Genomic DNA, 57,671 nt, shown 5'->3' on the forward strand with positions numbered 1-57,671 from the left:
TAGGCGACGTCGGAATCGACAACGAAACCGAGATACCAATCGACCGAGGGCAGACCGGCGACGGGAATGAAGCTGGTGATCTTGCCCTTGCCGTCGATCTCGGTTTGCGAAATCGCGGAAGAAATTGCCGGTGTATCAACCTTGAAGAGATCGGTCAGCGGCTTGTCGACGAATTTCGCATAGGGATGCATGAGGATCTTGCCGTCCTTGCTGACGAGGAAGGCGTATCCATCCTTGCCGGCATCCACCGACTTGATCATCGTTACCAGCGAATCCAGCGAGAAGTCGCTACCCGTCACGCCGGCCAGCTTGCCGTCGATGGACACGGGAATGGCGGCAGTGATGATAAGGCCGCCGGTCGACGCATCGCTATAGGGCTCGGTCAGTACTGGCTTGCCGGCCTTGACGGCGTCCAGATACCAGGGGCGCTTGCGCGGGTCGTAGCCTTCCGGCAATGGCAATTTAGGGAAAGTCGTGAAACTGCCGCTTTCAGCATTGCCGAAATAGGTGGACATGAACTGAGCCGTCAGCACGTCGTTCTGGAGGAACTGCAGTTTGGCGTCGTCATCTGGGAGCTTGGCGAGCGTCTTCGCAACCGTTTCGGTCAGCATGATGCGGCCGTTCAGCCAGTTGGCGATGCTTTGCGCTGCCTGCTTGCCGGACGAATCGATATTTTCCGCCACGGCTTGCGTTGTCACCTGGTGTTGAAGACTGTCGATATAGAAGGAAAAGCCGGCAAAAGCGGCGACGACAAGCGATGACGCCGCAAACAGAATGCGCGTCATGAGATTGGTTTTTTTGGGCAAGCTACACGTCCTTGGAACCAGATGTGCCCATTCGGCTCATCTTGGAAAATAATGGGAAAGACATGCCTCAATGGCGGGAATATTCTGCGTCATGCAGCTTATGGTTTGAAAGAACTTCGCGATATTCTAATGCGTAAAGTGAAATGGTAAAATTCGGCTAAATTTGTTTTATGTCAGGCCGTTTCGGCCCAAGTGGACGTAAAATTGCCGTTCTGCGTAAATTTTGATCATTGATCCGCAAAGGTTGCGTGCAGGAAGGGAATATTTTATTCATCACCTGCTGCCATTGCGCAATTCGCGGGCAATGGCCAAAATTCAGGTGAATTACAATGTCTTCGTCGGTTGTTGCAGAAACCGTTCCCTCTGGATCGGGGTCGTGGCTTTCGCATTTCAAGGCTACGCTTGCGCTTGGAATTCCGCTTGTCGGTGCGCAGCTCGCGCAGCTTGGCATCCACACTACAGATATGGTCATCGTCGGTCAGCTCGGAGCTGAGAAGCTGGCGGCCATGGTGCTGGCCGGGCAGTTCTTCTTCGTTGTCTTCATTTTCGGCTCGGGATTTTCCGTGGCCGTGGTGCCAATGGTAGCGCAGGCTTACGGGCAGGGCGATGCGACGGCTGCCCGCCGCTCGCTGCGCATGGGCATGTGGGTGGCAATCGCCTACTGGATTCTGGCCTTGCCGATATTCTTCAACGCCGAGCGCATTCTGGTCTATCTCGGGCAAAACCCCGAAGTTGCGGCGTTGACCGGCCATTATCTCGCCATCGCCAAGTTCGGCCTTTTGCCGGCGCTGCTTTTTTACGTGCTGCGCGGGCTTGTCAGTGCCATCGGCCGTGCTGGTATCATTCTGTATGTCACCATCATCATGTTGGTGATGAACGGTTTGATGGCCTATGCGCTGGTCTTCGGCCATTTCGGATTGCCGGTGATGGGCATGAACGGCGCGGCTGTCGTTGCCGTCATCGTCAATGCCTTCAGCTTCATCTTCATCGTCGCTTATGTGCAGACGCGTGAGGAAACCAGGAAATACGAGCTGTTCGTGCGCTTCTGGCGGCCGGACTGGCATGCGCTGTTCGAAGTGCTGCGCCTTGGCCTGCCGATCAGCATCACCATCCTTGCCGAAGTGACGCTGTTTGCGGCGGCTTCGATCCTGATGGGACAGATTGGCACCGTGCAGCTTGCGGCGCATGGCATCGCTCTGCAGCTTGCCTCCATCGCTTTCATGATCCCGCTCGGCCTGTCGCAGGCGGCGACCGTGAGGGTCGGTGTCGCGTTTGGTCAGGGTGATTTCAGGAACCTGGTGCGCGCCGCCATCATGGTCTACGCGATTGCCTGCGGCATTGCCGTTTGCGGCGGCATCCTGTTTGCGGCTGTTCCGGAATTTCTGGCGAAGTGGTTTCTTGACGCGAAGTTGCCGGAAGCGGCGGAAGTGCTTGCCTACGCAAGCAGCCTCGTGGTGATCGCCGGCATCTTCCAGCTGGTCGATGGTATCCAGGCCGTGACAGCAGGTTTGCTGCGCGGATTGAAGGATGCGCGCATTCCGGCGATGCTGGCGCTGATTTCCTATTGGCCGATCGGGCTGGCGCTGGCCTGGACCATGGCCTTTCCGCTCGGCTTTGGCGGACGCGGCGTCTGGTTCGGTTTCGTGATCGGCCTTTCGACGGCGGCCGTTCTCCTGACTATACGTTTCGTCATTCTGGTGAAGCGTGAAATGAAAACGGCCCGCTGAAAGCGGGCCGTATATTTTTCCTGATTTTCCGAAGATGTCTCAGCGCTCGGCGAGCGCTGCCTCACCTTGTCTCTCGCGCAGCAGGTTGACGAAGCGGCGGAAGAGATAGTGGCTGTCCTGCGGGCCGGGCGATGCTTCCGGATGGTGCTGGACGGAGAAGACCGGCTTGCCGACGATGCGCAGGCCGCAATTGGTGCCGTCGAACAGCGACGTGTGGGTTTCTTCGACGCCATCAGGCAGCGACTTGGCGTCAACCGCAAAACCGTGGTTCATGGAAACGATTTCCACCTTGCCGGTGGTGAAATCCTTGACCGGATGGTTGGCGCCGTGGTGGCCCTGGTGCATCTTTTCAGTCTTGGCGCCGACGGCCAGGCCAAGCATCTGGTGGCCGAGGCAGATGCCGAAGATCGGCAGGTCGCTGTTGATGAGGTTCTGAATGACCGGTACGGCATATTCGCCTGTCGCGGCCGGGTCTCCCGGACCGTTGGAAAGGAAAACGCCATCCGGCTTCAATGCCAGAATGTCTTCGGCGGATGTCTGGGCCGGAACCACAGTGACCTTGCAATCGAGACCGGCGAAGAGGCGCAGGATGTTGCGCTTGACGCCGAAATCCACGCAGACGACATGGTACTTCGCATCGGCTTCATTCAGCGTGCCGTAACCCTCGTTCCAAACCCAAGGCGTTTCCGTCCAGGTGGAGGATTGGCCGGATGTGGCTTCGATGGCGAGGTCGAGGCCGACGAGACCGCTCCATGCCTTGGCTTCCGCCTTCAGCGCCTCGATGTCGAACACGCCGTTGGGATCATGGGCGATCACCGCGTTCGGTGCACCGTTTTCGCGTATCCATGCCGTCAGCGCGCGCGTGTCGATGCCGCAAAGGCCGATGACGCCGCGGGCTTTCAGCCAGGCATCCAGATGTTTGGCGGCGCGGAAGTTCGAAGGGTCGGTGATGTCGGCCTTGAAGATGACGCCGACTGCGCCGCGGCGGGCGGCTGGCGTCAGGTCTTCGATGTCTTCCTCATTGGTGCCGACATTGCCGATGTGCGGGAAGGTGAAGGTGACGATCTGGCCGAGATAGGACGGATCGGTCAGGATTTCTTCGTAACCGGTCAGTGCGGTGTTGAAGCAGACTTCCGCCTGTACCTTGCCGGTTGCGCCGATCCCCGTTCCCTCGATCACTGTGCCATCGGCAAGAACAAGCATTGCGGTCGGTTTGCGGGTAGTCCAGGGCGCTGTCTCGGTCATCTCGTTCCGTTTCTGCCGCTTCGCACCCCGCCTCTTGAAAGGCAGGGGGAGAGGGGCCATTTTTTGTCGCAGGCTTCGTGACATAAAGGGGCGCGCGAAAAACTCGCGTTTTGACCCTTCGTTAAAATCTCGTGCAGGTGCCGGAAAATAACGAAAGCTGCTTAAACGGTCAACCGCAGGCTCGAGATTTACGCGGAATTAAACCTTCGCACATTCAAAGGCTTATGCATTTGATTTGCTTGAGCGGGTTTGCTCGGTTATGTCGTTTCGAAAAATAAGGTGGAAAGTTTCCGTGTCGAGAAGCTGCGGAATGCACTTTCCCAAGGAGAAGAAGAAATGATGCGCGACACGTTCGCTAATACTCTGAAAGACGCGCTGAAGGCTCGTGACGCCCGGCGTACATCGACCGTGCGTCTCATCCAGGCGGCCATCAAGGATCGCGATATTGCCAATCGCGGCGTGGGCAAGGACCCCGTCACCGACGACGAGATCATGCAGATCCTGACCAAGATGGTGAAGCAGCGGGAAGAGTCCGCCAGCATCTATGATGGTGCCGGTCGCGCCGAGCTTGCCGCTCAGGAGCGCGAGGAAATCGTCATCATCAAGGAATTCATGCCGGAAGAAATTCCGGCCGAAAAGGTGCGCGAATTGTGCCAGGCCGTCATCAGCGAAACCGGCGCCTCCGGCCTGCGTGACATGGGCAAGTGCATGAATGCGCTCAAGGAGCGCTATCCCGGCCAGATCGACTTCGCGAAAGCCTCCGGCGTCGTCAAGGATTTGCTGAAGTAGGTTTCGCCCGTTCGGAAAAAGTAAAGGCAGGGCAGCCATGGCTGCCCTGCCTTTTTGCTGCCGACGAAGGCGCATTTCGGCGGATCAAAATGCGGTCACACGCAGGCGTTTTTCGGGGGACGTGCCTGCGGGCGTCAGCAGCTTTATGAGAATGTCCGGGCGCTGCCTTTGAATATGTTTTATACCTCGGCGACGGTTGGCTCAAATTACAAAAACATAATTTTTTGTGATGATGCGCTGCCATAAATTTGCCCGAAGCGGGCGACAGCGGCGATGCGGTTTTAGTACGATGGCCTGTGAATATCGGGTATTCCGGTTCTTTGGGTTTGGTACTGACCCCTTTCTGCGCTTATATGAAAGACTGGCCTCGAACAGGTAACCCATGCGATTTTCCAATTCTTTTCTCGATGAGATACGCGACCGCGTGAACATCTCCGATGTGATCGGCAGACGTGTGTCCTGGGATAAGAAGAAGACCAATACGCCGCGGGGCGATTATTGGGCCTGCTGCCCGTTCCATGGCGAAAAAAGCCCGAGTTTTCACTGCGAGGATCGCAAGGGGCGATACCATTGTTTCGGTTGCGGTGTTTCCGGCGATCATTTCCGGTTTCTCACCGATCTCGAGGGGTTGAGTTTCCCCGAAGCCGTTCAGCAGATCGCCGACATGGCCGGCATCTCCATGCCGCAACCCGATCCGCAGGCTGAGAAGCGCGAGCGCGAGCGCACCTCGTTGCAGGACGTCATGGAAATGGCGACGCTGTTCTTTCAGGATCAGTTGCAGACCGCGCATGGTGCGCGGGCGCGGGCTTACCTGCGCGATCGCGGGCTGACTGGGCGCACCATCGAGACATTCAGGCTCGGTTTTGCACCAGATAGCCGCAATGCGCTGAAGGAGCATCTGGCGAGCAAGGGTGTGGCGCGCGAACAGATGGAAGCCTGCGGGCTGGTGGTGCATGAAAACGTGCCGGTTTCCTATGACCGCTTCCGCGACCGCATCATGTTCCCGATCCTGTCGTCGCGCGAAAAGGTGATCGCTTTCGGCGGCCGCGCCATGGCGGCGGATGCAGTGGCCAAATATCTGAACTCCAACGAGACCGAGCTTTTTCACAAGGGCAATGTTCTCTACAATTTCGCCCGCGCGCGGCGCGCCTCGCAGGCTTCCGGCGGCACCGTCATTGCCGTCGAAGGTTATATGGACGTCATTGCGCTTTATCAGGCGGGTGTCGAAAATGCTGTCGCCCCGCTCGGCACGGCGCTGACGGAAAGCCAGCTTGATCTCCTGTGGAAAATGTCGCCGCAGCCGATCCTCTGCTTTGATGGCGACGGCGCCGGTATTCGTGCCGCCAACCGCGCAGCCGATCTCGCCTTGCCGCATATCAAGCCTGATCGTTCGGTGAGTTTTGCGCTTTTGCCCGACGGAAAAGACCCTGATGATCTCGTGCGGCTGGAGGGGCGTGCGCCTTTTGACCGTGTGCTTTCCGAGGCAAAACCGCTCGCGGCGATGATCTGGAGCCGCGAGACGTCTTCGGTGACTTTCGATACGCCTGAAAAGCGTGCCCAGCTTGAAAGCCGGCTGCGGCAGATCGTTGCCGTCATCGGCGACGAGGCGGTGCGGCGTTTTTACCAGCAGGATATGCGCGACAGGCTGAATGCCTTCTTCCAGCCGCGTTTTCAGCAGGGCGGTTCGCAGGGTGGAAATTTCCGCCGCGATGGCCAGCAGGGTAATGGGCGCGGGTTCCAGAGGAACGCTTCCGGACGGGGTGGAGCCATGGCTGCGCCGGCCAGCAACATTTCCGACCGGCTTACCCAGTCGGGTCTGGTCAGGGGGCACCAGACCAAGCCTTCACTTCGCGAAAGCGTTCTCGCCATCACCATCGTCAACCATCCCGAACTTCTGCTTGAGGAATATGACGAGATCGCCGCGATCGATTACGAGAACCGCGATCTGCAACGCCTGTGGTCGACTGTGCTGACCTTTGCAGCGGAAAGTGCGGCCGAGATTTCGCGGGCAGGGCTGATCGAGCGCCTGTCGCAGCAGGGTTTCGAGGTGCTTTTGAAAACCATGGACCAGCAGGTGCGCAATGCGCGCCTGTGGACGGCCACGGAACAGGCGGCGCTGGAAGATGCGCGTGAGGGATATGTGCAGGCGCTTTCCCTGCACAAGAGGACGAAATCCCTGCTCTGGCAGAAGCGTGAGCTGGAGCGGGAAATAGGCGAGGCGACGGACGACGAACGCGGCACGCTTCTGGTGCGGGCGCTGGCCGAAGTTCAGCTGGAAATCGGCCGAATGGAAAATCAGGAAGCGATCATCGATGGTTTCGGCGTCATGTCCGGCCGGGTAAAGGGTCCAGCTGTCGGCCATGGCTGAGGACTGCGGCCAAGAATAGAAAGACGTGTGGGGTTGCCTTTTGCTGCAAGCGCCCTAAATAGGGGGTAGTCTGGTGATAACTCGCAAAATGCGGCCCTTTTTATGAATTTCCGTGGCTGTCTCGCCCTCAAAGGCTTGACGGGGCGGGAAATAGCGGGAATCACCAATTCAGGAATAGTAAGGTGGAATGAGCCTTGGCGGATAGAAATTGCATGAGCAAGCATTTTCGGGTGCACTGTCTTTGCATTCTGCCTGAGGCTGCCGTGGTTAATCGGCAATTAAAGATCACTCCGTTAGGTGTCTGACAGTGATTCGCTGTTATCAGCCGGATGCTCTCAAGGCGAACGGCGATGCGGCGGAACAGGTGTTAGCGTCAGGGAAAGCGACGAGATAGATGGCAACCAAAGTCAAAGAAAACGAAGAAGCAGAAAACGAACGCGACGGTGCGACGGACGGTCCGCTTCTCGATCTTTCGGATGACGCGGTCAAAAAGATGATCAAGGCCGCCAAGAAGCGCGGCTATGTGACGATGGACGAGCTGAATTCCGTCCTGCCGTCCGAAGAAGTGACGTCCGAGCAGATCGAAGACACGATGGCGATGCTGTCCGATATGGGCATCAACGTTATCGAGGACGAGGATGCCGAGGAAGCACCGGGCGAAGCCGAAAGCGACGATTCCGATAACGAAGAGTCCGAAGGCGGCGAACTGGCACCTTCCGGCGGTACCGCGCTTGCGACCGCGAAGAAAAAAGAACCGACCGACCGTACAGACGATCCTGTGCGCATGTATCTGCGCGAAATGGGTTCCGTAGAGCTTCTGTCGCGCGAAGGCGAAATCGCCATCGCCAAGCGCATCGAGGCCGGCCGCGAAACGATGATCTCCGGTCTTTGCGAAAGCCCGTTGACGTTCCAGGCGCTGATCATCTGGCGCGACGAACTCAACGAAGGCACGACGCTGCTGCGCGAGATTATCGATCTCGAAACCACCTATTCCGGCCCGGAAGCCAAGGCTGCCCCGCAGTTCCAGAGCCCGGAAAAGATCGAGGCGGACCGCAAGGCCGCCGAAGAGAAGGAAAAGACCCGCAGACTGCGTGCGCCCTCCGGTGACGAGGATGTGACTGACGTGGGTGGCGATGGCCTTCCGCCGGAAGAGGAAGAAGAGGACGACGACGAGTCCAACCTTTCGCTTGCCGCGATGGAAGCCGAGCTGCGTCCGCAGGTCATGGAAACGCTCGACACCATTGCCGACACCTACAAGAAGCTGCGCAAGCTTCAGGACCAGCAGGTCGAGGCTCGCCTTGCCTGCACGGGAACCCTGTCCTCCGGTCAGGAGCGCCGCTACAAGGATCTCAAGGACCAGTTGATCACGGCTGTGAAGTCGCTGTCGCTGAACCAGAACCGTGTCGACAGCCTTGTCGAGCAGCTTTACGATATTTCCAAGCGTCTGATGCAGAACGAAGGCCGGCTGCTGCGCCTTGCCGAATCCTATGGCGTCAAGCGCGACAGCTTCCTCGAGCAGTATCACGGTGCGGAACTCGATCCGAACTGGATGAAGTCGATTGCCAATCTGGCCGCCCGCGGCTGGAAGGAATTCGCCCGCGAGGAAAGCAACACGATCCGCGAGATCCGTCAGGAAATCCAGAATCTGTCGACGGAAACCGGTATTTCCATCGCCGAATTCCGCCGTATCGTTTCCATGGTACAGAAGGGTGAGCGCGAAGCGCGTATCGCCAAGAAGGAGATGGTCGAGGCCAACCTGCGTCTCGTGATCTCCATCGCCAAGAAATACACCAACCGCGGCCTGCAGTTCCTCGATCTCATTCAGGAAGGCAATATTGGCCTGATGAAGGCGGTGGACAAGTTCGAATATCGCCGTGGTTACAAGTTCTCGACCTATGCGACATGGTGGATCAGACAGGCGATCACCCGTTCGATCGCCGACCAGGCGCGCACGATCCGTATTCCGGTTCACATGATCGAGACGATCAACAAGATCGTTCGCACCTCGCGCCAGATGCTGCACGAGATCGGCCGCGAGCCGACCCCGGAAGAGCTGGCGGAAAAGCTGGCCATGCCGCTTGAAAAGGTGCGTAAGGTTCTGAAAATCGCCAAGGAGCCGATTTCGCTCGAAACCCCTGTGGGTGACGAAGAGGATTCGCATCTCGGCGACTTCATCGAGGACAAGAACGCGCTGCTGCCTATCGACGCCGCCATTCAGGCCAACTTGCGCGAGACGACGACCCGCGTTCTCGCCTCGCTGACGCCGCGTGAAGAACGTGTTCTGCGCATGCGTTTCGGCATCGGCATGAACACCGACCATACGCTGGAAGAAGTCGGCCAGCAGTTCTCGGTCACGCGCGAACGTATTCGCCAGATCGAGGCGAAGGCACTTCGCAAGCTGAAGCATCCGAGCCGCTCCAGAAAGCTCAGAAGCTTCCTCGACAGCTAAGCCTTTGCCTGCTTTAAAATTGAACCCGGTCAGTCACCTCTGGCCGGGTTTTTTGTTTCCCGCACTGGCGATCTCTGCGACAAGCCTTATGTGTGAAAACAAAGCGTTCCGCGTTTTCGGAAATGCTCAGGTTCGATTTGGCTCGATAACATGCAACAGGTTTCGGCAAGCAGATGGCGAGGGAAGGGATGGGCGGTGCCCGTCTCCGTGTTGCTGCATTTGGCTGTGGTCGCAATCTTTCTTTTTGAACTGCCCGAACGCATAGCCGAACCGCAGGAGCCGGAAAGCATCAGCGTCGATCTGGTGCCGCCGCCTGAGGAAAAGAAGCCAGAAGAAGCCAAGCCTCCCGCCGCCGAGCAGGCAAAGCAAGAAAAGCCGCAGCCTCCACCGCCGCCGCCCGCTCCGCCGGCAGAGGAGCCGAAACCTTCGCCGCCCTTGCAGGCGACGCTACCGGCTATCGCCATGCGGCCGGAGGAGACGCAGGCGGACCCAGAGGACAAGCCAGGTAAGGCGGAGGAAGCGGACAAGACCGAGCCTTCCAAGGAGCCTGAAAGCCAGCCTGAAAAGACGGCTGAGGACAAGCCCGCGCCATCTGCCGCCAACGGCGATCTCAAGGCGTCCGCCGAACAGGGAGAAATTGCGGTTTCACCCGTCAAGCAAGAGGCTGAGCCGGAAAAAGCGCCTGTGCCGCAGGAGAAACCGGCTGACGAAAAACCTGCCGAGGTGGCAAAGGAGAAGCCCGCGAAACTTCCGGCCGCCAAACAATTATTGTCTTCGTCGCTGCTTTCTCCGGCCCAAAGACGCCAGATGTTTGGTGATCTGCCGCCCCGCCGACGTATTGTTAATCTTTGCAGCACGGAAGCTCTGGCCCAAATTCAAAATGCGGGTTTTCCTGCCCGTGGTATGATACCGACATCGGATACCGGCCGTAAGATTTCTGGAAGTTCGATCGACGCGACCGGCGGCGCATTCAACGTCGGTGGAACCTGGTATGATGTATCATTTCAATGTGATGTCGATTTAGACAACTACGCCGTCACGGAATTCCGGTTTAAAATCGGGAACGCCATAAGCCCGGAGGATGCGAAAAAGCGGGGTTTCACGCGTTTTCAATGAGGTTGGGTTTTCGGAAGCTTGGGGTCGCCGACGAAGGTTTCTAGCCTCTCCTCCGTCATCCTCGGGCTTGACCCGAGGATGACGTCGAGTTTGGAGCAGTCTCGCCATCCGGCCCAAGAATTCACACCCTCTCCGTATCACCGACCAACAGCCCGATACCCGCCATCAGCGCATCCTCGTCGTACGGCTTCCTGATAACAGGCACGTTGCCGAAGTCGTCAGGCACCATGCTGGCGTCGGCATAGCCGGTGGCGAACAGGAAGGGGATGCCGCGGCGGTGAAGCTCGCGTGCGACGGCGATGGAGGTGTCGGAACCGAGATTGATGTCGAGGATAGCCACATCCGGCACGTAGCTCTTCAGCTTCTCGATGGCCATTGCCGAGGAGGTCGCGGTTTCGATTGTCTTGATGCCGTTGTCTTCCAGCATGTTCTCCACATCCATGGCGATCAGCATCTGGTCTTCTACGAGCAATATTTTCAACGTTTCCTCCCGGTTGGACCGTCTGGGTTGTGGTACGGTGTCATCCTCCGTCTTCATCTCGGAAGCTGTCATGACTGCTGAGATATGGCGGGAGGGCAGGAGAATTTCCGCCTCCAGCCCATCAGGCAAATACCGAATGGTGCTGCGTCCGCCCAGATCGTAGGGGATGCTGCGGCTGATGAGCGCCGTGCCGAACCCGGAGCGTGATGGTGTGGGCAGCTTGGTAGGCAGAGTTTCGCGCCAATGTATCAGGCAATCGCGGTTTTCGTCGACTTCCCAGCGCAGATCCAGCTTTCCGCCTGTCTGCGCGAGCGCGCCGTATTTGGCAGCATTCGTCGCCAGTTCATGCAGTACGAGGGCCATGACGGAAAATGCGCGCGAATCGAGCGTGACCTGTGGTCCGGCGAGATCAACAATAGCCTCGGCTGAACGGTGCGGCGACAATTCGGCGTCCAGCAGGTCGCGCAACGACCCGCCGCCTTCACCGCGAATGATCTGGTCATGGGCAAAGGACAATGCCTGGATACGACCCTTCAGCGCACCGACATATTCCTGAAGGGTTTTACCCTCCTGCGAGGGATTGCCGACCAGCGATTTGATAATGGCGAGAACGTTCTTGACGCGGTGGTTGAGTTCCTCGTTCAGCATGCGCTGGCGCACTTCCGCGCGCTCCCTTTCGCCCGCCATCAGCTCGCTGTGATGGAATGCGACCTCGACCAACGCTATTCTTGCGGCTTCGGCAATTTCCCGGTCCGCATCTGACCATGGCTGCGCCTGCAGGCGCACGGTCTCCTTCCAGATCGCGAAGCTCTTGCGCGGCGTGAGACGATCGCCGAGCGGACCGGTCTCATAGGATTTTTCCGGGTTGCCGGCCCAGTTCAGGTTCTGCACGATCTCCCTGCGGAAAAACAGCAGATAGTCGTTTTTGACCTGCGACAGCGGAATGGCGAGCATTCCGGCTGCGATATCTGCATAAATCTCCGCTTCCGGTATGGCTTGCGAGATGGCATGGGTTGCCCAGACCCTTCCCTCACTGACAGAGGTTACGAAGCGCGCCAGCCTTGGAATGGCATCCGCGGGCGGCGTTGCGCCGTGGCCGTGCCAGTTGTTGTCCACCCAAAGACCGACGCCGTCGCATGGCATCAGATCGGCAAAATCCTGGAAACTGTCGATCAGCAGTTCCTCGATGTGTGCGTGATGGGCGGCGAGCCGGAGGAAGCGGTCGAGAGCGGCATGGGCGTGGTTGACGGTATCGAGTTTGCGCTTCTGCTTAAGGACCTGCAAATGCATGGAGAAAAACTCTCCAAACATTTCTGCGGCGATCCTGACTGACATCGTCAGAACGCGTGGCGAATAATGGTGGCAGGCGATAAGACCCCACAGGGCGCCATCGACGATCACCGAAATCGACATGGAGGCACCAACGCCCATATTGCGAAGATATTCGCAATGGATGGGAGAAACGCTGCGCAAATGCGCGAATGACAGATCAAGCGGTTCACCAGACACATCGATGGCGGGCAATACGGGAACTCGTATTCCGCTGGCGTCGGAGATGATGCGCAGTGTGTTTTTAAGATAGAGCGTGCGGGCCTGCTGCGGTATGTCGCTTGCCGGAAAATATTGTCCGAGAAAGCTTTCCAGTTCCGGCTGCTTTGCCTCCGACACGACCTTGCCTGCACCGTCATCCTCGAAACGGTAGATCATCACCCGGTCGTAACCCAAGGTCGCCTTTACCAGCCGGGTTGTTCTCGAAATCAGGCTTTCGACCGTGTCTGCCTCGCGAATGCGGTCCACCATCTTGCGTGCGGTGCCAAGCGGCTGGGTCTCGCTCCCCGACGGTTCGAATTCGATGATCGTCGTGGATTTATAGCGGTGGAGCGCAATATCGAAGCTGCGACCATCGCGCAGTTCCATATTGGGCAGCATGGCAGGGCGGGTGGTTCTGCCAGTTACCGTGAGTGCGTTGCGAAGGTCATGGACGAGATTTTTACCAAGCACTTCTTCGGCGGTTCTGCCGTTGATATCGCCATCGACGCGCAAAATCTCGCGACAGTTTTCCGAGTGTCGTAGGACCATGCGCATGGCGTTATCGCAAGCGATCAGGCAGCCGTGCGGTTGTATATAACCTGGAATGTGGATGGGTTCGCGGTCGCAATTTGTCAGGTCGACATTATAATCAGTGGATGCCATGAATCTATCTCTCGCACCCTCTGCCTGTCTTGCACTGAAAATAGTTTAGTCGTCCGCAGACGGGAAAGCCTGAATGGTTCATTCTGATAGTGCCAATCCTTCCCCGTTTTTTTGCAACCGTGACGCCGGTATTCCGTTCTATTAAAGGCAGCCGCCATGTCATGGAAGCACGCCTTTTCGCCATCAGTTACAATTCGACATGGTCCAACGTTTGCAGTGCCTAATTTGTTCCGAATTTTCTAAAGGAAATAACGTGCCGCAGAAGAAAATGACCATTACCACCACCCACGGGCAGGGGCTCTACGAATTTACGTCCGAAGCCGAGCGCTTTGTGAAGGAGGCAGGCGTGGACGAAGGCCTTTTGACCGTCTTCGTCAGGCACACATCCTGCTCCCTGCTTATCCAGGAAAATGCCGATCCGGATGTCCGACGCGATCTGGCGATATTTTTTTCCCGCCTCGTGCCACCTTCCGACGATGTCTCCATGCGCTGGGTCGTCCACACGCTCGAAGGCCCTGATGACATGCCTGCTCACATCAAATCGGCCCTGACCGCGGTTTCCATCGGAGTACCGATCAGCGATGGCAGGCTTACCCTTGGCACATGGCAGGGCCTTTATCTTTTCGAACATCGCGACCGGCCGCACCGCCGTGAAATCGTTCTGCATATCTCCCCATGATTCCCGTCAAAAGCCCTGCCTTTTCCTTTCGTTTTCCCGTTAATGTCTCTGAACGTCTGCTGAACATGCGGTTCTGTCGGCGTTCAGGCGGGCGGGTCTAGGGTCTCGTCAATCGCCGGGGGACGTCCCTGCCGGCGCAGAAACAAACGGAGTGAGTTCATGTTCAGCACCTTCGCAAAAGCCGGCCTGGCTGCCCTCATCGCCCTCGGCGGAATTTCCGTCACCGCCCCAGCTGCTTCGGCTGGCCCGGATGTTCAGCTCAGAGTTCAGGTTCAGGATGGATACGGTCATGACAGAGGCCGCGGCCCGGGCTGGGGTCGTCCCGATCGTCCTGGTCCGGGTTGGGGCCGTCCTGACCGCCCGCGTTACGGTTGCTCGCCACGGCTTGCGGAGGAAAAGGCTAGCCGCATGGGTCTTCGCCGCGCGCGCGTTGTCGATGTATCGCCGCGCCGTGTCGTGGTTGCAGGCTTCGACCGTCGCGGCCCTGACCGCATCTTCTTCGCCAATGAGCGTGGTTGCCCGGTGATCCGTCGCTAAACGGCTGATATTGATCCGCGGAAATCCCCCGCCCTTCGCGCGGATCGAAAAAATGCCCCTCGCTTGTTATGACAGGCGGGGGGCGTTTCTTTTTGTGGCCTCTCGGGTGGCGGTTACGCGCAGCCGTTCGGCAAATGCGGGCGGCGGGCAGTGCCGCCGCTCCGACTGTTTTATTCGCCCAGGGCGAAGGTGACGTTGACCACAACGCTGTAGTTGTTCTCACCCGAAGCGATCGGCACGTTGTCGGCCTCCTTCGCCATCGAAGCGCGCATCATGGTCTGCGGCACCGGCATGGGGCGCTGCATGTTCTCGCTGATTTGGATCACGCGTCCAAGCTTCACGCCCGCCGCTTCCGTCAGCGTTTTCGCTTTGGCCAGCGCATCGGCAACGGCTTGCTTGCGGGCCTCGGTCACGGTTGCTTCCGGCTTGTCATTGGTGAAGGTAATATCGCCGCCTTGGTTGATACCGAGCTTGACGGAGGTATCGAGTATCTCGCCCAGCTTCTTCAGGTCGCGTACGCGCACGGTCAGTCCGTTGGAAACTTGATAGCCGGTAATTTCCGGTGCGACGTAAACGCCGTCTTTCGGTTCATAATGCTTATAAAGCGGCTGCACGGAGAAATTGCTCGTCTGCAGGTCGCGGTCTTCGATGGCGGACGCCTTCAGCGATTTCAGAACCTCGGCGAGCGCCTTGGAATTCTCTGTCAGAGCCGCAGCCGCCGTTTCCGCCTGCTTTACGACACTGAATGACAGGATCGCCATATCGGGCGCGATTGCCGATTGACCTTCGCCGGAAACACTGATGGTTGCTTCGCGCGGGGTGGCATCCTGCGCAAGAGCATTACCGGCAAGCGGCATCATTGCTGCTGCGGTCAATGCACTAAGTGCGAAAAGGCGGGCCTTTGTCGTCGTCATGGTGTTTCCTCGTTGATTGTGTCCCTTTGCAGGGTATTGCCTTAGATTGTGAAGCTAATACGGCAACGGCAGCTTGCGATAGCATCAATGGCTTGTCGGGCCGTAAAAATTACGTTAGAGCGTGACCCACCGGATTCGAACCATTGCGAAGCCGGTGTTTCGGATAATTTTTCCGAAAGGGCCTGTAGCTCAATGGTTAGAGCCGGCGGCTCATAACCGCTTGGTTGGGAGTTCGAGTCTCTCCGGGCCCACCATTTTCCTTATATTTTGAACAAGTTGGTGCGATTCCGTATAGCAAGTCGATACATCATCGATCATTGCGCATTCCTTGGATTTTGCTCATCCAACAAAAAATCCGACCAGCCATTCAGACTGATCGGATTGTTCATTACGGATTTTCAGCTATGGGGTCAGTCGCAGACCCGCATGCTTTCGGTGTGCCAGCCGCCATCATAGGAATTGGGAACGCGGCGGTCTTCGAACCAGCAGCGTGGGCGGGGCGGCGGTGGTGGCTCGTAGTAGCGGGGACCGCTGTTGCCGCCGTTGGCGATTGCGCCGCCGATCAGGCCGCCGATAACGCCTGCAGCCAGTCCGCCGGCAATCGCAGCACCATCATTGTGGCGGCGGTGTTCGCGATAGGGCGGTGGGGGCGGGCCGCCACGGTCGTAGCGCGGACGATAGGGATAGTCCTGCGCGGCAGCGGTGCCGTAGGACGCGAAGACGCTGCCGGTGGCAACCAGCGCGGCAAGGGTTGTAAGAATGATCTTTTTCATCGAGGGCTACTCCATAAGCCTGCTTCGGGAGATAGAGGCTCATTATGCCCGCATGATGGCACGGGCCGGCTGAACGGTCCGTGAATATCTCATTTTTGCGATGTTCACATTTTCCACGTTTTTAGAGTCTCAGGGCGAAGCTGGTGCGGCGTTCCGACAAAGAAAAAGCCCGGCACTTGGCCGGGCTCTTTTGCTGACGTTTGACGACGCTATCAGAACTTCACACCAAGGCCGACCTTGACGGTGCTCTGGTCGAAATCGGTGTTGACGCCGAAGATGTCCTTGTCGCCATAGTCATTGTAGCGATATTCAATTCTGCCGAACACATTGTCGGTGAAGGCATAGTCCAAGCCAGCGCCGACGGTGTAACCGTTGAACGTGGTGCTATCCTTGCCGGCGCCAGGCGTTTCGATGAAACCGCGCGTCGCTGTCCAGCCGGCGGTACCATAGATCAAGGCACGGTCGAAAGCGTAACCGACACGGCCACGAACAGAGCCCTGCCAGTCGGTGCCGATGTTCACGCCGGCATAGTCATTGTCGTTCCAGTTATAATCGACATCGCCTTCGATACCGAGGACGAAATTATTGTCGAACTGGTAATTGTAACCGGCAAAAGCGCCCAGAATGCCACCATCGAAACTATCCGACGCGACGGGGCCGCCAGCCGAAAAATCGCCGTTCGCCCAGCCAGCGCCGCCTTGAATACCAAGATACGGACCAGACCAGGTAAATACCGGCAGGGTTTCCTGCGCGACCGGAGGCGCCGGGGTTTCGTAGACGGCATCCGCAGCCATCGCGGTGCTGGCGGACAGGGCCAAGAGTGACGTTACGATCAGCGTTTTCATCGTTTTTCTCCCTGAGCTGATTGACTTCTATAACATATATTAGGTGCATTTAATATGGGTTGGAGATCGGCGGTTCCAAGGGGCAGATTGTTCCCTCGAGTTGCCGGCCTTCCTTGCCCAAATCGCGACGTTTTTTACCGCCCCGTCATGCTGTTCTGATGCGGCGAACGCCTTCAACGGCGTTTGGTTCCTTTCGCCGCCTTGTCAAAGCAACGGAAGCGGGGTCACGCTTGGTTGTCTTGACAGCGAGGGGCACGACCATAGAGTTGTGCCTGTCTGCGGCAATGCCGGTGCTTCGACACCTGGATAGGGCTGATGTTGCGGGCAGGAATGGGCAAGGGAGGACAGGATCGCATGCGGGTTAGTTTTTATGGGGGAGGGGCGACGTGATTGTCGGAGCCGTTCTCAGTGCCATTCTTCTTCTCACCCTCATCGCGTTTCCGCGGCACCTCAAACCGGTCGTCATCTGCCTGCTGTTGATCTGGGGGACCACCGCCGCCTTTGTCATTTACGACTGGCAGCGCGGTAGCCAGCGGCTCGACCATGTCATTGCGACGGCTAGCTTCGATGCGGCGTGCACGGATGCGGCATTGCCGATCCGCGTCAGCTTCCGCAACGACAATAATGTTGCCGTGCAGCGCCTGACCTATACGCTTGAAGGGTTCGAGCCTGCCTTCCGCGCCTCCGTCGCCTTTGATCCCTATCAGGTGAGTGAAAGGCGGATCGAGGCTGGAGAGACATTTGCCGCGTGCCGCTCTTTCCGACTGCGCAACAATGAAACGGTAGATCCGCAACGGCTGGAATGGCGCGTCACCATCGTTTCTGCGGAATTCGATTGAACGGCTGTCGCTGCTTCCGACCCTCACGGTTTCTTGAACATTTTCGTGCTGTCGCCTGAACCCCTTGTTTCGCAAGGGGTTCGTAAAGGTGCCCGCGTCGTTGCCGGCCACGCCGAGGCCGCTTTCGCCGTTGCGGGACTTGTTTTCGCCGATTTGCAATGCCACCTGCCCACCCGTCCGATGAATGTTGCGGGTTTAGGTTTTGCGTATAGTTCTGAAGTTTCTGAAAATTGCCGCCATTGGCCTGGTGGCTCTGCCGGTTCTGGCCGGCGCGCATATGGGCATTGGCCAGCTGACCGGAAATTTTCACGAGGTCATCCCCGGCGAACTTTATCGTTCGGCCCAGCCGAGCGGTAAGGACATCACGGCCTATGCCAAGGCCTACGGCATCAAGACGATCATCAATCTGCGCGATGAAAAGCGTGAAGGCTGGTATGACGCCGAAAGCCAGGCAGCGAAAAACAACGGTGTCCGGCTTGTCGATTATCCGCTGAGTTCAAGCGAGAAGGTCTCGGTGGAGGAAGCGGAAACGCTCGTCGCCGTGCTGCGCAACGCTGAAAAACCGATCCTCATCCATTGCGAACACGGCGCCAACCGAACCGGGCTCGCCTCCGCGATCTATGTGAGCGCCGTTGCCGGCAAAAGCGAGGCTGCCGCCGAGTTCCAGCTTTCACCCTATTACGGACATGTGCCGATCCCGGGTATCGGCCGTTATGAAATGTACCAGTCCTGGGATGATTTCGAGGAAACTATCGGATTTTGAGGCGCCTCGATATGCCGACACCCCGGATTTGATCCGGGGTCCAGCATCATCACGTCCGGTATGACGGAGCGTGTCAGATGCTTCATTCTTGCAGCGGCCTCAATAGGAGCCGCCGCCTTCCTTGATCACTTTCGTCAAACTTCCCGTTGCCGGAAATAGCGGGATCAGGCAGGCCTGAAGCGCGTGGTAGATGTCGCCCTTGCCGGGGAAAAGCGTGTTGTCTGGAATCAGATTTTCCGTCAGCTCCTCGTGCCAGCCGCCATTGTCGTGGTCGATGAAATTGTTGGCGATCGTGCTCCAGATGCGGCGGTAGCTGTCTTCGTAGAATTCGTCCGCCGGCAGATTTTCGTTGAGGAAGTGGGCTGCACCCGCCGCCTCGCACATGGGCCACCAGAGCTTTGCCGTCTTGTCGGGATTGTCGTGCCAGTCGAGCGTATAAAAGAAGCCGCCTTTTTCGCGGTCCCAGCCAAGCGCCATGGATTGCACGAAGAGCGATTTTGCCGCCACCGGCATCCAGTCGTGGCGGCGTTCGCCCAGCACCCACAATTGCAGGATGAGGCGCGCCCATTCCAGCCAGTGGCCGGGAGTGGAGCCCGAGGGGCGGAACATTTCGTTGCCACGATACTCCTTGTCGAGCGTCCAGTTCTCGTCAAAATGCTCCGGCACGCGGAAATCCAGCTCACCGGCGCGGCGACGGATGACGAGATCGGCGATGCGTTCGGCCTTTGTCAGGTAATTGCTGTCGCCGGTCGCCTCATAGGCGGCCATCAGCGCTTCGGTCAGATGCATGTTGGAATTCTGGCCGCGATAATTGTCGATGGGTGACCAGTCGCGGTTGAATTCCTCGGCGATAGCGCCGTGTTTTTCTTCCCAGAAACGCGTTTCCAGAACCTCGGTGATGTCGGCCAGCATCTTGTCAGCAAGCGGGTGGCCGACAGTTTTGGCGGAGGAGGCGGCCAGAAGCACGAAGGCGTGGCCATAACCCTGTTTGGTGGCGTCCACCGGGCCGCCATCGTTGACCTGCCAGAAATAACCGCCGTGCTCGCTGTCACGATGATTGTTCCAGAGGTAGGTCATACCGTGGTCGACGATATCGCCGCAGCCCGGCCGTCCGAGCAGGTGGCCGATGGAGAAGCAATGCACCATGCGTGCCGAGGCATGGATGCCGCGCACAGGATCGTTTTTCTGCAGCGGCGCACCCTTGGCATCGAGATCGAAGAAGCCGCCGGCCGGATTGACGGCGCGGTACTGGAAGAAGTCGAAAAGCCCATCGGCCTGTTTGACCAGCCACTGGCGATGCCATGGCAAGGTGTTCCAGTTCCGGTTGTTGTGGTCGTCCTCGGGCATTTCGTCCTCCATACGGTTTGCTGCTTCGGCTTATATCCTTGCTGCATAAACCTGTCATCTGTCAGTGAAATTTCGTAGTCTGCCGCAACGACGCAAAGCCATACCTATACCTTGAAGATATATTGACATAAACATATCTTTATGTGACTTGACGGCTTGCGATCTTGCAAATCGAAATGAGGAGTGCGCCCGTGTTTGACGATCTGTTCGGCCCTGAAGGGGCAAAGCGCGACGGCGCGGAAATTTTGCGCGCGCTGCGCCAGGCCGCCAGCGAACGTATCCTCATTCTCGATGGCGCAATGGGCACGCAGATTCAAGGACTGGGGTTTGATGAAGATCATTTTCGCGGTGATCGTTTTATCGGCTGCGCCTGTCACCAGCAGGGCAATAACGACCTTCTGATCCTGACCCAGCCGGATGCCATCGAAGAAATCCATTATCGCTATGCGATGGCGGGTGCGGATATTCTCGAAACCAACACGTTTTCGTCGACGCGCATCGCGCAGGCGGACTACGAGATGGAAAATGCCGTCTACGATCTCAACCGCGAAGGGGCGCAGATCGTCCGCCGTGCTGCCCAGCGGGCTGAGCGCGAAGATGGCCGCCGCCGTTTCGTTGCGGGCGCTATCGGCCCGACCAACCGCACCGCCTCGATTTCGCCTGATGTCAACAATCCTGGTTACCGTGCCGTCAGTTTCGACGATCTGCGCATCGCCTATGGCGAGCAGATCGACGGTCTGATCGATGGCGGCGCGGATATCATCCTCATCGAGACGATCTTCGATACGCTGAACGCCAAGGCCGCAATCTTCGCCTGTGAGGAGCGTTTCGAGGCCAAGGGCATCCGTCTGCCGGTGATGATATCAGGCACGATCACGGACCTTTCCGGCCGCACGCTGTCCGGCCAGACGCCGTCTGCTTTCTGGAACTCGGTGCGACACGCCAACCCCTTCACCATCGGCCTCAACTGCGCTCTTGGTGCAGATGCCATGCGTCCGCATCTGCAGGAGCTTTCGGATGTGGCCGACACCTTCGTCTGCGCCTATCCGAATGCCGGCCTGCCGAACGAATTCGGGCAATATGACGAAACACCCGAGATGATGGCGCGCCAGGTGCAGGGTTTTGCCCGCGACGGTCTTGTCAACATCGTCGGCGGTTGCTGCGGCTCGACGCCCGAGCATATCCGGGCGATTGCCGAAGCCGTCAAGGATTACAAGCCGCGCCCCATTCCCGAGCACAAGCCCTTCATGTCGCTTTCGGGTCTCGAACCCTTCGTGCTGACCAAGGACATTCCCTTCGTCAACGTTGGCGAACGTACCAACGTCACCGGCTCGGCCCGCTTCCGCAAGCTGATCACTGCCGGCGATTACACGGCGGCGCTGGCTGTCGCCCGCGATCAGGTGGAAAACGGTGCGCAGATCATCGACATCAACATGGATGAGGGCCTGATCGACTCGCAAAAGGCGATGGTGGAGTTCCTGAACCTCATTGCCGCCGAGCCTGATATTGCCCGCGTGCCTGTGATGATCGACTCATCCAAGTTCGAAATCATCGAAGCCGGTCTGAAATGCGTGCAGGGCAAATCGATCGTCAATTCGATTTCGCTGAAGGAAGGCGAGGAGAAGTTTCTCCAGCAGGCGCGGCTCGTCCACAATTACGGTGCTGCGGTCGTGGTCATGGCATTTGACGAGGTCGGGCAGGCGGATACCTATCAGCGCAAGGTGGAAATCTGCACGCGCGCCTACAAGCTTTTGACTGAAAAGGCGGGCCTGTCGCCGGAAGACATCATCTTCGATCCAAACGTGTTTGCGGTAGCCACGGGTATCGAGGAGCACAATAATTACGGCGTGGACTTCATTGAAGCCACAAAGACCATCCGCGAAACCATGCCGCTGACGCATATTTCCGGTGGCGTTTCCAACCTGTCCTTCTCCTTCCGCGGCAATGAGCCAGTGCGTGAGGCGATGCATGCCGTGTTCCTCTACCACGCCATCCAGGTCGGCATGGATATGGGCATCGTCAATGCCGGGCAGCTTGCGGTTTACGACAACATCGATGCGGAATTGCGCGAGGCCTGCGAAGATGTGGTGCTGAACCGCCGCGACGACGCGACGGAGCGGCTGCTTGACGTGGCGGAGCGTTTCCGCGGCACGGGTGAAAAACAGGCGAAGGTGCAGGATCTTTCCTGGCGCGAGCTTTCCGTCGAAAAGCGGCTGCAACACGCGCTGGTCAACGGCATTACCGAATTCATCGAAGCCGATACGGAAGAGGCGCGCCAGCAGGCCGCCCGCCCGCTGCACGTTATCGAAGGGCCGCTGATGGCGGGCATGAACGTGGTCGGTGATCTGTTCGGTTCCGGCAAGATGTTTCTGCCGCAGGTGGTGAAATCCGCCCGCGTGATGAAGCAGGCCGTCGCCGTTCTGCTTCCTTACATGGAAGAGGAAAAGCGCCTGAATGGCGGTGAACAGAACAAGGCCGCCGGCAAGGTGCTGATGGCGACCGTGAAGGGTGATGTGCACGATATCGGCAAGAACATCGTCGGCGTCGTTCTTGCCTGCAACAATTACGAGATCATCGATCTCGGCGTGATGGTGCCGACGACGAAAATCCTTGAAACGGCGATTGCCGAAAAGGTCGATGTGATCGGTCTTTCCGGTCTCATCACGCCGTCGCTTGATGAAATGGTGCATGTGGCGGCGGAAATGGAGCGGCAGGGTTTCAACATCCCGCTGCTGATCGGCGGCGCAACAACGAGCCGCGTGCATACGGCGGTGAAAATCCATCCGCGTTACGAACAGGGCCAGGCGATCTATGTCACCGATGCCTCGCGTGCGGTGGGCGTCGTCTCCGCACTTCTCTCCGCCGAGCAGAAGCCAGCCTATATCGACGGCATCCGGGCTGAATATGCCAAGGTGGCGGAGGCGCACGCCCGCAATGAGCGCGAAAAGCAGCGTCTGCCGCTTTCCCGCGCCCGCGAGAATGCGCACAAGATCGACTGGTCGACCTATAGTGTCGTGAAGCCGCAATTCTTCGGCACCAAGGTGTTCGAGACCTATGACCTTGAGGAGCTGTCCCGTTACATCGACTGGACGCCGTTCTTCCAGACCTGGGAGCTGAAGGGCCGATATCCCGCTATCCTTGAAGACGAGAAGCAGGGTGAGGCTGCGCGGCAGCTTTATGCCGATGCGCAGGCGATGCTGAAGAAGATCATCGAGGAAAAATGGTTCCGGCCGCGGGCTGTTATCGGCTTCTGGCCCGCCAATGCGGTGGGAGACGACATCAGGCTGTTCACGGATGAAAACCGCTCCGAAGAACTGGCGACCTTCTTCACGCTGCGCCAGCAGCTTTCCAAGCGTGACGGACGCCCCAATGTGGCGCTTTCCGATTTCGTCGCGCCTGTCGATAGCGGCGTTGCCGATTATGTCGGCGGCTTCGTCGTCACGGCGGGTATCGAGGAGGTGGCGATTGCTGAACGCTTCGAGCGGGCTAATGACGATTATTCGTCGATTCTCGTCAAGGCGCTGGCCGACCGTTTTGCGGAAGCCTTTGCCGAACGTATGCATGAGCGGGTGCGCAAGGAATTCTGGGGTTATGCGCCCGAAGAAGCTCTTGCCGGCGATGAGCTGATCGGCGAGGCCTATGCCGGTATCCGCCCTGCGCCCGGTTATCCGGCCCAGCCTGATCATACCGAAAAGAAAACACTGTTCTCCCTGCTCGACGCTACCAACGCGGCGGGCGTGGAGCTGACGGAGAGTTATGCCATGTGGCCCGGCTCCTCCGTCTCCGGCCTCTATATCGGCCATCCCGAGAGCTATTATTTCGGTGTTGCCAAGGTGGAACGCGATCAGGTGCTGGACTATGCGCGTCGCAAGGACATGCCGTTGGTAGAGGTAGAGCGCTGGCTCGGACCGGTGCTCAACTACGTACCGGTAAACGGTGCCGAGGAGATCGACAGCGCGGCCTGACGTTTCGGCCACCGTTGTTGCAATAAAAAGCGCGGGTCCTGCCCGCGCTTTTTTGTGTCGTCGTTGGGCTTACGACCTCAAGGCCGCCAGTTCCTCTATGCCGACATGGCTTTCGATCTCGCTGCCGCGCAGATAGAGGTAAACGCCGATGCAGAAGGCGAGGACGGCGATGAACACCAGATACCACGCATGCGCCATTGGATTGACGGCTAGCGCCATCGTTACGCCAATCGGTGTCAGCCCGCCGAAGATGGCATAGGAGACGTTGTAGGCGAAGGAGAGGCCCGAGAAGCGGACCGAGGCCGGGAAGGCGCGCACCATGACATAGGGCACCGCACCCGCCATGCCGACCGACAGGCCCATGACGCCGTAAAGCACGAACATGGTTTCTAGCGATGTGCCGGCATAGCTGTAGAAAGTGAAGGTGGCGATGCCGAAGAAGATGCTGGCGGCCATGAAGAAAATGCCGGAGCCGACACGATCGATCAATGCGCCGGCGATGATGACGCCGAAGATGAGGAACAGCGTGCCGAAGCTGGTGCCTGCCAGCGCCTGGGTCGGTGTGTAGCCATAGAGCTTCTGCAGGAAGGTTGCCGTCATCAGCGTGGTAACGACGATGGCTGCGGACAGAACCCAGGTCAGCAGCGCGGAAATGATCACGCCGCGCATATGGTGCTTGAGCACGAGGCCAAGCGGAAGCTTGTCCGTCAGCGACTTCGACTTTTTCATCTCCATGAAGATCGGAGTCTCTTCCAGCCAGCGGCGCAGATAGACGGCAATCAGGCCGAATATGCCGCCGAGCAGGAAGGGAATGCGCCATGCATAGGCCGCCACATCTTCTGCCGAGAAGAGGGAATTGATGGCAAAGGCAATCAGCGAACCGAGCATGATGCCGAAAGAGAGGCCGGACGTCAGAAAACCGCAGGCGAGCCCGACGCGGCGAAAGGGCACGTGCTCCGCAACGAAGGTCCAGGCACCCGGAACTTCGCCGCCAATGGCCGCACCCTGCAGCATGCGCAGGACGATGAGCAGGATGGGGGCCGCAACGCCGATGGTGGCATAGGTCGGCATCAGCGCCATGCCGAGCGTCGAAAGCGCCATGAGCAGGATGGAGAAGGCGAAGACGCGTTTGCGGCCATAACGATCGCCATAATGCGCGAGAACGATGCCGCCCAGCGGCCGCACCAGATAACCGGCGGCGAAGATGCCGAAGGTCTGGATCATCACCAGCCAATCGGGCATTTCCGGCGGGAAGAACAGATGGCCGATGACGGTGGCGAAAAACACGAAAATGATGAAATCGTAGAACTCCAGCGCGCCGCCGAGTGCCGAAAGGCCGAGAGTTCTGTAGTCCTGCCTGTTCAGGGGCCGGGCAGTTGCCGGTGTGGTGGTGGGAGACATAAGCCTGCTTCTTTTTCTAATTCACATGTTGCTAATGGGCATGCGGCAAGCGATGCGCGATTTCAAGCCTTATCAGCTCCTAATCGCTCAGGAATTTTGATGGACGATCAAGAAAGCGCCGCAGGAAACTGATGTTTTCCAGCTCGTCATAAAGACGCTCGGTGATGCCGCTCTCGTCGAAGTAATAAATCGTCGCTTCGGGAATGGCTAAGAGCACCGGCGAATGGGTTGCGATGATCAACTGCCCACCACTATCTGCCGTGTGACGGACGAGGGCTGCAAGCTCCAGCTGCTTTTGCGGTGAAAGAGGGCTTTCCGGTTCATCGAGAAAATAAAGGCCGGCGCCGTGCAGGCGCTGCTGCATGATATCGAGAAATCCCTCGCCATGCGAACGCCGGTCTATGACGTTGCTTCTAACGATATGCCTGAAAGTGTCCGGTGTTTCCTCGGGAAAATCTTCGCCTCTTTTCAGGGCTTTTTCCCGCTCCCAGCGAAAGTCATCCAGGGTCTCTTCATTCTGCTTGCGGATGTAGCCAAGCACGTCTTCGGCGCGCATGAACATGCGGATTTTCGGGTATTTCTTGCGGGCGAAATAGAATGCCTTCGCCACGGTTTCCGCATGCTGAAGATAGAGGTCGCCGGCAACCTGTCCATGATTGCCGATGGCATAGGCCGTCATTCCGGCCGCCAGCCCTTCCAGCAGCGTGGATTTGCCGGAGCCGTTATTGCCGGCGAAAAAGGTGATCGGCGTCTTGAATTCGAGGCGTTCCAGCTGGCGCAGCGCCGGAACGGTAAAGGGGTATTCGTCCCTTCGGTCCGGAGTTTCCTTCATGGTCACGCTGTCGAGAAACAGCATTTTCAATCCTCTTTATCGATGCTTCTTTTTCTGTGCGTCCGTTTGCGGCGGAAGAGGAGTATATTATATTGGTGTATATTATAAGTATCAAAATTACATCTGTGTATTTTCAAAGTAATCAAATGAATAGTCATCTATTAAATTTTATATTAAGGCGATTGTAGAAATATATCCCGATATTTTTGTATTGCGGGGAAGATATGAATCAGATTGCGCTGGTTTACGTCGCCATGATATTTTTGTTCGCGTCTGCTGTGGATGCCGATGCCAAGCGTTTTCGGTTTTTTGCGGCGCCTGGCTTCAGTCGCGGTGAGACGATCGACAGGGTCTACGACTTGCCCAATCAAACGACTTTCGTGGTGGAAGGGAAGTTCTTTGACCTCGGCTATCTGAACAGCAGTAGTGGCAACGCTTATGTTCTTTATAATGGCGACCAATACGTGAAGTTGGACGAGGTGGGCCTTAAGGGCATTTCCAGTAGGCTTGGATTTGACCCTACCGTCGAGGACCGCAAAAAACGTGCGGCGGCTTCGGAGGCGGCTGAGCCTATAGGGAGACTGATAGGTGGGTTTGTGCTGCTCGTGGGCCTGTTCGTGCTCCTGCGCAGGGGTATTCGCTGGTACTATCGGTCGGGTAGCAGAAACGCTCGTCTCGAGCGGGAAGATATCGAGGCGGTCGTCGAATTACCGGAACCCCGTCCGCCAACCATACGTCAGCAACGTGCGGCAGTTACCCAGGATTATACGCCCGCTCTCAATGAGGTTGCACCGCCGACCAGAAGACCGGAGGCCGCGCCGAATCGCGCGGGGATGGCAGTCCGGCCGTTCGGACGCAGGAATGCCTGATGCCGTCTAGACAAACGGCATTTTCCGGGACGTTCCGGCTGTGACTGTTATTCGAACCGGTCGATGATGCTGATGCCACTTTCCTGGAAACGGTCCATGGCGGGAAGGGCGGTGATGGCATCGGAAAGGGTGATGTGGCGGCCGATCAGTTTTTCGGGCGCGAGCTTGCCGCTCTCGATCATCGCCAGCATGTCTTCGTAGCGCCATGCCTGCATGCCGTGGCTGCCGTAAATCTCCAGCTCGTGGGCAATCACCCGGGCCATGGGGATGGCTGGCATGGCGTGATCGGCCAGCATCAGCCCTACCTGAACGTGGCGCCCGCGCCGGCGCAGGTTGCTGATGGAATTGCAGCAGGTCTGCGGGTGGCCAAGCGCGTCGATAGAGACATGCGCGCCGCCGCCGGTCACTTCGCGCACCGCCTCCGTGACGTCGGCAACCGAGCGGCTGTTGATGGTAGCGGTTGCGCCGAGTTGGCGGGCAAGTTCGAGCTTGTCTTCCGCAATGTCGATGGCGACGACCTGAGCGCCGAGGCCTGCGCCAATCATGATGGCGGAGAGGCCGACGCCGCCGCAGCCATGTACCGCCAGCCACTCGCCGCCTTTCAGGCGACCCTGGTCCGTCACAGCCCGGAAGGACGTGGCGAAACGGCAGCCGAGACCGGCGGCAGTGGCGTAGCTCATCGTATCAGGCAGATGAACAAGGTTCTGGTCCGCGTAATCGATGGCGACATATTCGGCGAAAGAACCCCAATGGGTGAAGCCGGGCTGGAACTGCGTTTCACACACCTGTTGATTGCCGGAGCGGCATTCATGGCAACGGCCGCAGCCGGAAACGAAGGGAACGGTGACACGGTCGCCTGTCTTGAACCTGGTAACGTTCTTTCCGACCGCAGCGATAACGCCGGCGAATTCGTGGCCAGGGACATGCGGCAGGCGAATATCCGTATCGTGGCCCATCCAGCCATGCCAGTCGCTGCGGCAGAGGCCCGTCGCCTTCACCTCGATGACCACGCCGCCGTCGGTCGGTTCCGGATCAGGCAGGGATGCCACAATCGGGGTCTCGCCGAACAGTTCGTAAAAAAGCGCGCGCATCCTGGCCTCACATCGTCGGTAAGCAGATTTGAATTATACCTGCTCTATCTGCTTCCGACGCTGGAGAAAAGCCATTTAATCTTTGATCACCATAAGATCACCAGCCGCGAATTTAAGCGTTACTTGTTCGCCCAGGGCGGGCGGTGCGGTGCCGGGATCGTTGAACATGTCGAAAGACAAGGTCGAGCCGCCGAGATCAAGACGGGTTCGGATGACCGAACCCAGGAACTGGCTTGAGGTCACGATACCGGAAATAGCCACGTCTCCCTTCGCGTCAGCGCCGAGAGCTCCTGCTTCCGGGCGCAAGGCGAGGGTGATTTTTTCACCGTTTGCAACATCGACCGGCTTGTGGAGCGTCACGTTCTGCTCCCCGACACGGATTGTGCTGGTAGAGGAATCGACGACGGTTGCGTCGATCAGGTTCAGCGTGCCGACGAAGGAGGCGACAAACCGGGTCGCGGGCTTGTTGTAGATATCGAAGGGCGAACCGATCTGGTCGGCGCGGCCGGAATTCATGACAACGATACGGTCGGAGATCGACAGGGCCTCTTCCTGATCGTGGGTCACGAAAATTGTGGTGATGCCGAGCTTTCTCTGGATCTGGCGGATTTCTTCGCGCAGCGATACGCGGATCTTGGCATCGAGCGCGGAAAGCGGCTCGTCCAGCAGAAGCACTTCCGGCTTCGGGGCCAATGCGCGGGCAAGCGCCACGCGCTGCTGCTGGCCGCCTGACATCTGGTAGGGGTAACGATCCGCCAGATGCTCCAGATGGATGAGCTGAAGCATTTCCTTCACGCGTGCATCGATCTCGGCTTTCGGCTTGCCGGCGACTTTGAGCCCGAAGGCGACATTTTCGTAGACGTTCATGTTGGGGAACAGCGCATAGGCCTGAAACACCATGCCGATATTGCGCTGGTTCGGTCTGAGCGTCGTCTGGTCCTTGCCGTTGATGACGATCGATCCGCCGGTCGGGATTTCGAAACCGGCGATCATGCGCAGCACGGTGGTCTTGCCGCAGCCCGACGGGCCTAGAAAGGAGACGAACTCGCCCTTTTCGATGGCCATGTTGAAATCATGGACGACCTGTACGGAGCCGAAGGATTTCTTGATATTGCTAAGTGTCAAAAAGCTCATGAAAATCTTGTCCTCAGGCCTTGGGAGGCGCGCCCTTCTGGTAGCGTGAAACGAGTTGGATCAACCCAAGGCAACCCCAGGTGATGCCGAAGGATATCACGGCAAGTGCAGCCGGTTCATAGGCGCGGTTGGCGCCAAGCAACTGCATATAGGGGCCAAAGGCCGGGCGGTTCAAAAGGGCGGCCATGGTGAATTCACCGATGACGATGGCGAAGGTCAAAAACGCACCTGACAGCACGGCGACCAGAACATTGGGCAGGATGATGCGCGACAGAATGGTCGTCCACCCCGCGCCAAGGCTCTGCGCCGCTTCCGTCAGCGTCGAGACGTCGATGGTCCTCAGACCAGTATCGACGGCGCGGTACATGTAGGGCAAGGCGAGCGTGGCATAACCGAACATCAAAAGCAGGTTGGTGCCGAAGGTCGTGCCGGTCAGCGGAAGCCAGCTAGAGGTGTTGTAAAGCCTGATATAACCGAACACGATGACGATGGCCGGGATGACCAGCGGCAGGAGCGTGATGAATTCGATATAGGGGCGCAGGCCCGGCAGTTTGAGGCGGACCCAATAGGCCGTGGGCACCACCAGCAGCACACCGAAAACGATGGTGAAGAGAGCCATCACCACAGAATAGCTGAAGGTTTCCTGGAAACGCGGGTCGGTGAGCACCTTGCCATAGGCGTCGAAGGAATATTCACCGCGGCGCATTTTCAGCGAGAAGTTGGTCATGCCGATCAGCGGCAGGGCGAAATAGAGCAGGCCAAAGATCAGCGCGCCCCAGGCGAAGAACTTCTTCATTTGAGCCACCTTTCGCTACGGGCGCGCAGCCAGATGTAAAGCGCATTGGCGATGCCGGTGACGACAATCATGCCGAAGGCGAGAGCGTAACCGAGATGCGGATTGCCGAGAACGTCGCCGCGGATCTGCGCGAAAAGCAGGATGGGCACGATGTTGAGCGACGAGCCGGTAAGCGCGATCGCGGTGGCCACCGCACCGAATGCATTGGCAAACAGCAGCGACATGGTGCCAAGCAACGATGGCAGGAGGATGGGGAAGGCCACCATGCGCCAATATTGCACGCCGGTCGCGCCAAGGATTTCCGCAGCTTCGCGCCACTCGCGCTTCAATCCGTCAAGCGCCGGCGTGATGATGAGGATCATCAGCGGAATCTGGAAGAACAGATAGGTGACGGTCAGGCCCCAGAAGGACAAGATGTTGAAGCCGAGGAGTCTCAGATCAATACCGATCTGCGTCTTCAAAAACACGGTGAGTAGGCCGACAGGGCCGAGTGTGGCGATGAAGGCGAAGGCGAGCGGCACGCCGGCAAATTGCGATGCGACGCCCGAAAAGGTCAGGAGCGGTCCGCGAATGCGCTGCGGCAGACCGCCCAGGACCACGGCGGCGGCGACGGCAAAACCAATCAGGCAGCCAAGAGCGGCCGAGGCGAGGCTGATCTTGATCGAAATCCAGTAGGCCGCGAGGATGGACGAGGTGAAAAGCCCGGCGACGTTTTCCAGCGTCAGGCTGCCATCGGGACGCTGGAACGCGCCGACCACGATTTTCATCGTCGGAAAAATCAGAAACAGCAGAACAAAAACAGCAAAAGGTACGACGCCTAACCAATGAAGCGGCAACTTTCTGCCCGCATCGGATGGTCCGCCGGTGTTGGTTGATGGCATGCCTGGTCCCCAAACGCCGTTTTCAAACGGTCTGTCTATAAAGTTCTTTATTATCGCACGTCCGGTTAAAACGGAATCGTCAGACGCACTTTCGATCTTTGTTTTGTGCAATTTCCGGGGGTAAAACCTAGGGAGTTTTACCTGAAATGCTTTCAAAGAAGCACCCCGGCTTTTTGAAAAGCCGGGGTGTATTTTTCAAAGGTTACTTCACGTTCGCGCCGACGACGCTGTCCCAGCCGCCGGTAACGGCGGCCTTGTTGGCGTCGACGTCTTCGAGCGTCGGGAAGATTGCCTTTTCATAGGCTGCTGCCGGCGGCAGGCTGTCGATCAGTTCCTGCGGAACCTTGCCGGCCTTGACCATCGCGTTGAAGCGGATCGGGTGGCAATAACCCTTCAGCCAACCGAGCTGACCGTCGTCTGAATAGAGGTGTTCCATCCAGAGCTTGGCAGCGTTCGGATGCGGGGCGTAAGCGGAAATGCCCTGAACGTAAACGCCGGCCAGAACGCCTTTTTCCGGAACCACGACTTCCGTGGGCGGGTTGTCGTTCAGCGTCTTCTTCCAGGAGAGCGCGTTATAGTCCCAGGCGACGATGATCGGGGTAGCACCCTGTGCCAGCGTGCCGGCCTTGCCGATGACTGGCAGGAAGTTGCCAGCCTTGTTGAGCTCGGCGAAATATTTCAGGCCTGCCTCACCGGCTTCCTTGCCGGACTTCGCACCGCTGGCAAGACCGGCGGCGAGAACGCCGAGGATAGCCTGGTTGGAAGCGCGCGGATCGCCGGCAAGCGCTACCTGACCGGAATATTCCGGCTTCTGCAGGTCGGCCCAATCCTTCGGCACGTTCTTGACGAGGTCCTTGTTCACGAAGAAGGACATCACGCCGTAATAGTCGCCGTACCAGTAACCTTCCGGATCCTTGACGTTGTCAGGAATTTCGTCCCAGGTGGAGACCTTGTAAGGCTGCAGCAGGCCTTCGGCCTTCATCTGCGGGCCGAAAGCGAGACCGACGTCGACAACGTCAGGAGCCTGCGGGCCCTTGTTGTCCTTGTTCGCCTTGACCGCTTCGACTTCATCGGCAGAGCCGGCGTCGGGGTTGAGTTCGTTGACGGTGATTTCCGGATATTTCGCCTTGAAAGCGGCGATGACGTCGCCGTAACCACACCAGTCGTGCGGCAGCGCGACGGTGGTCAGCATGCCTTCCTTCTTGGCGGCAGCGATCAGTTCGGCGCTTGGCGCAGCGGCAGCGATCGCGGTGGAGGCCATTACCAGAGCGGTGGTGGCAGCAAGCAGTCGACGGCAATGAGAGATCACTTTTTTCTCCTCTTCGTGTTCTCGTATTACGGACGCTGATACGGATTCTGGATGAAGCTAATGTGACGGCTGGATTGCAATTTATTTATCCGGATTCCGTCACTTTACGCCCATTTTCCGCCATCACCCGGCTTTGTGCCTGCAATCGCGGGGTAATCCCATCATCATTCGTGTTGGACAGATATGTTCCCCAGCTTGTTTTTATCCCGCTTTATCGCGCTGGTAGCGATTTCAGGTATCCAATCAGCCGGCGGTTTCCGCGTCAAGCACTGTGCCGGCTACTAATGTTCATGTCCGGTCCGGCCTGCGGAACAGACGCGTCTGCTCGAACAGGCCTTCCAGCGCGTTCATGCGCTCCTTGGTTTCATCCCAGGTGCTGCTCTGCACTGCTTCGATCAGCGCTTCGACGACAAACAATGTAACGACCGATGAATCCCATGCCGAGGGGGCTTCGATCTTCACACGGAAGGTGTGCAGCGCGTGGCGCGCCACCGGCGATGTCCACTGATCCGTGAAAAGAATGATCTGTACGCCGTTTGCCTTCGCCACCTCGGCAAGCGTCGTCATGTCGTGCTCATAGCGGCGGATGTCGAAGATCACCAGCACATCGCCGGCGCTCATATTCAACATATATTGAGGCCAGGCGCTGGAGTTGGACGACATCAGCGTCGTCTTTGGCCGGATCACCTGCATATGCGTGAAAAAATATTCGGCAATCGCGCCGGTGATGCGCCCGCCGACGAAATAGATGCTGCGTTTGCGGTCCGAGAGCAGCCTTGCGGCATTGTCGAAGACCGCGGTGTCGAGATCGCTCAAAGTGTCGCGCAGATTGCCCGTTATGGCGTCGGCGAAACGGTTGAGAATATGCAGACCCGGCGCATTGGTTGCCCAGCGGTCATGTTTGGCAACCGGGCCGGAGATCGTCGCTTCCAGTTCCTGGTGCAGATGGGCCTGAAACTCCGGGTAACCTTTGTATCCGAGCTTCTGCACCATGCGCGCCACCGTCGGCGTCGAAACACCCGCATTTTCGGCAATCGTGGTGATGCTGCCGAGACCCGAGACGGGGTAGTTGCCGAGTAGGCTCTCCGCCAGCCGTTTTTCCGAACGGGTCAGCGCGTCATAGTGGGCATGGATGACATCCGACACGGTGGCCGTCGTACTGCGCAAATCTTTCCCCTTCCGGTCTTTTTGCCGGTGTATTGGCGAATATAAGCATCTGTGCCAGCTATCGAGTCAATGGGGAAAATGAAGAGAAAATTTCAAAATTCCATTTGACACTCGCGATAATGTGAAGAATTCTTTTCGTCATCGGCGGGATGGCAGGTTTCGGGGCGGGATGCGTGCATGACGGTGCGTTCACGGTTTTTCACGGAAGCGGAAGGACAGGCTGTCGGCGTCGAGAACGCCGCAGCGAAGGGCGACGTCGTTCTCGTCTGCGAACATGCTTCAGCCACCATCCCGGAAAAACTCGGTACGCTTGGTCTTTCGCCGGACGTGCTTTCGAGCCATGCGGCCTGGGATCCGGGTGCCTTGGCGGTTGCGAGGCTGCTTTCGCAGAAGCTTGATGCCACGCTCATTCATCAGCGGTTTTCGCGTCTGGTCTATGATTGCAACCGGCCGCCGGAATCGCCTTCTGCCATGCCGGTCAAAAGCGAGATTTACAATATTCCCGGCAATCTCGATCTGAGCGATGCGGAACGGTTTGCCCGAACCTCGGCGCTTTACGTGCCGTTTCACGACCGTGTCAGTGAGATTATTGCCGAGCGGCAGGACCGCGGCCGCAAGGTGGTGGTGGTGACCATTCACAGTTTCACGCCGGTCTATCACGGTCAGTTCCGTGAAGTGCAGATCGGCATCCTGCACGATACTGACAGCCGGCTGGCCGATGCGATGCTGGTGGGTGCCGAGGGTTCTGCGCTCACGGTAAAGCGCAACGATCCCTACGGTCCGGAAGACGGTGTAACGCATACATTGCGGCTGCATGCGCTGCCGGACGGACTTTTGAACGTCATGATCGAGATCCGCAACGATCTGATCGCCAATGAAGGAGACCAATCGGCAATTGCCGATTTTCTTCACGAGCTTATGGGGAAGGCGCTCTCATCAATCGATGAGTGAGGGAGCAATGGGGCGGCTTATGGTGAAAACACCGCGGCCGACCGTCAATGAGACTGCCGCAATCGACAAAAGCCGGAACGGCATGAAGCGGCAAGGGAACAGCAGATGCGTGCGGCGCAGTGCGGGAAACCTCCCGGGCGATGCCGGAAACTGGGGGCACAATCGGCCAATAACGGCTGGCTGGCTTTTTTTTCTATTAAGGAGAGAAGGGCATGGACGGTTCATCATCAGGCGTCAGCTACAAGAAGGCTGATGCATCCTATTTCGAAAAACGCGGACTATCCCGATACGCGGGCGTGTGGTCGCTGTGGTCGCTTGGCGTCGGCGCGGTTATATCAGGGCATTTTTCCGGATGGAATTTCGGCTTTTCCACCGGCGGCTGGGGCGGCATGCTGGTGGCGGGCATCATCATCGCCATCATGTATCTCGGGCTGACATTCTCGATTGCGGAAATGAGCCCGGCGCTGCCGCACACGGGTGCTGCCTATTCCTTTGCCCGCACGGCCATGGGCCCGTGGGGCGGTTTCGTCACCGGACTTTGCGAGAATGTCGAATATGTGCTGACGCCGGCGGTCGTCGTTACCTTCATCACCGCCTATGTGAACTCCATTCTCGGCCTCGATCCGGCCTATTCACCCTTCGTGTGGATAGCCTTCTACGCGATCTTCCTTGCTCTCAACGTCTTCGGACTTGAGCTTTCCTTCAAGGTCACCCTTGTCATCACGCTGATTTCGCTCGGCGTTCTGGTGTTTTTCTGGGTCAGCGCCATTCCGAACATGGATTTTTCGCGTTACGCGCTTAATATTGGTGTCGGACCCGATGGCAAGGCTGTGGAGCTGCCGGAAGGCAACGGTTCCTTTTTCCCATTTGGTTTTTCGGGCGTTCTTGCCACGCTGCCTTTTGCGGTCTGGCTGTTCCTCGCCATCGAGCAGCTGCCGCTGGCGGCTGAAGAATCCGTTGATCCGAAACGCGATATGCCCAAGGGTATCATTCTCGGTGTCATCACGCTGATGGTTTCGGCCTTCATGATCGTGCTGCTGAACCCATCACTACCGGGCGTCGGCGCCTTTCATCTCAGCTCGTCGCTTGAACCGCTGCTGGATGGCTTCAAGGCGATCTACGGCGATGGCGGCGTGGTGCTGCTCGGTCTCGTGGCGCTGACCGGCCTGATCGCCAGCTTCCATACGATCCTTTATGCGCAGGGCCGCCAGATCTATTCGCTGTCGCGTGCGGGTTACTTCCCGACCGTGCTGTCGATCACTCATTCGAAATACCGGACGCCATACGTTGCCAATATTGCCGGCGCGCTCGTCGGCCTTGCGGTCATGCTCGTCATCTGGTTCTCGCTGGGTGCGGAACAGGGCGGCAGCATCATCGGCAGCGTGCTTTTGAACATGGCCGTGTTCGGTGCGATGTTCTCCTACATCCTGCAGGCGATTTCCTTCATCCTGCTCAGGAAAAATCTGCCGCATATCGAGCGGCCGTTCCGCTCGCCCTTCGGCATTCCGGGCGCGGTGTTGACAATCATCATCGCCATCGTGACGCTGCTCTATCAGATCCAGGATCCGAACTTCACCAAGGGTGTGCTGTGGGTAGCCGTATGGTTTGCGGTTGCCATTGCCTACTTCGCCTTTGTCGGACGCCATCGCCTCATCCTGTCGCCGGAAGAGGAGTTCGCGCTGGAGCATAAGCAGGCTGCCATGGCAGCGGCGGCTGCAAAGGCCTGATGCTCGAACTGACGGGCGGTCGCATACCGGCCGCCTGCTCGCCACATGAAAAGGGATGGACAAAATGACGAGCTATACATTCGACGCGCTGAAGATGGATGTGGCCGAAGGGCGCATCGACACGGTTCTGGCCTGCCTTGTCGACATGCAGGGGCGTCTGATGGGCAAACGGTTCCAGGCGGAGTTTTTCGTTGAAAGCGCCTTTGAGGAAACCCATAGCTGCAACTATGTGCTTGCCACCGACATGGAGATGGAAACCGTTCCCGGTTACAAATCCTCAAGCTGGGAAAAGGGCTATGGCGACTATACGCTGAAGCCCGACCTTTCGACGCTGCGGAAGGTGCCGTGGCTGGAAGGCACGGCGCTGGTTCTGTGCGATGTGCTCGATCACCACACCCATGAAGAAGTGCCGCATTCGCCGCGCGCGCTGCTGAAAAAGCAGGTGGCGCGGCTGGAGGCGATGGGGCTGAAGGCCTATATGGCCACCGAGCTCGAATTTTTCCTGTTCGACCAGACCTTCGATGCGGCACGCGCCAGCGGCTACAGGGACCTGAACCTCGCCAGCGGCTACAACGAGGATTATCATATCTTCCAGACGACCAAGGAAGAGGACGTCATGCGGGCGCTGCGCAGGGGCCTGCAGGGTGCGGGAATTCCGGTCGAGAATTCCAAGGGCGAGGCGTCTCCCGGTCAGGCGGAAATCAATGTGCGTTATGCCGAGGCGCTGACCATGGCCGACCGGCACGCCATCATCAAGAACGCCACCAAGGAGATCGCCTGGTCGAAGGGTAAGGCGGTGACGTTCCTTGCCAAGTGGAACTACAATGCCGCTGGCAGTTCCTCGCATATCCACCAGTCGCTGTGGAGCCTGGATGGCAAGCCGGCTTTCCTCGACAAGGACGGCGAACACGGCATGTCGGATGTGATGCGGCATTATGTTGCCGGGCTTCTGGCGCATGCCAGCGACATCACCTATTTCCTGGCGCCCTATATCAATTCCTACAAGCGGTTCATGGCTGGCACCTTTGCGCCGACCAAGGCGATATGGAGCCTCGACAACCGCACGGCAGGATACCGCCTTTGCGGCGCGGAAACCAAGGGCATCCGTATCGAGTGTCGTGTCGGCGGGTCGGATCTCAATCCCTATCTCGCCATGGCAGCTCTTCTTGCGGCGGGCATTGACGGCATTGAAAATAAACTCGAACTTGAGCCCGCTTTTGTCGGTGACGCCTATGGCGGGAAGGACGTGCGCGAGATACCCAAGACATTGCGCGACGCGACCGCCTTCCTGGACGGATCGAAAATGCTGCGTGAGGCCTTTGGCGACGACGTGGTCGATCACTATGTGCATGCCGCAAGGTGGGAGCAGGAAGAATACGACCGCCGCGTGACCGACTGGGAAGTGGCGCGCGGTTTCGAGAGAGCCTAATCATTACGGGAAAACATCATGACCATGATCCAGAATATCTCGCCCATCGACGGCTCGGTTTATGCCGAGCGGGAGGCGATGTCGCTGGAATCGGCGCGCGCCGCCGTTTCGAAAGCGCGCAAGGCGCAGAAGGACTGGGCGCGACGTCCGCTTGAGGACCGCGTTCAGCTGGTTCTCAAAGGTGTGGCGCGCCTTAACGAAATGGTGGCCGAGGTGGTGCCGGAACTGGCGCATATGATGGGTCGCCCGGTTCGTTATGGCGGCGAGTTCAAGGGCTTCAACGAGCGCTCCAATTATGTCGCCTCCATTGCGGCGGATGCGCTGGCGCCGCTCGTCATCGAGGAAAGCGGCAATTTCGAACGCCGCATCGAGCGCGAAGCACATGGCGTGGTCTTCGTCATCGCGCCGTGGAACTATCCCTACATGACGGCGATCAATACCGTTGCCCCGGCTCTGATGGCCGGCAACACAGTCGTCATCAAACATGCGGCGCAAACGCTTCTCGTCGGCGAGCGGATGGTGCGGGCTTTCGTCGAGGCGGGCGTGCCTGACGACGTCTTCATCAATGTCTTCCTCGATCACGGCACGACCTCGGCGCTGATCTCCGAAGGCCTGTTCAATTTCGTCAACTTCACCGGTTCGGTGGAAGGCGGCCGAGCCATCGAGCGCGCTGCTGCCGGCACCTTCACCGGTCTAGGGCTTGAACTCGGCGGCAAGGACCCCGGCTATGTGATGGAGGATGCCGATCTCGACGCTGCCGTCGATACGCTGATGGATGGCGCGACCTATAACTCCGGGCAATGCTGCTGCGGCATCGAGCGTATCTACGTCAACGAAAACCTCTATGACGCATTCGTCGAGAAGTCCGTGGCGTGGGTGTCCAATTACAAGCTCGGCAATCCGCTGGAACAGGAAACGACACTGGGGCCGATGGCCAACAAGCGTTTCGCCAAGGTGGTGCGCGCACAGATCGCTGATGCCGTCTCAAAGGGCGCCAAGGCTTTGGTCGATCCCAAGCTTTTCCCTGCCGATGACGGCGAGAGCGCTTACGTCGCTCCGCAAGTGCTCGTCAATGTCGATCATTCCATGGAGTTCATGACCGAAGAAACCTTCGGCCCCGCTCTTGGCATCATGAAGGTGAAGAACGACGACGAGGCCATCGCCCTGATGAATGACAGCAAATATGGCCTCACCGCCTCGCTCTGGACGCAGGATGCAGCGCGTGCCGGGCGTATCGGCCGTGAGATCGAAACCGGCACCGTGTTCATGAACCGTGCGGATTATCTCGATCCCGCGCTCTGCTGGACAGGTGTGAAGGAAACGGGCCGTGGCGGCTCGCTTTCCGTTCTCGGTTTCCAGAACCTGACCCGACCGAAATCCTACCATCTGAAGAAAGTCACGAAATGAATATCGTCGCCAACTGGAGCTATCCCACCGCCGTCAAGCTTGGCCGTGGCCGGATCAAGGAACTGGCGGAAGCCTGCAAGACGCTCGGCATCAAGAAGCCGCTTCTCGTCACGGATCGCGGCCTTGCCAATATGGCGATTACCGCGCATGCGCTCGATGTACTGGAAGAGGCTGGGCTCGGCCGGGCGATCTTCGCCGATGTCGATCCGAACCCCAACGAAATCAACATGGAAGCCGGCGTAAAAGCCTATCGCGATGGCGGCCATGACGGCGTCGTCGCCTTCGGCGGTGGTTCCGGCCTCGATCTTGGCAAGACCATCGCATTCATGGCCGGGCAGACGCGCCCGGTCTGGGATTTCGAGGATATCGGTGACTGGTGGACGCGGGCGGACGCCTCGAAGATTGCGCCCATCGTCGCGGTTCCGACGACGGCGGGCACCGGTTCGGAAGTTGGCCGCGCCAGCGTCATCACCAATTCGCAGACCCATGTGAAGAAGATCATCTTCCATCCTAAGCTTTTGCCCGGCGTCGTCATCTGCGATCCGGAGCTTACTGTCGGCATGCCGAAGGTCATCACGGCAGGCACGGGCATGGACGCCTTTGCCCATTGCCTCGAAGCCTATTCGTCGCCGTTCTTCCATCCGATGAGCGCCGGCGTTGCGCTTGAAGGCCTGCGTCTGGTCAAGGAATTTCTGCCGCGCGCCTATAAGGACGGCACGGATATCGAAGCGCGCACCAATATGATGGCGGCGGCTGCGATGGGGGCGGTTGCCTTCCAGAAGGGTCTCGGCGCCATTCACTCGCTCTCGCATCCGATCGGCGCTGTCTATAACACCCATCACGGCATGACCAATGCGGTCGTGATGCCGGCCGTGCTGCGTTTCAACCGCCCGGCCATCGAAGACAAGATTGCCCGCGCTGCCGCATATCTCGGCATTTCGGGCGGTTTCGATGGTTTCTATGATTATGTGCTGGAGCTTCGCAAGGAACTCGGCGTGCCTGATAACCTGACCGCCATGGGTATCAAGCCTGACCGCATCGACGAACTGGCGGCAGAAGCGATCAAGGATCCGAGCTGCGGCGGCAATCCGGTGCCGATGACGCTGGAGAATACCAGGAAATTGTTTGAGGACTGCTTTTAAAGGGTAGTTATGGCAGCCATGAGATTTTCAGTTTTTTCGCCATTGCTCGCAGTGGCGTTTCTAAGCCTGCCCCTTGTGGCGCAGGCCGCTTCTTTCAGGGAACTTTCCGGTCAGGGTTACAAAGTCGGAGCTCTGTCGAGCAATAAGGCGGGAATCCGGGGATGGAATTTGTCCAGGGGTTCAGACCGCTATTTCTGTGAAATGCGCGCGACTATGGCGTATTCTGGAAAGAACGGCATGGTGTCCTTCACCAGCGCCGGACGCATGATTACGCTTGATCGTGCAACCGTTGAGAAAAGGCTGGGCAGTTCCCTGAACTTGCCGAAGTACGAGGATCTAAAAGCCGGCCGCCTGCGCGCGGACGATGTGGGTTCCTGCCGAAAGCTGGCGTGATCAATCAGATGGCAAAAGTCCGCGATTTATCGCGGGCTTTTTGTTGTCCACACAAACGATCTTAGTCTTTTCTTAACCATGTTCGTTAAGGTTATGGAAAGCACCATGATTGGTTCGGTGCATGAATGAGCATGAAACGGCTCTGATCATCAGGGGATATCATGCCTGTCATTACTTTTGCCAACACCAAGGGCGGCGCGGGAAAAACAACTGCCGTATTGCTTCTGGCAACCGAACTTGCCCGCAGCGGCCACCGCGTAACGGTTCTGGATGCCGATCCGCAATTGTGGATTTCCCGTTGGCACGAATTATCAGGCGAGATTGAAAATCTCTCGGTAATTTCGCATGTCACGATGGCGTCCCTCGAGGGGCATATCCGCGAAAACAATGCCAATACCGACTGTTTCATCATCGATCTGCCGGGAGCGAAAAACCCGCTTCTGACCATGGCGCTTGGTATTTCCGACCATGTGCTGATACCGGTGCAGGGCTGCGCCATGGATGCGCGCGGGGCTGCCGAGGTTCTTGACCATATCGAGTTCCTGAACTGCAAGATGGGCAAGGCGATCGCCCACTCCATCGTGCTGACGCGGGTCAACGCCATGGTGGCGACCCGCTCGCTGCTGCTAGTCAAAATGCTGCTGGCCGAGAAAAACGTTTCGGTTCTGAATACGCCGATTGTCGAAAGAGCGGCCTATCGCGATATCTTCGATTATGGCGGCACGCTTCTCTGTCTCGACAAGGACAAGGTCAGCAATATCGACAAGGCGGTGGAGAATGCGAAAGCATTCGCGAGCGAGGTGCTAGGCCTTTTGCCGAAACGCCTGTCGCGGTTCGGCACGCAACCCGCACGCTTTTTCACCCGCAAGGCGGCTTGAGAACACTGCCAATGCCCGGACTGCTGGAGGTGCGGGCATTATTTTTGCTTGATTTGGAAATAATCATTTCCTATATTGCGATCATGACCGATACCAGCCACACCAATTCCCCGGAACAACGCCATCGCGGCAGGCCGCGCGAGTTCGATATCGACCGCGCGCTTGATGGAGCAATCCGTGTTTTTTCTAGGCGCGGGTATCACGCCACCTCTGTCGGTGATCTTACCGATGCGATGGAACTGGCGCAGGGCAGTCTCTACAAGGCTTTCAAGGACAAGAAATCCATCTTCATCGCGACGATGGAGCGCTACAGGACCTTGCAGACGGAGCGGTTTGAAGCCGCCGTTGCCGGTTACGATACCGGTTACGAGCGTTTGCGAGCCGGCCTGATGTTTTATGCGGAACGGTCGCACGGTGCCACCGGTTCGGATGGATGCCTCGTGGTTGGCGCCGCCGCCGATCTCGCCGCACTAGACGACGATATCGCTGTCGTGGTCGAGCGGGCGGTGAAGGCGAGGGAGCGGATCGTTGCCCGACTGGTGGCTGAGGGGCAGAGGGACGGTTCAGTGCAGTCGAAGACCAATCCCGATGATCTCGCCAGAGCGATGTTGTGCATGATGTACGGCATGCGGGTGGTGGGAAAGACCGGGCGCAGTCTGGAAGAGATGACGGCCGTGGTGGATATCGCCCTGAAACTTGCCGAATAATTTTGTGGCTATTTAGGAAACATTCGTTTCCATATTGGAGAAAATGATGACGACGCGTGTAGTTGAAGGGGAGGATGTTTACGAAACATCCATTTCCCCGGCCCTGACTTTTCTGCTGGCTACCGCCTGCGGACTGATTGCGGCTAATCTTTATTATGGCCAGCCACTTGCCGGCATCATCGGGGCGGAGCTTGGCCTGTCTGCCGGCGCAACCGGTCTGATCGTGACCCTGACGCAGATCGGCTACGGCGTCGGCCTGCTGTTCGTCGTGCCGCTTGGCGATCTGGTCGAGAATCGCAGGCTGGTCGTCAGCACCGTTTCGATGGCGGTGCTTGCGCTCCTCGCGGCGGCTTTTGCCCCGCATGCGGCACCTTTTCTGATTGCGGCCTTTCTGGTCGGTATCAGTTCGGTCGCGGTGCAGGTTATCGTTCCCTATGCGGCGCACATGGCGCCGCACGCTGTTCGAGGGCGGGTAGTCGGCAATGTCATGAGCGGATTGATGGCGGGTATCATGCTGGCGCGCCCGGTCTCCAGCCTCCTGTCGGAAGTGGTCTCCTGGCGCGGTGTGTTCCTGACGTCGGCTGGCGTCATGGCAATTCTCGCCGTTGTGCTCTATCGCCTTTTGCCCGTTCGCGTGCCTGAGGCAAGGCTGGGTTATGGGGCGTTGATGGCCTCCATGGGCAGGCTTGCCGCCCATACGCCTATCCTGCGGCGGCGGGCGATCTATCACGCCTTCCTGTTTGCTGCCTTCAGCCTGTTCTGGACGACGACGCCGCTTTATCTGAGCGGGCCGCATTTCAATCTCAGCCAGGGCCAGATCGCGCTGTTTGCCCTTGCCGGTGCAGCAGGCACCGTCGCCGCGCCGATTGCGGGGCGCATGGCTGACCGGGGCTGGACCTATGCCGCTACTTTTGCCGCGATGGTGGCAGCGGCGCTGTCATTCGCCGTCACGCATCTTGCACCCGAAGGATCGCATCTGGCACTCGGCATTCTCGTGGTCGCCGCCATCGTTCTCGATTTCGGCGTCACCACCAATCTGGTGCTCGGTCAGCGCGCCATCTTCACGCTCGGGGCGGAATTCCGCAGCCGTCTGAACGGCGTCTACATGGCGACATTTTTCATGGGCGGTGCGATCGGCTCTGCCGTCGGCGGCTGGGCCTATTCCGTCGGGGAATGGGGTGCTGCGTCCTGGGTCGGCTTTGCTCTACCAGCGGCGGCGCTGCTTTACTTCCTGACCGAAAAGCGCGGATAACATCCATCAACGAAAAAGCCCGGCGGAATGACATCCGCCGGGCTTTTGCAATTCGTCTTCGCGGTCAAACCTATTCCGCGAATTCCACCACGACGCCGGGGCGGACCATTTTTGCCAGCTCCGTCGCATCCCAGTTGGTGAGGCGGATACAGCCGTGGCTGTTAGTCTTGCCGATCTTCGAGGGTTCCGGCGTGCCGTGGATACCGTAGGTCGGTTTGGAAAGGGCAATCCAGACCGTGCCAACTGGGCCGTTTGGACCGGGCGGAATTTGCAGGATCTTGTCGTTCTGGCCCTGCCTGAAGTTGATCTTCGGATTGTAGGTGTAACCCGGATTAAGCGCGACGCGCTCGACGGTGTGCGTGCCGCTTGGCGAAGGCGTGTCCGTAGAACCGATGGTGGCGGGATAGGCGGCGATCAGAGCACCATCCTCTCCATAAGCGAAGACCTGCTTGATGCCCTTATGCGCGACGATGCGGGCCACCTGTCCCTTTTTGGGTTCCCCCGGATTGACAACCTTGATGATGGTGCCGGGCACGGAAAAATCGATGCCGGGGTTCAGTTCTTTCAGATAGGTCTCGTCCATGTGGAAGCGTTCGGCCAACGCCTCCGACGTGGAGGTGAAGGAGAGGGCGGGTAGCTGCGACTTCTCCGCATAGTCATCCGGAATGGAGGCGACATAGGGGCCGGCTGCATCGGCTGCGGTGATCGTATAATCGACGATCGGCATGCCGCCGGAGGCGCGCAGACGCTCGAGAATGTCCTCGGAATTGTTCGGGTCGAGCTTTTCGCCGGTCATGTCCTGCCAGGCGGCAATCGCCTTGTTGACGTTGTCGCCCATCTTGCCATCGATCACGCCGGGCGAGATGCCTTCGCGGTCGAGGAAGGTCTGAAGTGCCACGATCTCCTGGCGAGACCGGTTGACCGGTGTGGTGACGGGCGTGTGGCGCTCGATCAGGTGCTGCGGCTGCGGAACGGCAGCCGTGGTGCTTTCTTCGGGCATCGGCTGGTTGAGCGGCGCGCTTTCGACAGCGCCCGGGCCGGGAACCGAGCCGGTATAGACATCATCGCCGGAACCATTGCCGCGATATTCGCGGTAATCGCGCACGCTTCCATTATCCTGATAACCGTAATCTCGCTGCGGCTCACGATATTCACCGCCGGGGGCGGGGGGGTAATAGGTTGTGTCGCGCTGCTGTACCTGTTGCCGCTGCTGATAGCCTGACGGCATTTCAGTGGCCAGCAGGTTGCCGTACCGGTCATAAAATACCGTGCGGCCCATATTGTCGCGACTGATGACGATGTCGCCACGTTGGGGCACGAAATCGAGAACACGGCCATCCGGCGTCACCAGAACCGGCTGTTCCTGATAGCCATAACGCTGCTGCGCGCCAGCCTGTAGAGGCGCGCAAACCGCCGCCAAGGCAATCGCCAGACCCAGAGCTGCGTTAACAAACTGTTTCACGATTCTGCTATCCCTTACTTCGTTCACCGATAAACACACCGTAATCTTGACCCTATTGTGAAAAAGGTGAATTCACGGTTAAAGCAATCTTAATTTACGTCACGGTTAGTAGCGTTTCCGTGATTATTGCGCTTTTACTGCCACAGGGAGGTTGTCTTGCGTTCGTTTCAGGCCGGCAAATCGCCACGCATTTTCCTCGATGAAACCTCCGTTTTCGATATTGGCGCCTGTGTTGTCGATGGTATCGACATCGCGCCCGGCCGTGCCATTCCAGATGATGGCGATCCGCGCATCGACCATTCGCTTGAAGGCTTTCTGTTCACCTGCGGTCCCGATCATATCCGCCATCCCGAACCGATCGGCGGTGAGGGCGAGGGGCGTCGATATCCTTTGCATGGGTCCTTCTCCGCGCATCCCGCCAAGATAGTTGCCTTCGACGTTCATGAGTCCAATGCATTGGCGCGTGCCGAGGTTCCCGTGAACCTTGCCGATGGCGGCACGGCCCTTCTCGAGCGGACATGGCGCATCGATGGCGAAAGCGGAGAAGTGAGCCTCGATGACCGGATCGTCAATACGAGTTCGCGGCCGATCCCGGTCTTTCTGATGTACCACATGAATGTTGGCGCGCGGTTGTTTGACGAGGCCGTTCGGCTAGAAGGTGCCATGCTCGATGGCGGTGGTCATGGCTGGCGCTTTGGCGAGGAGCCGGGCACGGTGTTCTGTGTTCCCGCCGGTCAGGACGAATGGGCGGAACTTGCGCTCGGTCCGATTGCTACAATTGGTGGCAAGACGCTGAAAGTACGTTTCGGCACGGAGACGTTGCCCTATCTGCAGATGTGGCGGAACCAGAAGGATCCGGCCAATGTGCTTGGCATCGAACCGGTTTCGCACCGCTGGGTGGGGCGCGGCGAGCTTGAGGCCGCCGGCGAGTTCAATATGCTGCAGCCGGGCGAAAGCCGCTCCTATGGTCTTCGCTTTTCCATCCTCTGAATAGGGGACTGAATGGCGTACCGAATGAAGGCGCCGCATCATTGACGCAAGGGTTTTGAGCCCTTACATCGGATGCGGATTTCAGACAGTGGCGACAGCGTGCCAGCGGCGCCAAGGCGCCGGTTTAAGCGGAGGCATTATTATGGATATCAGGCGCATAGACGACGAATATTCGGTCACGGGACAGATCAGCGTTGCCGATCTCGACGAGGTCAAGGCACTCGGCTTCAAGTCGATCGTCTGCCACCGCCCAGATGGCGAAGAAGAAGGCCAGCCGCTTTTCGCCGATATTGCCGAGCGTGCCGAACAGCTTGGCCTGACCATCGTGCATGTACCGGTTGGCCGCTACGGCGTCGATGCGGATGCGGTTACCGGCATGGTGGATGCGCTTGACGAATTGCAGCGCCCGATGCTCGGCTATTGCCGTTCCGGCGCGCGCTCGACCGCGATCTACGAAAAGACCCACCACCTGCGCGGCTGATTTTCCGCGGATAATTCGATTTTCTAAAGCCAATCAACAGGAGTTTTCCATGACCATCAAGCGTATCGAACCGGGCAAGCGCATGAGCGGCGCCGTCATCCACGGCAACACCGTTTATCTGGCCGGCCAGGTCGGTGAGGGCGTGTCCGTGACCGATCAGAGCAAGTCGGCGCTGGCTGAAGTCGATCGTCTGCTGGCCGCTGCCGGTTCCGACAAGTCGAAGATCCTGCAGACCATCATCTACCTCTCCGACATGTCCACCTTCGGCGAAATGAACGCCGTCTGGGAAGGCTGGATCGACCCGGCAAACCCGCCGGCCCGCGCCACCAGCGAAGCGGCGCTTGCTACTCCGGACTACAAGGTTGAGTTCATCGTTACCGCTGCTCTCTGAGTAACGGTTTGGTTTTGAGAAAAGGCCGGGTTGCGGAATGCAGCCCGGCCTTTTTTGTTGGGAAAATTCGAAACGCTCGTTTTGTCATCCTCGGGCTTGCCCCGAGGATCCAATCACGTATCGCAAATTGATAGGTAGCAGATGCTCGGAACAGGCCCGAGCATGACGGAGGAGAGGCGATTGTCCCAGGTTTGTGAATCGCTTGCGCCCATCACTTCACTGGCTGGGCGAGCGCCTTCTCAAGCTGCTTCAACGTCCTCACCCGTTCTGCAAACCACAGCCGTGCGAGGTCGTTGGCTGAGGCGAGGTCGATACCATCAGGGTCTATGGAAGTGATTTTCCAGCGTGCGGTTTTCGCACCCCCAAGAGCGGCCAGCCGTGATGCCTCGCCCTTGATGGCGTTGAGGCGCGCGGCCTCGTCCGCTGCCGCAGCCATCAGCTGTTCCGCGCCGGAAAGGTCACTGCGCAGATCGGCAGGTGTGATGTTGCTGGCATTGCGGGCAGGGCCACCATTGATCTGCACGCCCTCTGTCCGCAGCCGGTAGAGCCTTGTATCGGGAAGAGAGAGGTAGAGTTTTGCCTTGGGATAGCGGTCGATGTAGCGCTGTCTGGCAAGCGGGATTTCTTCCGGATCGATCAGTTCCGCCTTGCCTACCAGTGTCAGCCGCGGCAGCGTCAGCGCGTCACCCTTGCCGAAGGGGGCAAGTGTCAACGAGATGCGCGGGTCGGCCTCCATGTTTCGGGCATGCAACGTCAGGCCCGCCGCGAAGAAGAACGGTGTACCATCCGGCTCTATGCCGATATTGGTGGCGGTCGTATAGGGATAACCGCTGACCGGATCGAGGGTCGCGAGCGCCGCTGTGCGGGATGTGTGCAGGACATCGCGTGCCACGCGCACGGCCTCGAATGGCGCACCGGCCGAAGGTTCGATCTTTGCGCCGCGTGGGGTGATGACGGGAGGGGCTGCATCCGGCATGTCGTTTCCTAACCTGTATGTTCTAGTCAGGATTTACACCATGCCGGAGCCATGTCCATGCGCAATATCAGGTCCTGCTTCTGATCTGGGTCAGCGTGCGGGTTGGCGTGATCGCTTCGGCATCCAGCTTCACCTCGATAATGGCGGGCTTGCCGCTTGCCCGGGCGCGTTCGAAGGCGGCGGCGAAGTCTTGCGTCTTTTCGACCGTTTCGCCGTGGCCACCATAGGCCTTGGCGAAGGCCGCGAAATCCGGGTTGACGAGATCGGTGCCGCTGACGCGGCCGGGATATTCCCGCTCCTGATGCATGCGGATCGTGCCGTAGGTACCGTTATTGACCAGCACGGTGATGATCGGCAGTCCATACCGCACGGCGGTGATGAATTCCTGCCCATGCATCATGAAGCAGCCATCACCGGCAAAGCAGATCACCTCGCGCTCGGGAAACAGGTGTTTGGCGGCCACAGCCGCTGGCAGGCCGTACCCCATCGAGCCGGAGGTCGGCGCCGATTGAGTGTTGAAGCGGCGGAAGCGGTGGAAGCGGTGCACCCAGGTGGCATAGTTGCCCGCGCCATTGGTGAAGATGGCATCATCCGGCACGTTGGCCTCGATCCAGTCCATGATCGGACCCATCTGCACCGCGCCCGGACCGGTCTGCGGCGGTGTCGACCATGTAAGGTAAGCCGAATGCATGGTGGCCGTGCGGTCCGCCCAGGCGGCGTTATCGGGGAGCGTTACGGAAGAAAGGGCGGCGACGAAACCATCCGGTGAGGCGCAGATTGCGAGATCGGGGCGATAGACGCGGCCAAGCTCTTCGGCTTCCGGGTAGATATGGACAAGTTTCTGCGACGGGTAGGGAATGTCGATCAGCGTGTAGCCGGAGGAAGGCATTTCCGAGAGGCGACCGCCGAGCAGCACCACGAGGTCGGCTTCCTTGATTTCCTTCGCCAAGGCCGGGTTGATGCCAATTCCGACATCGCCCGCGTAAGATGGGCTCAAGTGATCGAACAGCATCTGGCGACGGAAGGAGCAGCCGACGGGCAGTTTGTTCCTTTCGGCAAAAGCCGTGAAGCTTGCGACGCTTTCTTCGGACCAGCGTGTGCCGCCGATAATGAAGATTGGCCGCTTGGCCTCGCCCAGCATTTTTGAGAAAGCGGCGATCTGCGACGGGCCGGGATGCGCTTCGACCGGGGTATAGGGCTTTGCCTCGGGGGCTTCAACCTCTTCAACCAGCATGTCTTCGGGTAACGTCAGCACCACGGGGCCGGGGCGGCCGGAGGTGGCGACGGCAAAGGCGCGGGTGACGAATTCCGGAATGCGGCGCGCATCGTCGATCTCGCCCACCCATTTGGCGAATTCGGTAAAGGCGCGGCGATATTCCACTTCCTGAAACGCCTCACGCTCGCGGGCTTCGCGCTGTACCTGGCCGATGAACAGGATCATCGGAATGGAATCCTGCCTTGCGATATGCAGGCCGGCCGAGGCGTTGGTTGCGCCGGGACCGCGCGTTACCATGCAGATGCCGGGTTCGCCGGTCAGCCTGCCCCAGGTGTCGGCCATCATGGCAGCGCCGCCTTCCTGGCGGCAGACCACGGTTTCGATGCCGCTTTCATAGAGCGCGTCCAGCACCGCCAGATAGCTTTCACCGGGAACGCAGGAAACGCGGGAGACGCCATTGGCTTTCAGCGCTTCGACGATCAGTTGTCCGCCTGTTCTTTTCATTCCGGTTGCTTTCATGGCGTCGTGGTCCTTTCGATGTTTTCCAGTTCGGCCAGCACTTGCGCCTGATGCTCGCCAAGCTTCGGGCTCGGGCGTTCGTAACGCAGCGGCGTCTGTGACATGATAATCGGTGTCCGCACACCGGGGATGACGGTGCCATCCTGCGCCTCGAGATCAACACGCAGGCCGCGTGCCTGAACCTGTGGATCGGCGAACATTTCCTCGATGGAGTTGATTGGCCCGGCCGGTACGGCGTTCTGCTCGCAAGCGGTCAGAAGATCGCGCTTCTGCCATTTCAGCGTTTCGGTGGAAATGATCTGCCGCACCTCTGCCTTATGCGCCACGCGCGCCTTGTTGGTGGCGAAACGTTCGTCATCGGCGGTCGCCTCGATTCCGAGGATCTTGCAGAGACGGCGGAACTGGCCGTCATTACCGACGGCCAGGATGAGAAAACCATCCTCTGTCGGCATGACCTCGTAGGGTGAGATATTCGGATGGGCGTTGCCGAGCCTGACGGGGGCATTGCCGGAAATCAGGTAATTCATATTCTGGTTGGCGAGCACGGCTGACTGCACGTCCAGAAGCGCCATGTCGATATGCTGGCCTTCACCTGACCGCATGGCGTGGATCAGCGCGGCCTGAATCGCTGACACGGAATAGATGCCGGTGAAGATATCGGCAACGGCAACGCCCGCCTTCATAGGCTGACCGTCGGGTTCGCCGGTGATCGACATGAAACCGGACATGCCCTGCACGATATAGTCGTATCCGGCGAAATCGGCATAAGGCCCGGTCTGGCCGAAGCCGGTGATGGAGCAGTAGATCAGCTTCGGATTGAGAACCCTGAGACTCTCATAGTCGAGGCCATATTTGGCAAGCCCGCCGCGTTTGAAATTCTCGATGACAACATCGGCGGTGCGAACGAGCCGCCGCACCAGCGCACAGCCTTCCGCCGTCTTGAGATCGGCGACGATGGAGCGTTTGCCGCGATTGGTGGCATGGTAATAGGCGGCGGAGAGGTTTTCACCATCTGCGCTTTCGACAAAGGGCGGACCCCATGCGCGGGTATCGTCTCCACCTTCAGGGTTCTCGACCTTGATGACATCCGCACCCATATCGGCCAGCATCTGCCCCGCCCAGGGACCGGCCAGAACACGCGCCAGTTCGATGACGCGAATGCCTGATAGTGGCGGTTTCCTGTTCGGCGTTTCGGTCATTTGTCCCCCGGTGTTTTCTGCTTGCCGGTTTATAGACGTCTCCCCGCATTGCCGCATGTGATTTTATCTCATGGACTTATTCCGTTTCGGCAAAGGCTCGTCAGTTGCCAACGACGCGGCCGCACCAGGCGGCGAAATCCGCAGCCACGGCATGCCAGCCGATCTCGTTCAGGGTTTCGTGGCGCATGCCCCGATAGATCGTGTGTTCTACATGGCCGAAACCCGCTTCGCGGAAGCGTTCGGCAAGCCAGACGATCTCCTTGCCGTCATTGGTCGCGGCATCCTGATCGCCGCTGACAAGCAAAATCGGCAGCGTCTTCGGCAGGCGTTCGATGAGCCTCGGCGCACGATAGGACAATTCAAAGACATCCTGCCACAGGGAGACGCTGGCCTCGAACTGGCAAAGCGGATCCTCCACATAAGCGTCCACCGCTGCCCTGTCATGGCTCAGCCAATCCGCATGAGTGCGTTTTTCCGGCATTCTGGCATTCCAGGCACGGAAGGTTGCTTTGGGCAGGATGGCGCTCGGCACATCGGAGCCTTTCAGCATCTTTTCAAGGCGCAGCACGATCTGTGCAAGACGGCCCATGACACCGGGATTGAGGTTGGAATTCCAGATGGACAGACCATCAAAGGCATCCGGATGGCTGACGGCGGTGTTGAGCGCCACAAGGCCGCCCATGGAATGGCCGAACAGGATGACCGGCAGGCCGGGATGTCTTTCGCCGACCATCATGCGCATCGCCATGACATCGGCAACGACCTTGCTGGCTCCGTCCTTCCAGGCGAAGCGACCGAGAGGCGCATCGGCAGCCTTTGTGCGGCCATGGCCACGATGATCGTGGGCATAGACCTCGAAACCCTGCTTAGCCATGACATCGGCAAAACGGCGGTAACGGCCGGCGTGCTCCACCAGGCCGTGGCAAATCATCAGCACGCCGCGCGCCGGAGAAAGGGCAGAGGGCTGGTGGCGAAAGGCGATGGATGCGCCTGATGGAGCGTCGAGCCTCTCAATCCGGCTGAACGTCAAGTCATCCGTCGTCTCATTCATGCTTTCGCCCGTGCCTGCCATGGTATCCCTTGTCATAATCATGGGGTCATAATCGTGCCAGAGGTTGCCCCAAGGTCCTATTTACCCTACATAGCGGCAAATTTCCCGATACGTACTCTTTAAAATCCGATGTGGAGCATTCGCTACAATGGCACGTCAATTCATCTATCACATGGCCGGGCTGAACAAGTCCTATGGCGCGAAGAAGGTTCTTGAGAACGTCCATCTCTCCTTCTATCCCGATGCCAAGATCGGTATCCTCGGTCCGAACGGTGCCGGTAAGTCGACCGTTTTGAAGATCATGGCCGGTCTCGACAAGGAATATACCGGTGAGGCCTGGCTCGCTGAGGGTGCGACGCTCGGTTATCTCGAGCAGGAGCCGAAGCTCGACGAAAACAAGACCGTGATGGAAAACGTCATGGAAGGTGTGGCGAGCAAGACGGCAATCGTCGACCGCTACAACGAGCTGATGATGAACTATTCCGACGAAACGGCGGATGAGGGCGCAAAGCTTCAGGACATCATTGACAGCCAGAACCTGTGGGATCTGGAAAATCAGGTCGAAATGGCCATGGATGCGCTGCGTTGCCCGCCTGGCGACTCGGCAGTAACCGGCCTTTCGGGTGGTGAGCGTCGTCGCGTGGCGCTCTGCAAGCTGCTGCTTTCGCAGCCTGACCTGCTGCTGCTCGACGAACCGACCAACCATCTTGACGCCGAAACCATCGCCTGGCTCGAAAAGCACCTGCGCGACTATCCCGGCGCCGTGATGATGATCACCCACGATCGCTACTTCCTCGACAACGTCACCGGCTGGATTCTCGAACTCGACCGTGGCCGTGGTATTCCCTACGAAGGCAACTATTCCGCCTATCTGCAGGCAAAAGCCAAGCGCATGCAGCAGGAATCCCGCGAAGACGCCTCGCGCCAGAAGGCCATCAGCCGCGAACAGGAGTGGATCGCTTCCAGCCCCAAGGCTCGCCAGACGAAGTCCAAGGCGCGTATCCGCGCTTATGACGAACTGGTGGAAGCCGCTGAAAATCGCCGTCCCGGTGACGCGCAGATCGTTATCCCGGTCGCCGAGCGTCTGGGCCGCGTCGTTATCGAGGCGGAAAACCTCACAAAGTCCTATGGTGACCGGGTTCTGATCGAAAACCTCACTTTCAAGCTGCCTCCGGGCGGCATCGTCGGCGTCATCGGCCCGAACGGTGCTGGTAAAACCACGCTGTTTCGCATGATCACCGGTCAGGAAAAGCCCGATAGCGGTTCGGTGACCATTGGTGAGACCGTGCACCTTGGTTACGTCGACCAGAGCCGCGATACGCTGGCGGGTGACAAAACCGTCTGGGAGGAAATCTCCGGCGGCAACGACATCATCAAGCTCGGCAAGTTCGAAACGAACTCCCGCGCTTATTGCGGCGCCTTCAACTTCAAGGGCGGCGATCAGCAGCAGAAGGTCGGCAACCTCTCCGGTGGTCAGCGTAACCGCGTTCACCTTGCCAAGATGCTGAAGGCAGGCGGCAACGTGCTGCTGCTCGACGAACCGACCAACGACCTTGATACGGAAACGCTGGCAGCGCTCGAAGAAGCGCTGGAAGCCTTCGCCGGTTGCGCCGTTATCATCAGCCACGATCGCATGTTCCTCGACCGTCTGGCCACTCACATCCTCGCCTTCGAGGGTGACAGCCACGTGGAATGGTTCGAAGGCAACTTCGAAGACTATGAAAAGGACAAGGTCCGTCGTCTCGGCCCTGAGAGCATCAAGCCCGGCCGCGTCAGCTACAAGCGCCTGACGCGCTAATCCTGTTCTCGGATCACTTCAGAAAGGCCCGCCCAAAAGCGGGCCTTTTTTGATGCAATAAATGGGGCTTGAGGGGAGAGCGTGGCAAATTGCGCTTGCATCTCGCGTCACGCCGACATAAAGATATCTTTATATGTTGATTAGATTGCAAGGTGCGGCAGACGTGGCGTTCGGTTTGGATAAATTGGTGGATCTCTTGAAGGCGGCCGGCGAGCCGACGCGCTTTCGCTTGCTGGCGCTTCTGGCGGCCGGCGATCTGACCGTCACCGATCTCACCGAAATTCTCGGCCAGTCGCAGCCCCGTATTTCCCGTCATCTCAAGCTTTTGACGGAAGAAGGGTTGATCGAGCGGTATCAGGAGGGCGCCTGGGCCTATTTCCGCCTGCGGCAGGATGGCGAGCCCGCCGTTGTTATCAGGCAGCTGCTGGGCGCCGCATCGCCCTCTGACGCCGTTCTCCAGCGCGACAGCGAACGCCTTGCCACCGTCAAGCGGGTAAGGGCGGAGCGGGCGCAGGATTATTTCAGCCGCAATGCCTCCGCCTGGGACGAGTTGCGCCGCCTGCATGTGAGCGACGAGGCCGTGGAAGGGGCATTGCTGAAGCTGGTCGGAACCACCCCAATCGACTCGCTGCTCGATCTCGGTACCGGGACGGGCCGCATCCTGCAGCTTCTGAGCGGCATCTATCGCCGGGCAATCGGGGTCGATGCCAGCCGCGACATGTTGTCGGTGGCGCGCTCCAATCTGGACAAGGCGGGCGTGGTCAATGCATCCGTTCGCCATGGTGATATTCTCAACCTGCCGCTGGAAGGCCAGGATTTCGATCTGATCGTCATCCATCAGGTTCTGCATTTTCTCGACCAGCCGGAGATCGCGCTTTCCGAAGCCGCCCGCATGCTACGTCCCGGTGGCCGGCTGATCGTCATCGATCTTGCACCGCATTCCTTCGAGCATCTTCGTGATGAGCATGCGCATGTGCGGCTCGGCTTTTCGCATCCGCTTATGGATGAATGGCTGAAAAAGGCCGGGCTCGTGCTCGACCGTGCCGTCGATCTTCATTCTGAACGGGCGTCCGATGAATCCTTGGACGTCACGATATGGGTTGCCCGCGACCAGCGGCTGCTGATGGCAGACGATGTGGTGCAAGAGGCCGTTTTACTTGCTGCCGGGAGGGCATGATATGTTGAGATCGGAAACCGCGCGCCACAATGGCGAAATCCGGGGGGATATCCGGTTATCTTTCGAGTTTTTCCCGCCCAAGAACCCCGAGATGGAGAACCAGCTCTGGGAAACGGTTGCCGAGCTGAAGAAATGGGATCCGGATTTCGTCTCCGTCACCTATGGCGCGGGCGGTTCCACCAAGGCGCCGACGCTGGATGCGGTGCGCCGGATGATCGGTGACAGTCATCTGCCGACCGCCGCGCACCTGACCTGCGTGGATGCCAGCCGTGACGACGTACATCAGGTCGTTGAAGAGTTTCGCAATGCTGGCGTTCGCCATTTCGTGGCGCTGCGCGGCGATCCGTCGACCGGTATCGGCACGGACTACAGGCCGCATCCGCAAGGTTACGAGAATGCCGCCGCTCTGGTGAAGGGGCTACGCGATATCAGCGATTTCGAGGTTTCCGTTTCTGCCTATCCCGAAAAGCACCCGGAGAGCGCCAGCGATGCGGTCGATATCGATATGCTGAAGCGCAAGGCGGACAACGGCGCAACGCGGGCGCTGACGCAGTTCTTCTTCGATAATGACGTGTTCGAGCGCTACATGGAGCGGGTTACGGCTGCCGGTATCACCATTCCGGTGGTTCCGGGTATCATGCCGATCCAGAACCTGACCCAGCTCAAGCGTTTCGCCGGCCGCTGCGGTACCAGTGTGCCCAGTTTTCTGGATGAGCGTTTTGCAGGTTATGATGACGATCTCGAGGGACGCGCCCGCGTTGCGGCGGAAGTTGCTGCCGAGCAAATCGCTGATCTTCAACGGCGCGGTGTCAACGAGTTCCATATCTACACGATGAACCGTGCGCCGCTGGTCGATGCGGTGCTTGAGAACCTCGGTCTTGAGCGTTTGCGCCGCAGCGCCGCCTGATTTCAGATATTCCATTTACGACTGGAAAAAAGCGCAGGCCCGACAGGACCTGCGCTTTTCAAACTCGTGTCATCTACGGTTCTTTTCTGCGTTTGGTCTTCACGTCTCGTCAGATGAAAAGCATCATCGCTACGAACAAAAACGCCAAACCGACTGCCAAGGCATTGAGAGATTTTGTAAGTCCCATGGGTGCCTCCTGTTGTTGACAGGTTCGATAATATGACCGTTTTGTGGCACTTGAAAAGCGGTTTCTGTGATGCGGTGCAGCATGCTTTGTCGCCGCTTAAAAAAGTAATTTCTGTAATTCATTGAAAATAAAAGATTATTTTCTCATCACGCAGTGCTTCATATCTTTAAAAAAAGTAAATGACCGGGGTGTTATCCCCAGTCATCCGGTCGAGATTAACAGTTTAAGCCTTGATTCCGGCCGATAGATTAAAGGCCCGAAGGTGCGATTAACACAGGTTAAAGTGCCTGGAGAAGTGCCTGGGTCGGCCATCCATCCGCAGGGATTCCGAGACGCTGCTGTTCCTTCTGGATGGCGACGCGGGTGCCGGAACCGAGAATTCCGTCCACCTTGCCAACATCGTGGCCGCGCGCTTCAAGCTTGGTCTGCAACTCTTTCATCGTCGCGTCATCGAAGCCCGGATCGGGATTGCCCTTGTTATAAACAGGGGCGCCCATCAGACGGTTGGCGAAATAGGCAGCCGAGGTCGTGTAGATGAACGACTGGTTCCATTCCAGATAGATGTTGAAGTTGGGATAGGTGAGGAAGGTCGGTCCCTTGCGGCCCTGCGGCATGATGAGGGCTGCGGGCAGGGAGGCGAAATTTTTGTTACCGTCGCGCGGGGTCACGCCAAGGGTAAACCAGTCACCGGCGGTAAGCGAACCGCCAAGGCCGGATTTTTCCCAGGGCAGGTTTTCCGGTACGGAAACTTCCTGCATCCAGGGTTCGCCCTTCTTGAAGCCGAGGTGCTGGATGAATTTCGCCGCCGTGAGGATCGCATCCGGTGCGCTGCTCTTGACGTTGACATGGCCATCGCCATCACCATCGATGCCGAAGGCGATGATGTCCTTGGGCAGCATCTGTACCTGGCCGATTTCACCGGCCCACGCACCCGTGTTGGACGTGGGGTCGAGATCGCCGTGCTGGACCATTTCGATGAGGGCCAGCAATTGCGGACGGAAGAGTTCCGGGCGGCGGCAATCGTGCGAGAGGGTCACCAGCGCGTTACGGGTGTTGAAATCGCCCTGGACGGCGCCGAAATCGGTCTCCATGGCCCAGAAGGCAGCAATGACGCCAGCCGGTATGCCGAATTCGTTCTCGGCACGGGCAAAGGTCGACGAGAGCTCCTGCAGCTTCTTGCGGCCGATATCGAGACGGGCCTGGCTGACGGTGCGCTGGGAAAATTCGAGGAAGGTCTGGCGGAAGACGCCCTGTGCGCGGTCACGCGAAAGCACTTTGGGGTCTATCTGCGCGCCGGCCAGCGCCTTTTCGATGGCAGCGGCCGGAACACCCTTGGCAGCGGCCTCAGCCTTCACGCCCTCAAGAAATGCGCCGAGATCACCGCCGCAGGCAACCTGCTTTGGATCGTCAGGCGAGGCCACAGGCGGTGTGGCAAGGGCGGAGCCGGTGGAGAGAAGCGACAGAGCGGCGGCAAAAATGATGCTGCGCGACCGAAAAGTGGGCATGGGAATTTCCTCGATAGGTTGTTAGCCCGCTTTACCCACATGTTTGCGACAAAAAAACGGGTCCAGCGATCTGCCGGTGCAGAAGAACGCCGATTTTTCGAATGTGTTGCTTCTTGGCCGTATTATTTGGCCGAAGCGATCCATTTCCGCCAGTTTTTCTCACTTCCGGCGAAGACATTGATGTCGGTTGGGCCGTTGACACCCGGCACGACGCCGGTGGCCGTATATTGCCAGAAGGCCCACTGCCGGTCTTCGTAAATCTTGGCGGGATGCGCGGCGACGGAGCGCACCCAGAAATGGTAATTCTTGAACTGGCCAACGAGGTTGTCGCGGTGGAAGTCGACCGAGGTGTAGATGATCGGGCGCTTGCCGTAATGGGCCTCGAGGCGGTCGAGGAAACGCTGCATCTCGGCACGGACGATGCCAGGAGCCGGGCGCGTCTTGCAGGTGGGGGAGGAGGGGTTCCATTCCACATCGAGAACCGGCGGCAGGGTGACGGCTTCCTTTGGCACGTTGCTGATGAACCAGTCGGCCTGAGCGTCCGCTGTCGAGCAGAAGTAGTAGAAATGGTATGGCGCGTGCAGGATATCTGCCGCCGCCGCACTGCGCC

Annotated in this window: 48 protein-coding genes and 1 tRNA gene (2 of these 49 cut by a window edge); 27 read left to right on the forward strand and 22 right to left on the reverse strand. The window is 58.6% G+C overall.

All coding sequences use genetic code 11. The annotated features are described in order from the left end of the window. On the reverse strand, positions 1-806 hold the 5' portion of the coding sequence (gene mcpU / locus ACQZ45_RS10750; protein ID WP_113291195.1) for a methyl-accepting chemotaxis protein McpU. It extends 1,285 nt beyond the left edge of the window; only the first 806 of its 2,091 coding nucleotides appear in the window; it begins with the start codon at positions 804-806; its stop codon lies off the left edge, out of view. 329 nt (positions 807-1,135) lie between these two features. Here mcpU and ACQZ45_RS10755 point away from each other — a divergent pair, with 329 nt between their 5' ends. Beyond that, a complete protein-coding gene (locus ACQZ45_RS10755; protein WP_013636556.1) occupies positions 1,136-2,533 on the forward strand; it encodes an MATE family efflux transporter in 1,398 nt (465 codons plus the stop codon). A 39-nt stretch (positions 2,534-2,572) separates the two neighbouring features. Here the strand turns inward: ACQZ45_RS10755 and carA are convergent, their stop codons facing one another. Then, complete coding sequence (gene carA / locus ACQZ45_RS10760; RefSeq protein WP_003513375.1) at positions 2,573-3,778, reverse strand: glutamine-hydrolyzing carbamoyl-phosphate synthase small subunit; 1,206 nt, start codon at positions 3,776-3,778, stop codon at positions 2,573-2,575. Between the two features lie 339 nt (positions 3,779-4,117). Here carA and ACQZ45_RS10765 point away from each other — a divergent pair, with 339 nt between their 5' ends. The 4 genes from ACQZ45_RS10765 (at position 4,118) to ACQZ45_RS10780 (ending at position 10,500) form a co-directional block, all read left to right on the forward strand. Next, a complete protein-coding gene (locus ACQZ45_RS10765; RefSeq protein ID WP_026330775.1) occupies positions 4,118-4,567 on the forward strand; it encodes a GatB/YqeY domain-containing protein in 450 nt (149 codons plus the stop codon). Between the two features lie 382 nt (positions 4,568-4,949). Then, positions 4,950-6,935 (forward strand): DNA primase, encoded by a 1,986-nt coding sequence (dnaG, locus tag ACQZ45_RS10770; RefSeq protein WP_113291193.1) that lies wholly within the window; start codon positions 4,950-4,952, stop codon positions 6,933-6,935. Between the two features lie 394 nt (positions 6,936-7,329). Next, the gene (gene rpoD / locus ACQZ45_RS10775; protein WP_003513359.1) at positions 7,330-9,384 is read left to right on the forward strand and encodes an RNA polymerase sigma factor RpoD; all 2,055 of its coding nucleotides are present in this window, start codon (positions 7,330-7,332) and stop codon (positions 9,382-9,384) included. A 195-nt stretch (positions 9,385-9,579) separates the two neighbouring features. Further along, a complete protein-coding gene (locus tag ACQZ45_RS10780; protein WP_041694479.1) occupies positions 9,580-10,500 on the forward strand; it encodes a DUF930 domain-containing protein in 921 nt (306 codons plus the stop codon). Positions 10,501-10,621: 121 nt separating this feature from the next. Here ACQZ45_RS10780 and ACQZ45_RS10785 read toward each other — a convergent pair whose 3' ends face one another. Then, positions 10,622-13,174 (reverse strand): HWE histidine kinase domain-containing protein, encoded by a 2,553-nt coding sequence (locus ACQZ45_RS10785; RefSeq protein ID WP_025594090.1) that lies wholly within the window; start codon positions 13,172-13,174, stop codon positions 10,622-10,624. A 253-nt stretch (positions 13,175-13,427) separates the two neighbouring features. Between ACQZ45_RS10785 and ACQZ45_RS10790 the strand changes: the two genes are divergently transcribed. Both ACQZ45_RS10790 and ACQZ45_RS10795 read left to right on the forward strand, forming a co-directional pair. After that, on the forward strand, positions 13,428-13,853 hold the full coding sequence (locus ACQZ45_RS10790) for a secondary thiamine-phosphate synthase enzyme YjbQ (RefSeq protein ID WP_038491704.1): 426 nt from the start codon (positions 13,428-13,430) through the stop codon (positions 13,851-13,853). A 159-nt stretch (positions 13,854-14,012) separates the two neighbouring features. Beyond that, on the forward strand, positions 14,013-14,390 hold the full coding sequence (locus ACQZ45_RS10795; protein WP_003513350.1) for a hypothetical protein: 378 nt from the start codon (positions 14,013-14,015) through the stop codon (positions 14,388-14,390). Between the two features lie 170 nt (positions 14,391-14,560). On the opposite strand, the gene ACQZ45_RS10800 is transcribed toward ACQZ45_RS10795, so the two are convergent. Continuing rightward, complete coding sequence (locus ACQZ45_RS10800) at positions 14,561-15,304, reverse strand: SIMPL domain-containing protein (protein ID WP_113291192.1); 744 nt, start codon at positions 15,302-15,304, stop codon at positions 14,561-14,563. A gap of 178 nt (positions 15,305-15,482) precedes the next feature. On the opposite strand from ACQZ45_RS10800, the gene ACQZ45_RS10805 reads away from it, so the two are divergent. Continuing rightward, positions 15,483-15,558: transfer RNA gene (locus ACQZ45_RS10805), tRNA-Ile, on the forward strand. A 156-nt stretch (positions 15,559-15,714) separates the two neighbouring features. Here the strand turns inward: ACQZ45_RS10805 and ACQZ45_RS10810 are convergent. Both ACQZ45_RS10810 and ACQZ45_RS10815 read right to left on the reverse strand, forming a co-directional pair. Then, positions 15,715-16,077 (reverse strand): hypothetical protein, encoded by a 363-nt coding sequence (locus ACQZ45_RS10810; protein ID WP_003513347.1) that lies wholly within the window; start codon positions 16,075-16,077, stop codon positions 15,715-15,717. Positions 16,078-16,289: 212 nt separating this feature from the next. Next, positions 16,290-16,922 carry an outer membrane protein gene (locus tag ACQZ45_RS10815; RefSeq protein WP_003513345.1) on the reverse strand — a complete coding sequence of 211 codons (633 nt, stop codon included), beginning with the start codon at positions 16,920-16,922 and terminating at the stop codon, positions 16,290-16,292. 386 nt (positions 16,923-17,308) lie between these two features. Between ACQZ45_RS10815 and ACQZ45_RS10820 the strand changes: the two genes are divergently transcribed. Together ACQZ45_RS10820 and ACQZ45_RS10825 are read left to right on the forward strand one after the other, a co-directional pair. After that, positions 17,309-17,761, forward strand: a complete 453-nt coding sequence (locus ACQZ45_RS10820) for a hypothetical protein (protein WP_003513344.1) — start codon at positions 17,309-17,311, stop codon at positions 17,759-17,761. Between the two features lie 202 nt (positions 17,762-17,963). Continuing rightward, on the forward strand, positions 17,964-18,524 hold the full coding sequence (locus ACQZ45_RS10825; RefSeq protein ID WP_003513343.1) for a dual specificity protein phosphatase family protein: 561 nt from the start codon (positions 17,964-17,966) through the stop codon (positions 18,522-18,524). A gap of 99 nt (positions 18,525-18,623) precedes the next feature. Here the strand turns inward: ACQZ45_RS10825 and ACQZ45_RS10830 are convergent, their stop codons facing one another. After that, positions 18,624-19,883, reverse strand: coding sequence for an AGE family epimerase/isomerase (locus ACQZ45_RS10830; RefSeq protein ID WP_162736131.1), 1,260 nt, complete (start codon positions 19,881-19,883; stop codon positions 18,624-18,626). Between the two features lie 179 nt (positions 19,884-20,062). On the opposite strand from ACQZ45_RS10830, the gene metH reads away from it, so the two are divergent. Beyond that, entirely contained in the window at positions 20,063-23,836 is a 3,774-nt protein-coding gene (gene metH / locus ACQZ45_RS10835; RefSeq protein ID WP_019565253.1) for a methionine synthase, read from the forward strand. A 69-nt stretch (positions 23,837-23,905) separates the two neighbouring features. On the opposite strand, the gene ACQZ45_RS10840 is transcribed toward metH, so the two are convergent. Together ACQZ45_RS10840 and ACQZ45_RS10845 are read right to left on the reverse strand one after the other, a co-directional pair. Further along, positions 23,906-25,237 carry an MFS transporter gene (locus ACQZ45_RS10840; RefSeq protein ID WP_113157327.1) on the reverse strand — a complete coding sequence of 444 codons (1,332 nt, stop codon included), beginning with the start codon at positions 25,235-25,237 and terminating at the stop codon, positions 23,906-23,908. Positions 25,238-25,316: 79 nt separating this feature from the next. Beyond that, the gene (locus ACQZ45_RS10845; protein ID WP_038491692.1) at positions 25,317-26,093 is read right to left on the reverse strand and encodes an AAA family ATPase; all 777 of its coding nucleotides are present in this window, start codon (positions 26,091-26,093) and stop codon (positions 25,317-25,319) included. A gap of 200 nt (positions 26,094-26,293) precedes the next feature. Here ACQZ45_RS10845 and ACQZ45_RS10850 point away from each other — a divergent pair, with 200 nt between their 5' ends. Next, positions 26,294-26,938: a hypothetical protein gene (locus ACQZ45_RS10850; protein ID WP_113291191.1), complete on the forward strand. Its 645-nt coding sequence runs from the start codon at positions 26,294-26,296 to the stop codon at positions 26,936-26,938. 47 nt (positions 26,939-26,985) lie between these two features. On the opposite strand, the gene ACQZ45_RS10855 is transcribed toward ACQZ45_RS10850, so the two are convergent. The 6 genes from ACQZ45_RS10855 to ACQZ45_RS10880 all read right to left on the reverse strand — a co-directional run bounded on the left by ACQZ45_RS10855 (position 26,986) and on the right by ACQZ45_RS10880 (position 33,316). Next, positions 26,986-28,029 carry a zinc-dependent alcohol dehydrogenase family protein gene (locus ACQZ45_RS10855; RefSeq protein WP_003513334.1) on the reverse strand — a complete coding sequence of 348 codons (1,044 nt, stop codon included), beginning with the start codon at positions 28,027-28,029 and terminating at the stop codon, positions 26,986-26,988. Positions 28,030-28,104: 75 nt separating this feature from the next. After that, entirely contained in the window at positions 28,105-29,163 is a 1,059-nt protein-coding gene (locus tag ACQZ45_RS10860; RefSeq protein ID WP_003513332.1) for an ABC transporter ATP-binding protein, read from the reverse strand. A 13-nt stretch (positions 29,164-29,176) separates the two neighbouring features. Further along, the gene (locus tag ACQZ45_RS10865; RefSeq protein ID WP_003513330.1) at positions 29,177-29,959 is read right to left on the reverse strand and encodes an ABC transporter permease; all 783 of its coding nucleotides are present in this window, start codon (positions 29,957-29,959) and stop codon (positions 29,177-29,179) included. After that, the gene (locus tag ACQZ45_RS10870) at positions 29,956-30,840 is read right to left on the reverse strand and encodes an ABC transporter permease (protein ID WP_003513327.1); all 885 of its coding nucleotides are present in this window, start codon (positions 30,838-30,840) and stop codon (positions 29,956-29,958) included. The genes ACQZ45_RS10865 and ACQZ45_RS10870 overlap by 4 nt, the downstream gene beginning before the upstream one ends. A gap of 202 nt (positions 30,841-31,042) precedes the next feature. Continuing rightward, the gene (locus ACQZ45_RS10875; RefSeq protein WP_003513325.1) at positions 31,043-32,149 is read right to left on the reverse strand and encodes an ABC transporter substrate-binding protein; all 1,107 of its coding nucleotides are present in this window, start codon (positions 32,147-32,149) and stop codon (positions 31,043-31,045) included. Positions 32,150-32,437: 288 nt separating this feature from the next. Continuing rightward, on the reverse strand, positions 32,438-33,316 hold the full coding sequence (locus ACQZ45_RS10880) for a MurR/RpiR family transcriptional regulator (RefSeq protein ID WP_003513323.1): 879 nt from the start codon (positions 33,314-33,316) through the stop codon (positions 32,438-32,440). A gap of 177 nt (positions 33,317-33,493) precedes the next feature. Here ACQZ45_RS10880 and ACQZ45_RS10885 point away from each other — a divergent pair, with 177 nt between their 5' ends. The 9 genes from ACQZ45_RS10885 (at position 33,494) to ACQZ45_RS10925 (ending at position 43,202) form a co-directional block, all read left to right on the forward strand. After that, positions 33,494-34,267, forward strand: a complete 774-nt coding sequence (locus ACQZ45_RS10885; protein WP_019565258.1) for an N-formylglutamate amidohydrolase — start codon at positions 33,494-33,496, stop codon at positions 34,265-34,267. Positions 34,268-34,479: 212 nt separating this feature from the next. Continuing rightward, complete coding sequence (locus ACQZ45_RS10890; protein WP_003513319.1) at positions 34,480-35,994, forward strand: amino acid permease; 1,515 nt, start codon at positions 34,480-34,482, stop codon at positions 35,992-35,994. A gap of 64 nt (positions 35,995-36,058) precedes the next feature. After that, positions 36,059-37,423 carry a glutamine synthetase family protein gene (locus tag ACQZ45_RS10895; protein ID WP_113291222.1) on the forward strand — a complete coding sequence of 455 codons (1,365 nt, stop codon included), beginning with the start codon at positions 36,059-36,061 and terminating at the stop codon, positions 37,421-37,423. Positions 37,424-37,441: 18 nt separating this feature from the next. Further along, entirely contained in the window at positions 37,442-38,830 is a 1,389-nt protein-coding gene (locus tag ACQZ45_RS10900; protein WP_111798751.1) for an aldehyde dehydrogenase family protein, read from the forward strand. Further along, a complete protein-coding gene (locus ACQZ45_RS10905; protein ID WP_003513312.1) occupies positions 38,827-39,972 on the forward strand; it encodes an iron-containing alcohol dehydrogenase in 1,146 nt (381 codons plus the stop codon). The genes ACQZ45_RS10900 and ACQZ45_RS10905 overlap by 4 nt, the downstream gene beginning before the upstream one ends. A 9-nt stretch (positions 39,973-39,981) precedes the next feature. After that, entirely contained in the window at positions 39,982-40,365 is a 384-nt protein-coding gene (locus ACQZ45_RS10910) for a hypothetical protein (protein ID WP_035251832.1), read from the forward strand. A gap of 161 nt (positions 40,366-40,526) precedes the next feature. Continuing rightward, positions 40,527-41,243 carry a ParA family protein gene (locus ACQZ45_RS10915; RefSeq protein WP_003513309.1) on the forward strand — a complete coding sequence of 239 codons (717 nt, stop codon included), beginning with the start codon at positions 40,527-40,529 and terminating at the stop codon, positions 41,241-41,243. Between the two features lie 11 nt (positions 41,244-41,254). Next, positions 41,255-41,950 (forward strand): TetR/AcrR family transcriptional regulator, encoded by a 696-nt coding sequence (locus ACQZ45_RS10920; protein WP_113291190.1) that lies wholly within the window; start codon positions 41,255-41,257, stop codon positions 41,948-41,950. A gap of 46 nt (positions 41,951-41,996) precedes the next feature. Then, complete coding sequence (locus tag ACQZ45_RS10925; RefSeq protein ID WP_019565262.1) at positions 41,997-43,202, forward strand: MFS transporter; 1,206 nt, start codon at positions 41,997-41,999, stop codon at positions 43,200-43,202. 70 nt (positions 43,203-43,272) lie between these two features. Here ACQZ45_RS10925 and ACQZ45_RS10930 read toward each other — a convergent pair whose 3' ends face one another. Further along, complete coding sequence (locus ACQZ45_RS10930) at positions 43,273-44,664, reverse strand: L,D-transpeptidase family protein (RefSeq protein WP_003513302.1); 1,392 nt, start codon at positions 44,662-44,664, stop codon at positions 43,273-43,275. Between the two features lie 156 nt (positions 44,665-44,820). Between ACQZ45_RS10930 and ACQZ45_RS10935 the strand changes: the two genes are divergently transcribed. The 3 genes from ACQZ45_RS10935 (at position 44,821) to ACQZ45_RS10945 (ending at position 46,526) form a co-directional block, all read left to right on the forward strand. Next, the gene (locus tag ACQZ45_RS10935; protein WP_113291189.1) at positions 44,821-45,654 is read left to right on the forward strand and encodes an aldose 1-epimerase family protein; all 834 of its coding nucleotides are present in this window, start codon (positions 44,821-44,823) and stop codon (positions 45,652-45,654) included. Between the two features lie 142 nt (positions 45,655-45,796). Beyond that, on the forward strand, positions 45,797-46,135 hold the full coding sequence (locus ACQZ45_RS10940) for a protein tyrosine phosphatase family protein (protein WP_003513297.1): 339 nt from the start codon (positions 45,797-45,799) through the stop codon (positions 46,133-46,135). Between the two features lie 49 nt (positions 46,136-46,184). Beyond that, on the forward strand, positions 46,185-46,526 hold the full coding sequence (locus ACQZ45_RS10945; RefSeq protein ID WP_003513295.1) for a RidA family protein: 342 nt from the start codon (positions 46,185-46,187) through the stop codon (positions 46,524-46,526). 211 nt (positions 46,527-46,737) lie between these two features. Here the strand turns inward: ACQZ45_RS10945 and ACQZ45_RS10950 are convergent, their stop codons facing one another. The 4 genes from ACQZ45_RS10950 to ACQZ45_RS10965 form a co-directional block, all read right to left on the reverse strand. Continuing rightward, positions 46,738-47,502, reverse strand: coding sequence for a HugZ family pyridoxamine 5'-phosphate oxidase (locus ACQZ45_RS10950; RefSeq protein ID WP_113291188.1), 765 nt, complete (start codon positions 47,500-47,502; stop codon positions 46,738-46,740). A 67-nt stretch (positions 47,503-47,569) separates the two neighbouring features. Continuing rightward, positions 47,570-49,237: a thiamine pyrophosphate-binding protein gene (locus tag ACQZ45_RS10955; protein WP_162736130.1), complete on the reverse strand. Its 1,668-nt coding sequence runs from the start codon at positions 49,235-49,237 to the stop codon at positions 47,570-47,572. Beyond that, a complete protein-coding gene (caiB, locus tag ACQZ45_RS10960; protein WP_173992888.1) occupies positions 49,234-50,436 on the reverse strand; it encodes a succinate--glutarate CoA-transferase in 1,203 nt (400 codons plus the stop codon). Before caiB ends, ACQZ45_RS10955 begins: the two co-directional genes overlap by 4 nt. A 100-nt stretch (positions 50,437-50,536) precedes the next feature. After that, positions 50,537-51,508, reverse strand: a complete 972-nt coding sequence (locus tag ACQZ45_RS10965) for an alpha/beta fold hydrolase (RefSeq protein ID WP_448742251.1) — start codon at positions 51,506-51,508, stop codon at positions 50,537-50,539. A gap of 127 nt (positions 51,509-51,635) precedes the next feature. On the opposite strand from ACQZ45_RS10965, the gene ettA reads away from it, so the two are divergent. The 3 genes from ettA (at position 51,636) to metF (ending at position 55,369) form a co-directional block, all read left to right on the forward strand. Continuing rightward, positions 51,636-53,285, forward strand: a complete 1,650-nt coding sequence (ettA, locus tag ACQZ45_RS10970) for an energy-dependent translational throttle protein EttA (RefSeq protein WP_003513287.1) — start codon at positions 51,636-51,638, stop codon at positions 53,283-53,285. Between the two features lie 163 nt (positions 53,286-53,448). Beyond that, positions 53,449-54,462 (forward strand): ArsR/SmtB family transcription factor, encoded by a 1,014-nt coding sequence (locus ACQZ45_RS10975; RefSeq protein WP_019565268.1) that lies wholly within the window; start codon positions 53,449-53,451, stop codon positions 54,460-54,462. Position 54,463: 1 nt separating this feature from the next. Next, positions 54,464-55,369: a methylenetetrahydrofolate reductase [NAD(P)H] gene (metF, locus tag ACQZ45_RS10980; RefSeq protein ID WP_003513283.1), complete on the forward strand. Its 906-nt coding sequence runs from the start codon at positions 54,464-54,466 to the stop codon at positions 55,367-55,369. Between the two features lie 465 nt (positions 55,370-55,834). Here metF and ACQZ45_RS10985 read toward each other — a convergent pair whose 3' ends face one another. Next, positions 55,835-57,061, reverse strand: coding sequence for a lytic murein transglycosylase (locus tag ACQZ45_RS10985; protein WP_003513276.1), 1,227 nt, complete (start codon positions 57,059-57,061; stop codon positions 55,835-55,837). A 122-nt stretch (positions 57,062-57,183) separates the two neighbouring features. Then, a protein-coding gene (locus tag ACQZ45_RS10990) for a glycoside hydrolase family 25 protein (RefSeq protein ID WP_035251825.1) crosses the window boundary here: on the reverse strand, positions 57,184-57,671 show its 3' portion. 292 nt of this gene lie beyond the right edge of the window; 488 of the gene's 780 nt are visible here — the last part of the coding sequence; its start codon lies off the right edge, out of view — the gene reads right to left on this strand; its stop codon occupies positions 57,184-57,186.

The organism is Agrobacterium sp. 16-2014-1-2a (assembly GCF_053522705.1).

What these genes read in the sequence shown, in the direction of transcription:
- ACQZ45_RS10755 (WP_013636556.1), top strand. Translation starts at nt 1,136, where the DNA reads ATGTCTTCGTCGGTTGTTGCAGAAACCGTTCCCTCTGGATCGGGGTCG.
- carA (WP_003513375.1), bottom strand. Translation starts at nt 3,778, where the DNA reads ATGACCGAGACAGCGCCCTGGACTACCCGCAAACCGACCGCAATGCTT.
- ACQZ45_RS10765 (WP_026330775.1), top strand. Translation starts at nt 4,118, where the DNA reads ATGCGCGACACGTTCGCTAATACTCTGAAAGACGCGCTGAAGGCTCGT.
- dnaG (WP_113291193.1), top strand. Translation starts at nt 4,950, where the DNA reads ATGCGATTTTCCAATTCTTTTCTCGATGAGATACGCGACCGCGTGAAC.
- rpoD (WP_003513359.1), top strand. Translation starts at nt 7,330, where the DNA reads ATGGCAACCAAAGTCAAAGAAAACGAAGAAGCAGAAAACGAACGCGAC.
- ACQZ45_RS10785 (WP_025594090.1), bottom strand. Translation starts at nt 13,174, where the DNA reads ATGGCATCCACTGATTATAATGTCGACCTGACAAATTGCGACCGCGAA.
- ACQZ45_RS10795 (WP_003513350.1), top strand. Translation starts at nt 14,013, where the DNA reads ATGTTCAGCACCTTCGCAAAAGCCGGCCTGGCTGCCCTCATCGCCCTC.
- ACQZ45_RS10800 (WP_113291192.1), bottom strand. Translation starts at nt 15,304, where the DNA reads ATGACGACGACAAAGGCCCGCCTTTTCGCACTTAGTGCATTGACCGCA.
- ACQZ45_RS10810 (WP_003513347.1), bottom strand. Translation starts at nt 16,077, where the DNA reads ATGAAAAAGATCATTCTTACAACCCTTGCCGCGCTGGTTGCCACCGGC.
- ACQZ45_RS10815 (WP_003513345.1), bottom strand. Translation starts at nt 16,922, where the DNA reads ATGAAAACGCTGATCGTAACGTCACTCTTGGCCCTGTCCGCCAGCACC.
- ACQZ45_RS10830 (WP_162736131.1), bottom strand. Translation starts at nt 19,883, where the DNA reads ATGGAGGACGAAATGCCCGAGGACGACCACAACAACCGGAACTGGAAC.
- ACQZ45_RS10840 (WP_113157327.1), bottom strand. Translation starts at nt 25,237, where the DNA reads ATGTCTCCCACCACCACACCGGCAACTGCCCGGCCCCTGAACAGGCAG.
- ACQZ45_RS10845 (WP_038491692.1), bottom strand. Translation starts at nt 26,093, where the DNA reads ATGCTGTTTCTCGACAGCGTGACCATGAAGGAAACTCCGGACCGAAGG.
- ACQZ45_RS10850 (WP_113291191.1), top strand. Translation starts at nt 26,294, where the DNA reads ATGAATCAGATTGCGCTGGTTTACGTCGCCATGATATTTTTGTTCGCG.
- ACQZ45_RS10855 (WP_003513334.1), bottom strand. Translation starts at nt 28,029, where the DNA reads ATGCGCGCGCTTTTTTACGAACTGTTCGGCGAGACCCCGATTGTGGCA.
- ACQZ45_RS10860 (WP_003513332.1), bottom strand. Translation starts at nt 29,163, where the DNA reads ATGAGCTTTTTGACACTTAGCAATATCAAGAAATCCTTCGGCTCCGTA.
- ACQZ45_RS10865 (WP_003513330.1), bottom strand. Translation starts at nt 29,959, where the DNA reads ATGAAGAAGTTCTTCGCCTGGGGCGCGCTGATCTTTGGCCTGCTCTAT.
- ACQZ45_RS10870 (WP_003513327.1), bottom strand. Translation starts at nt 30,840, where the DNA reads ATGCCATCAACCAACACCGGCGGACCATCCGATGCGGGCAGAAAGTTG.
- ACQZ45_RS10885 (WP_019565258.1), top strand. Translation starts at nt 33,494, where the DNA reads ATGACGGTGCGTTCACGGTTTTTCACGGAAGCGGAAGGACAGGCTGTC.
- ACQZ45_RS10890 (WP_003513319.1), top strand. Translation starts at nt 34,480, where the DNA reads ATGGACGGTTCATCATCAGGCGTCAGCTACAAGAAGGCTGATGCATCC.
- ACQZ45_RS10895 (WP_113291222.1), top strand. Translation starts at nt 36,059, where the DNA reads ATGACGAGCTATACATTCGACGCGCTGAAGATGGATGTGGCCGAAGGG.
- ACQZ45_RS10900 (WP_111798751.1), top strand. Translation starts at nt 37,442, where the DNA reads ATGACCATGATCCAGAATATCTCGCCCATCGACGGCTCGGTTTATGCC.
- ACQZ45_RS10905 (WP_003513312.1), top strand. Translation starts at nt 38,827, where the DNA reads ATGAATATCGTCGCCAACTGGAGCTATCCCACCGCCGTCAAGCTTGGC.
- ACQZ45_RS10910 (WP_035251832.1), top strand. Translation starts at nt 39,982, where the DNA reads ATGGCAGCCATGAGATTTTCAGTTTTTTCGCCATTGCTCGCAGTGGCG.
- ACQZ45_RS10915 (WP_003513309.1), top strand. Translation starts at nt 40,527, where the DNA reads ATGCCTGTCATTACTTTTGCCAACACCAAGGGCGGCGCGGGAAAAACA.
- ACQZ45_RS10920 (WP_113291190.1), top strand. Translation starts at nt 41,255, where the DNA reads ATGCCCGGACTGCTGGAGGTGCGGGCATTATTTTTGCTTGATTTGGAA.
- ACQZ45_RS10925 (WP_019565262.1), top strand. Translation starts at nt 41,997, where the DNA reads ATGACGACGCGTGTAGTTGAAGGGGAGGATGTTTACGAAACATCCATT.
- ACQZ45_RS10940 (WP_003513297.1), top strand. Translation starts at nt 45,797, where the DNA reads ATGGATATCAGGCGCATAGACGACGAATATTCGGTCACGGGACAGATC.
- ACQZ45_RS10945 (WP_003513295.1), top strand. Translation starts at nt 46,185, where the DNA reads ATGACCATCAAGCGTATCGAACCGGGCAAGCGCATGAGCGGCGCCGTC.
- ACQZ45_RS10950 (WP_113291188.1), bottom strand. Translation starts at nt 47,502, where the DNA reads ATGCCGGATGCAGCCCCTCCCGTCATCACCCCACGCGGCGCAAAGATC.
- ACQZ45_RS10955 (WP_162736130.1), bottom strand. Translation starts at nt 49,237, where the DNA reads ATGAAAGCAACCGGAATGAAAAGAACAGGCGGACAACTGATCGTCGAA.
- caiB (WP_173992888.1), bottom strand. Translation starts at nt 50,436, where the DNA reads ATGACCGAAACGCCGAACAGGAAACCGCCACTATCAGGCATTCGCGTC.
- ACQZ45_RS10965 (WP_448742251.1), bottom strand. Translation starts at nt 51,508, where the DNA reads ATGGCAGGCACGGGCGAAAGCATGAATGAGACGACGGATGACTTGACG.
- ettA (WP_003513287.1), top strand. Translation starts at nt 51,636, where the DNA reads ATGGCACGTCAATTCATCTATCACATGGCCGGGCTGAACAAGTCCTAT.
- metF (WP_003513283.1), top strand. Translation starts at nt 54,464, where the DNA reads ATGTTGAGATCGGAAACCGCGCGCCACAATGGCGAAATCCGGGGGGAT.
- ACQZ45_RS10985 (WP_003513276.1), bottom strand. Translation starts at nt 57,061, where the DNA reads ATGCCCACTTTTCGGTCGCGCAGCATCATTTTTGCCGCCGCTCTGTCG.